This is a genomic window from Pseudomonas donghuensis, assembly GCF_000696345.2.
In the GTDB taxonomy this organism is placed as follows: domain Bacteria; phylum Pseudomonadota; class Gammaproteobacteria; order Pseudomonadales; family Pseudomonadaceae; genus Aquipseudomonas; species Aquipseudomonas donghuensis.
In genome coordinates this window covers 959,402-1,013,555 of sequence record NZ_CP071706.1, presented here as the reverse complement: position 1 = coordinate 1,013,555, position 54,154 = coordinate 959,402, and the positions used below count along the sequence as shown (strand labels likewise).

Here is a 54,154-nt window from a genome sequence, read left to right as displayed (position 1 = left end):
CCGTTTCATACCGGGGTGCACACCAATTACCAGGCCTCAGAAAACCTGCTGCGAAAATCAGCCGATCATCTGAAAAAAGGCGGAGAAATGCGCCTGGTGGCCAATAGCTTCCTGCGCTACCAACCGCTGATCGAAGAGGCCCTGGGCAACTGCCGGATCCGCGACGAAGGGCAAGGCTTTCGCATCTACCAGGCAACACGCGGTTAAAATCAGCGCTTGCCGAAACGGATTTGCCTAGGCAGAATCCGCTCCGTCCTAGGGGAGTAGTCTCCCGCGAGCACCCAGCTCGCCCGGTACGCGTCAACATACTTGGTCCACAGACCATGGCGCGTGCGACCCACGGTCCGCACAGACGGACCCAGGGTTTGACAAGACCTATGACACGAACACCTTACCCGGGGCGGGAAGGCTGTACGTGTCATAGCCGTGTCGACCCGCCCCCGTAGGAATCCTGATGCTGGAATCATTGCTCGTCCCCACCGCGATCGTGGCCCTCGCCGAAATTGGCGACAAGACCCAATTGCTCGCGCTCATCCTTGCCGCCCGCTTTCGCAAACCCTGGCCGATCATTGCCGGCATCATTGCTGCGACCCTGGCCAACCATGCGGCTGCAGGCGCGGTCGGCGCCTGGGTCAGCACCTTCTTCAGCGCCGCCACCTTGCACTGGATTCTCGCGGCCAGCTTTGCCGCCACGGCGTTGTGGACGCTGATCCCGGACAAGATGGACGATGACGAAGCCAGCACCGCCCGGCGCTTCGGCCCGTTCCTGACCACCCTGATCGCGTTCTTCATCGCTGAAATCGGCGACAAGACCCAGGTCGCCACGGTGATGCTGGCGGCACAGTATCCGCACCTGATCATGGTGATTATCGGTACCACCCTGGGCATGTTGATTGCCAACGTACCGGTGGTGCTGGCGGGCAACTTCGCCGCCGAGAAACTGCCGCTGACCCTGATCCGCCGCCTGGCTTCGGCCGCGTTCTTCGTCCTGGCCGCTGTGGCGGTGTATTCGGCAATGCAGGTCAGTGGCTGGATAGGCTGATCGGTGGTGACTTCATCGCTGGCAAGCCAGCTCCCACAGGCCTTGTATACACAGGACCCTGTGGGCGCCGGTCTTGCCGGCGATGGGCCGCAGCGCGGCCCCGGCTATAACTTACTTGCGGGCCTGTTCGTACAACGGCATCACCTTCGGAATCGCCGCCTGCAACGACGCCTGGCGGCTCGCCGAGGCCGGGTGAGTGCTCATGAACTCCGGCTGCGAACCGCCCGAGGCCTGGGCCATCTTGTCCCACAGGCTGATGGCTGCATTCGGGTTGTAACCGGCACGGGCGGCCAGTTCCAGGCCGATCAGGTCGGCTTCGTTCTCGTTAGCCCGGCTGTTGGGCAGGGTCAGGCTGTATTGCACCACGGTGTCGGCAATTGCCAGGCTGTCCTGGCCCAGGCCCAGCAAGGCTCCCGCGCCCTGGCGGGCCATCTGCACACCATAGGCCTTGGACATCGCTTCACGGCCATGCTCGCGCAAGGCGTGGGCGATTTCATGGCCCATCACCGCAGCCAGCTCGTCATCGGTCAGCTTGAGTTTGTCGATCAGGCCGTTGTACACGAAGATCTTGCCGCCAGGCCCGCAGTTGGCGTTGAGCTCGTCGCTCTTGATCAGGTTCACTTCCCAGTTCCACTGTGCCGCATCCGGGCGGAATTGCGGTGCCTGGGCAATCAGGCGATTGGCGATGGCCTGCACGCGCTTGGCATTGGCGCTGCTCTTATCGAGCACACCCTTGCTCGAAGCCTCACCCAGGGTCTGCTGGTAGGACTGGGCGTACATCTGGTTGACTTCATCGGTCGACAGCATGCTGAACATATATTGCTTACGCTCGACACCCACGGCGCCGCCGCTGGTGGTGTTCACCGCCTGGCAGCCAGCAAGCAGGACGCTGGCGCTCAATGCACCGATTACAAATGACTTACGCATGAAAACACTCCCTTCGAACATGCCGCGTATCCTAGGCCGACTCGCTTGAGCCCGCCATATCCCTGATGAAGATTTCTCCAGACGGTGCTCATGCTTTCGCCCCGCCGGGCCGATAACGCAAGGCAGACGCCTTTCCTTGCGCTTGGAGCCCCACATGAAGTTCCGGTCGATCCAGTTTTCCGTCGCAGCCCTGGCTGGTGCCATTGTCCTGAGCATTGTTGCCGCTCTGGTGCTCTACGCCGTGTATGCCGGCGAACGCACCCAGGAACTGGTGCAAACCCGCACTCAGCAGCAGTTCGAGGCGGTGATCGAGCAGCGCCTGACCGCCCTGGCGCGGACCCAGGTCAGCGAAATCCAGCGCGGCCTGGAAGCGCCCCTGCTGATCGCCCGCGGCCTGGCTACCAGCAACGCCATGCTTGGCATGCAGGACAGCAACGGCAATGCCCTGCTGAAGATCGAACGCGAGCAAATGATTGCCCTGCTCAAGCAGACGGCGCTGACCAACCCGCTGATTCTCGGCACCTACCTGGGCTGGGAGAGCAATGCCCTGGACCACGATGACGCGCGCTTCGTCGGCACCTCGGTCACCGGTATCGACAGTGCCACCGGGCGCTTCCTGCCCTGGTGGTTCCGCAACGAAGACGGCAGCCTGGGCCTGGACAAGCTGGCCGACGTCAATGACCAGACCGTCCTCGCCACCGGCGTGCGCGCCAGTGAGTACTACCTGTGCCCACGGGAGTCGAAAAAAGCCTGCGTTATCGACCCGGCACCTTACAAGGTAGGCGACAAGGTGGTGATGCTCGCCTCGTTCGTCGAGCCGATCATGATCGACGGCAAGTTCCAGGGCATTGCCGGCGCCGACCTGTCGGTGAACTTCATCCAGGAACTGCTCAATACCGCCGACCGCCAGCTCTATGACGGGGCCGGCGAACTGGCGCTGGTGTCCGGCAACGGCCGCCTGGTGGCCTTTACCAAGGACCCGGGCAAGTTCGGCGAAAAAGCCAGCGACGCTCTCGACGCCAATGCCGCCGGCACCCTGGCGCAACTGAGCGGCGAAAACCTGCACTACGAAGTCGACAAGAGCGCTGGCCGCATCGAGCTGTACCTGCCATTCAAGATTGCCAATACCGACGCCCGCTGGACCCTACTGCTGGAGCTGCCGATCAGCGCAGTGATGGCCGATGTGGAAAAACTGCAAAGCGACCTCAGCGCCCAGCGCAGCACCGACATCACCGGCATGACCCTGGTAGGCCTGGGCATCGCCGCGCTGGGCCTGCTGGTGATCTGGCTGCTGGCCCACGGCATCGCCCGACCACTGCGGCAGATGGTGGCGATGCTCGATGACATCGCCCAGGGCGAAGGCGACCTGACCCGCCGCCTGAGCAGCGACCGCGCCGATGAACTGGGCTCGATCGCCAAGGGCTTCAACACTTTCCTGAGCAAGCTGCAGGCGATGATCAGCCAGGTGGTGGCCTCGGTGCAGAAGGTCAGCGACTCCTCGGAGCACACCGCCGACATCGCCATCCGCACCAACCAGGGCGTGCACAAGCAAATGGCCGAAATCGACCTGGTGGCCACCGCCGTGCACGAGATGACCGCCACCGCCCAGGACGTTGCGCGCAACGCCACCCATGCGGCCCAGGCCGCCAGCAACGCCGATCAGGCCGCCCACCAGGGCCTGGAAATCGTGCGCAACACCTCCCATTCGATCAGCGCCCTGGCCGAGGAAATCGGCCGCGCTGTCGGCGTGGTGCAAACCCTGGCCCGCGACAGCGAGAACATCAACGCCATCCTTATCGCCATCCGCGCGATTGCCGAACAGACCAACTTGCTGGCGCTCAACGCCGCGATCGAGGCAGCGCGCGCTGGTGAACAGGGCCGTGGTTTTGCCGTGGTGGCCGACGAGGTGCGTAACCTGGCGCAGAAAACCCAGCAGGCCACTGAAGAAATCCAGCAGATGATCCAGCAACTGCAGCAGGGTACCCGCGATGTGGTGCGCGTCATGGAAGACAGCCAGGGCAAGACCGACGACAGCGTGCAGCAAGCGGCGCGCGCCGCCGAAGCCCTGGAGAGCATCACCCAGGCGGTATCGGTGATCAACGACATGAACACGCAGATAGCCAGTGCAGCCGAAGAACAGAGCGCGGTAGCCGAGGATATCAACCGCAACGTGATCAATATCGGCCAGGTGGCCAACGAAGTGGCGGGCGGCGCCGATGAGTCAAGCACCGCCAGTGCCGAGCTGACCAAGCTGGCCGAGCAGCAGCGGCGGTTGATCAACCAGTTCAGAGTGTGAGGTCTTGGGGCTGCTTCGCAGCCCATCGCTGGCAAGGCCAGCTCCCACAGGGTCAGTACACACTCCATTGTGGCAGCCGGCCTTGCCGGCGAAGCCCTTTCCAGCCCCCTCAAGCAGGGGTCAAGCACTCCGGCCCATTGAGCTTGGGATCGTTGACGAAATTGGCCAGCACCCGCTCGCGCAGCGGTGCCTGGCCGCCCGCCAGCAATTCGTACAAGCGCGCCGGCGGGGTCTGGGGATCAAGCCACGCCGCTTGCCCGGCGGCATCAAGAATCAGCGGCCGTCGCTGGGTCATCGCCGCCTGGGTCACCACCGCGGTGCTCAGCCAGACCTGATCCTGCACCGGATACGCCTCCCAGATCGCGGCAAAAAACAACGAGGAGCCCTCCCCCGGCGTCAACCAGTAGGGGCGCTTGCGCTGGGTGCCACGCCATTCGTAAAAACCGTTGGCCGGCAACAGGCAGCGGCGCAGGCGAAAGGCCTCACGGAACATCGGCTGTTCGGCCAGGGTCTCGGCCCGGGCATGGGCCGGGGTGCGTGACAAGTCGGTGAGCCAGGCCGGAGTCAGCCCCCAGCGCGCCCGCGCCAGTTCCATCTGGCCATCGTCGAGACGGCGCTGGATCAGCACCGAGGCACCGGGGGAGATGTTCCATTGCGCCTGCTGGTCACCGGGAAATCCCGGCAACGCAGCAAAGGCGGGAGACCAGCGAAACAGCGCATAACGTCCACACATGAGGGGCAAAAACCTAGCAAATCAGGGTTCCGGGGAGGTTCTCCGGTTCGTCGCCCACAAGTGGCTGGGCGCTATTGTACGCGGCGATCAGCTCGCGTGCGCAGGCGGCCTGCTCATCGGCCACCGCCAGGCCCAACAGACCGTGCATCGGCAGGTCGCCCATGGCGCCCATCAGGTCGCGGCCGACCAGGTGCACGGTGATGCCTTCACTGGCGAGCATGCCGATAAGCATTTGCGCTTCCAGCAGGCTTTCAGGCTCGTAAATTCGCTGCATCAGTCATTCTCACCATAAACGTCCAGCATCCATTCCTCGCCATGCACCTGCAGCACGAAGCGGATCGGCTTGCAGCACACCTGGCAGTCCTCGATGTACTCCTGATCACCGCCCGACAGGTCCACCGTCGTCTCGACTTCTTCACCACAATAAGGACAATCGTAGATCGCTGTCTCCAGCATCGCGGCCTCCCGAGTGACTTGTGCGTATAATTGCCGGTCTATTTACAGGCCCTGAGTGTGTCTGAGCCGTTTTTCAGACCCCGGCCCTACCTATTACCCTAGCCGTTTCCAACAAGAGAGCATGATGGGCGAATTCGATGCCATCCGACCGTACGACGACGCTGAAGTCCCTGCCGTTCTGGCACGGCTGCTCAGCGACCCGGCATTCCTCGATATCCTCACCCACTTCCGCTTCCCGCGCATGGCCGGGGCCTTCGGCTGGCTGCTCAAGCCGTTGATCGCCCGACGCCTGCGCAAAGAGTTTGCCGGGGTCAGCTGCGTCTCGACGCTGCAGGACAAGGTCGAATACTACGTCGACCACACCATCGAGCGGGCAACCGACGGCGTGACCTATACCGGTGTAGAGCAGCTCAAGGCCGGTACCGCCTACCTGTTCCTGGCCAACCATCGCGATATCGTCATGGATCCGGCGTTCGTCAACTATGCCGTCTACCACGCCGGCCTGCCGACCCCGCGCATTGCCATTGGCGACAACCTGCTGCAAAAGCCGTTCGTCAGCGACATGATGCGCCTGAACAAGAGCTTTATCGTTCACCGCTCGATCACCGGCCGCCGGGAAAAGCTTGCCGCTTACCAGTTGCTGTCGGCCTACATCAACCATTCGATCCGCAATGACTGCCAGTCGATCTGGATCGCCCAGGCCGAAGGCCGGGCCAAGGATGGTGATGACCGGACCGATTCGGCGATCCTGAAAATGTTCCACATGAGCCGCAAGGACGAGCCGTTCGGCGCAGTGATCCAGTCGCTGAACCTGAGCCCGGTGTCGATCAGTTACGAGTACGACCCGTGCGATCAGGCCAAGGCCCGCGAGCTGTACATCCGCGCCACCACCGGCACCTACAGCAAGGCGCCAGGTGAAGATGACGTCAGCATTGCCCAGGGCATCACCGGCTACAAAGGCCGCGTACACATCAACTTTGCCCCGCCGGTGAGCGAGTTCGTCGAGGACACCAAGCAACTGGCAGCCGAGATCGACCGGCAGATTCTGGCCGGTTACCGGTTGTTCCCGGTGCATTATCTGGCGTATGCGCAGTGGACCGATGCCGACCCGACGCTGGCAGTACCGGTGGCGGCCAAGGTGTTTCCGGCCGATGAACTGGCCCGCGCCCAGGCCGAATGGCAGCGCCGCCTGGACGCTTGCCCGGCCGAGCATCGGCCGTTCCTGGTGCAGCAGTATGCGACGCCGGTACGCAATCAGTACCGGGTCAAGGCGGGGTTGGCGCTTTAGGTCGCACCGCGTCGCCTGCATCGCTGGCAAGCCAGCGCCCACAGGAACACTCTGTGGGAGCCGGCTTGCCAGCGATGGGCTGCGAAGCAGCCCCGATCACACCCAGGTACTGAACCAGGACAGCAACAAGGCCAGCGCCAGGAAGGCGAAACCGAGGATGTAGTAAAAACGGTTGATGCGCAGGCTCATGCCATCGACCACTGCCTCATCGGCGGCCATGCCCGCCAGGGTTTGCGCCGCGCGACGCCGGGCGCTGTGCAGCAGCAGGCCGCCCGGGCAGGTCAGCAGCAGGGCCAGCAGGTTGATCAGCTTGGCCGGATGGGCGGCAAACAGCCCCCAGATCACTTGCAACGACATCGCAAAACCTCAAAAAGAAGTACATCGATACTTTCGACACGGCGGGCATTCTACCCAAGCGCCGCGCCCGTGCCTGCCCTTTGCGACCAACGACGATTAATTCGCAGCGTCACACGCTCGTCATCTGGACACGCCACTCTATCGGCCGTCGCCACCCACCGGAGCTTGTCATGCTGCACGCCGAAAACCAGGACCGCCTCTACCTGATCGCCCAGAGCGACGAGCAGCAGGCGCTGATCGACGGCCTGGCGTTCAACGTCCAGGACCGCCAATGGCTGGTGTACTGCGCCCTGGGCGGACATGCCCATGATGATCTGCCCGAAGTCGACGGCCCTACCGGTATCAGCGTACTGGATTTCTACGTCGAAGCCGCCTGAGCGTCCAGAAACGCAAAAGCCCGATGCCTACCCTGCAGGCATCGGGCTTTTTACTGTCTGGGCTTACTCGCCGAGGATCTGGCCGACGGCCTGGTCCTTGAACAGACGGGTCAGGGCGTCGCTCAGCACATCACCCACCAGCTTGGTGTTGGTTTCCTGGTTCGGCGCCATGCCGAAACGCTGGTCGAGCGAGGCGCCGTAACGGCCGCTGTAGCGACGGTTGGCGTTGGCCACGTCAGCCTTGAAAGTCGCACCGATGGTGGCTTCGGTCACGTACATGCCTTCTTTTGGCGACTGGTACTTGAGCTCGGTCAGGGTCACGGTCAGTTGCGGCGCGTTGTAGGCATTCGGCGTCGGCGTGAAGCCCAGCAGCCGCAAAGCCGCTTCGGCCTGGGCCTGCAGTTTTGGCAGGATATCGTTGCTGGTCACCGTGATGGCACTGGTTTCCGGGTACAGGCCGCCACGGGTGCCCAGGGTTTGCGAGGCACGGCCATCGACCACCTTGACCACCACCGGCTGGCCATGACCGACCGGCGCCAGCTGAGCGGTGAGTTTCGGTTGCGGGCTGAGTTGTTGCGGGCTGTGGGCACAACCGGCCAGGGTCAGACTGGTCACCGCGATCAAACCGAACAACAAACGTTGCAACATGCTCATCTCTCCAGAATAGGCAGCAAAGGCCGCCAGTATAACCAGCACAAGGCAGCCCAGCTATCGGCGTGCCATTAGTGAATAAGACAGGCCGCAGCGGCCACGGTTCGCTGTCACAATCGTTTCATCACTGCCCGGTTATCCTTGCCTCAAATCTTCACAGGGATACCGCCATGCCCTCGCTCCTGGCCCTGCTGTTCAAACGCAATCCACAACGCTGCTTTGCCCGCCTCGACGCCCAGGGCCATTGCCAGGCCTTCAAGCAGTGCGCGCAGGCCCCCGCGACCAGCGGCTGGGTGGAAATCAACGAAATTCGCCTGGCCTGGCTCAACCGTCCACTGCCCGCCAACGCCCGTGTTTCAAAGCGTGTCAGCGGAAACTGGCTGCAACGCACCCTCGCCGCCTGAGTTTTGCCTCAATAAAAGTCGCTAATAAAGAGTTTTTCTGCCCGCGACATCGCTATAATCTCCCCCCGATTATAAGGACGTCTCCTGATCGGGCCTCGCAGTACCGCCAATGCACAGCATTGCGCATCCCCCGCACCGCCCACAGAGAGCCTTCCACACAGGTCTTGCACCAGCCAGTGTGCCTGCGTCATTCGGCCCTCTGCCCTGCCTGAACCTGCCGGGTCTGCCATCGCGCAGTCCATTTTGAGGTTCACGTCTCCAAAAGAGCGTGAAAAAACGGGTTTTCACAACTTCACGAGAGTGTGGCGAGCAATGAACAGTCTGGCATGTGCAAAAGCACCTAAAGTGTCCCGAACAGCCCTGAACAGCTGGCAACAGCGCTCATTTGCAATGGGTGCCTGAAACCGGTCCATAACGCACGACGGATACCTTGACCATAAGTCGAATTGCCGCACCGGCTGTAAAATGCGTTCATAGGCAGCGCAAAGCCCGGTTGGTGGTGTCCGCTGAAGTTGCAAGAACTGCGAAGAATCGGACATGGCGATCCTGGCAAGCCAGGGATCCTATGCTGTCAATTTGGTGCTGAAGATTTTGGAGACGCGTTAATGGCGCAGAACGAAGCAGTCGATGTAGTACTGGTAGGGGCAGGCATCATGAGTGCCACCCTGGCCGTACTGCTCAAGGAACTCGACCCGGCGATCAAGCTGGAAGTCGTCGAGTTGATGGATTCGGGTGCCGCGGAAAGTTCCAACCCGTGGAACAACGCCGGGACCGGCCATGCCGGGCTGTGTGAACTGAACTACACGCCACAGGCCGCCGACGGCAGCATCGATATCAAGAAAGCGGTGCATATCAACACCCAGTTCGAGGTTTCCCGGCAGTTCTGGGCTTACCTGAGCAAAAAAGGCGCGTTCAGCTCGCCACGGGCGTTCATCAACCCCGTGCCACACCTGAGCTACGTCGAAGGCGAAAAGGGCATCAGCTTCCTCAAGAAACGTTTCGAGCTGCTCAAGCAGCACCATGCCTTCGCCGAGATGGAATACACCGAAGACAAGGCGGTGATGAACGAGTGGATGCCGCTGATGATGCCGGGTCGCCCCGCCGACCAGCAGATCGCCGCCACCCGCGTCATGAAAGGCACCGACGTCAACTTCGGCGCGCTGACCAACAAGCTGCTCAAGCACCTGGCCAACGCGCCCCAGGCGCAGGTCAAGTACTGCAAGAAGGTCACCGGCCTGCGCCGTAACGGCAGCGGCTGGACCGTCAGCATCAAGGATGTCAACAGCGGCAGCAGCCGTGAAGTCGACGCCCGCTTCGTGTTCCTCGGCGCCGGTGGCGCGGCCCTGCCGCTGCTGCAACTGTCGGGTATCGAGGAGAGCAAGGGCTTTGGCGGTTTCCCGGTCAGCGGCCAGTGGCTGCGTTGCGACAACCCTGAAGTGGTCAAGCACCACCAGGCCAAGGTCTACAGCCAGGCCGCGGTCGGTTCGCCACCCATGTCGGTACCGCACCTGGATACCCGCGTAGTTGACGGCAAGACCTCGCTGCTGTTCGGCCCGTATGCCGGCTTCACCACCAAGTTCCTCAAGCACGGCTCGTTCCTCGACCTGCCGCTGTCGGTACGCATGGGCAACATTGGCCCGATGCTGGCCGTGGCCCGCGACAACATGGACCTGACCAAGTACCTGGTCAGCGAAGTGATGCAGTCGATGGAGCAGCGCCTGGAGTCCCTGCGCCGCTTCTACCCCGAAGCCAAAGCCGAGGACTGGCGCCTGGAAGTGGCTGGCCAACGCGTGCAGATCATCAAGAAAGACCCGAAAAAAGGCGGCATCCTGCAGTTCGGTACCGAACTGGTTGCGGCCAAGGACGGCTCCCTGGCCGCCCTGCTCGGTGCTTCGCCAGGTGCTTCGGTGACCGTGTCGATCATGCTGGAACTGATCGAGCGCTGCTTCCCCGAGCAAGCCAAAGGCGCCTGGGCTGCCAAGCTCAAGGAAATTTTCCCGGCCCGGGAAAAGGTCCTGGCCACCGACGCTGCCCTGTACCACAAGATCAGTGCGTACAACGACGAGGCCCTGGGCCTGGTCGAGAACAGCCCGGCGCAGAGCTACGCGTAACTTGCCGGCATAAAAAAACGCCCTTCGGGGCGTTTTTTTATGGGCGCTGTTTTCAGCTGCGGGCCTTGTCGATGATCTCGATGTAGTCGGCGGCGTTACGCTGATCCTTGATGATCTCGACAAAAGTCTGGCCGTGCTCGTCCTTGCCGTCCAGGTCAAAGCCAGCCTCGACGAAGAAGCCGACATAGCGCTCGAAGTCATCGATGCGCAGGCCGCGGTAGCCCTTGATCAGCTTGTGCAGCGACGGCGAAGTGACGTTATCAGCCGGCTCGTACTGGAGGAACGACTTGACGTAGTCGTCGCTGATCTCATCACCAATCACTTGCTTCTTGTCTTTACGCATTGCCGACTCCAACTGAACCATCACGGACATTTTCACGGGTCGGCAGTTTACCCCCGGGCAGCGCCGGCACTCAACGCGCGCGTACGCTACCGGTGTGCAGATCGGCCCAGATGTGACCATTGGGGTAGCTGAGGAACTGCACATAGACCGTATCGTTGCGCAGCAGATCGAGCATGACCCGGTACTGGGCCAGCGGGTAGTTCAGCGTCAGGGTCTTGCTCTTGTCATCGAACACCGGCTTTTTCAGGCTTTTGCTTTCGGCATCGAAGCTGATCAACACCTGGCTGATGGTCGCGCCCTTGCTCAGCGGCTTGCCTTTGAGGCGCAGGATCAACGGTGAGGTCACCGGGATAGGCTGCTGGTTGGACTGGCGCTGGTTGCCGACCACTACGGAGTAGCTGGTGACCTGCAGCAGCTGCTGTGACTCAGCAGCTTCCTTGCGCAGCCCAAGATCATCGGGCGGCAGGAACTGGCTATGCAGGGGCGCTGCGGCCAGCGGCATGCTCAGCAGGAACAACAGGGGGAAGATCGCACGCATGTCAGGCTCCTTGGGGGCAGCCTGGCACTCTAGCATGGGCCGATGATCGCGGGGCAAGCCGCTCTCACTGGTTATGTGAGAGCGGCGCTGCGGCGCCTCGGCTTGCCCCGCGATTGGAAGTCAGAGTCCTTTAACCGCGTAGATACCGTTGGCGTTACGCCAGTAACCTTTGTAGTCCATACCATAACCGAACACGTAGCGGTCGACGCAGCTCAAGCCGCAGAAGTCGGCCTTGAGGTCGGCGCTGGCCTTGCGATCATGGTCCTTGTCGATCAGTACGGCAGTATGCACGGCACGGGCACCGGCGTGCTTGCAGAAGTCGATAATAGCGCTAAGGGTATGACCTTCATCAAGGATGTCGTCGATGATCAGCACATCACGATCAATGAACGAAACTTCCGGCTTGGCCTTCCAGAATAGGTCGCCGCCGCTGGTCTGGTTGCGGTAGCGGGTGGCGTGCAAGTAGGACGATTCCAGCGGGAACTGCAGATGAGTCAACAGCTTGCCGGCGAAGATCAGGCCGCCGTTCATCACGCAGAACACTACCGGGTTGCTATCGGCCAGCACTTCGGTGATCTGCGCGCCCACGCGGGCGATGGCTGCCTCGACTTCGGCTTCGGTGTGCAGGCAGTCAGCCTCGCGCATGACTTGACGGATGTGCTCGAGATCGGCGGACATGGCGCTCTCCAAGGGGCGGCAATTGAGAAAAGCGGGCAAAGGTACGCATCCCGTCGCATCAGATCAAGCATTTCTGGACTAACGTCCAGTAAGTCTGAGGACATGCATGGCTGAATAGATTAATCTAGCGCGGTTTTTTTGCCCGCCCCCCGGAGCCTTTCCCTATGCCTACCCGTGAGATCCGTCATCCGCTGATCCGCCACAAGCTCGGCCTGATGCGTCGCGCCGACATCAGCACCAAGAATTTTCGCGAGCTCGCCCAGGAAGTCGGTACGCTCCTGACCTACGAAGCCACCAAAGACCTGCCCCTGGAAAGCTATGAAATCGATGGCTGGTGCGGCAAGGTCCAGGTCGAGAAAATCGCTGGCAAGAAGATCACTGTAGTACCGATCCTGCGTGCCGGCATCGGCATGCTCGATGGCGTGCTCAGCCTGATTCCGGGCGCCAAGGTCAGCGCCGTTGGCGTGGCCCGCAACGAGGAAACCCTCGAAGCATACACCTACCTGGAAAAACTCGCCCCGGAAATCAACGAACGCCTGGCCCTGATTATCGACCCGATGCTGGCCACCGGCGGCTCGATGGTCGCCACCATCGACCTGCTGAAGAAAGCCGGGTGCAAGGACATCCGCGCCATGGTCCTGGTCGCCGCGCCCGAAGGCATCGCCGTGGTGGAAAAAGCCCACCCGGACGTGCAGATCTACACCGCCTCGATCGACCAGCGCCTGAACGAACACGGTTACATCATCCCTGGCCTGGGCGATGCCGGTGACAAGATTTTCGGCACCAAGCAGAAGGACGCCTGAACATGCAGGATGAGTTCAACGACCCGCTCTGGCGCCAGGTCGTCTCTGGCGCGCAGATGCTCTTCGTCGCCTTCGGCGCGCTGGTACTGATGCCGCTGATTACCGGCCTTGACCCCAACGTCGCGCTGTTCACGGCGGGTCTGGGAACTCTGCTGTTTCAGGTGGTTACCGGTCGCCAGGTGCCGGTGTTCCTGGCTTCGAGCTTCGCGTTCATTACCCCGATCATCCTTGCCAAGGGCCAGTTCGGCCTGGCCGAGACCATGGGCGGGGTAATGGCGGCAGGTTTCGTCTACACCTTCCTCGGCCTTGCGGTAAAAATCAAAGGCACCGGCTTTATCGACCGCTTGCTGCCGCCGGTAGTGATTGGCCCGGTGATCATCTCCATCGGCCTGGCAATGGCGCCGATTGCCGCCAACATGGCCATGGGCAAGGCCGGTGACGGCACCGAGCTGCTGCCCTACAGCACCGCGATGATGATCTCCATGCCGGCACTGCTGACCACCCTGATCGTTGCCGTGTTCGGCAAAGGCATCTTCCGCCTGGTGCCGATCATCGCCGGCGTGCTGGTGGGCTTTGGCCTGTCGTTCTACTTTGGCGTGGTCGACACCGCCAAGATCGCCGCCGCGCCATGGCTGGCGCTGCCGCACTTCACCGCACCTGCGTTCAACTGGCAGGCGATCCTGTTCATCGTACCGGTGGCCCTGGCGCCGGCGATCGAGCACATCGGCGGCGTGATTGCCGTTGGCAGCGTGACCGGCCGCGATTACCTGAAAAAGCCCGGCTTGCACCGCACCCTGCTCGGGGACGGCATCGCCACCACCACTGCCGGCCTGTTCGGCGGGCCACCCAACACCACCTATGCCGAAGTGACCGGCGCGGTGATGCTGACCAAGAACTACAACCCGAAGATCATGACCTGGGCGGCAATCTTTGCCATCACCCTGGCCTTCATCGGCAAGTTCGGCGCGCTGCTGCAGAGCATTCCGGTACCGGTAATGGGCGGCATTCTCTGCCTGCTGTTCGGCTCGATCGCGGCGGTAGGCATGAACACCATGATCCGCCACAAGATCGACCTCAGCGAGGCGCGCAACCTGGTGATCGTTTCGGTGACCCTGGTGTTCGGAATCGGTGGCGTGCTGATCGGTAGCGGCACCGGCCCCGATGACTGGGGCCTGAAGGGCATCGCCCTGTGCGCGGTGGTGGCTATTGCCCTGAACCTGCTGCTGCCGGGTAACGACAGCTGGAAGAACAAGGCGCTGGACGATCAGTTGCCTTGATCTGAATGCCAGTCAGGGCCGCTGCGCGGCCCATCGCCGGCAACGCCGGCTCCCACAATGGCAATGCATGCCATTTGTGTGGGAGCTGGCTTTGCCAGCGATGAGGCCCTCAAGCCTCTTCGCACATCCCCTTCAAGGCCTGTACCCACTGCGGGTGATCATTCAGGCACGGCACCAGCACCAGCTCTTCGCCGCCCGCCTCGACAAACTGCTCGCGCCCACGATCACCGATCTCCTCCAGCGTCTCGATGCAGTCGGCGACAAACGCCGGACACATCACCAGCAGCTTTTTCACCCCAGACTTGCCCAACTCGTCCAGCCGCGTTTCGGTATAGGGCTCGATCCACTTCGCCCGCCCCAGCCGCGACTGAAACGACACCGACCACTTGCCGTCGGCGATACCCATCTTCTGCGCAAAGGCCTGGGCGGTGCGCAGGCACTGGCCGCGGTAACAGACCGCAAGCATCTCGGGCGAAGCATCGCGACAGCAATCAGCGTCCTGGAAACAATGGTTGCCGGTCGGATCGAGTTTTTTCAGGTGCCGCTCGGGCAGCCCATGAAAACTCAACAACAGGTGATCGTAATCCTGCTGCAGATAAGGCTGTGCACTGGCCACCAGGGCATCGATGTACTCGGGCTTATCGTAGAACGGCTGCAGAATCGCCATCTCGATCGGCAGCTTCTGCTCGGCAATTACCTGTTTAGCCTGCTCGACAACCGTGGTCACGGTGCTGTCGGCAAATTGTGGATAAAGCGGTGCGAGGGTGACGTTCTTCACCCCCTGGGCTGCCAGGCGCGCCAGCACCGTCGGCAGCGAAGGCTCGCCGTAGCGCATGGCGATTTCCACCGGGCCGTGTGTCCATTGCTCGCGCATGGCTGCCTGCAGGCGGCGGGTCAGCACCACCAGTGGCGAACCCTCGTCCCACCAGATCGAGGCATAGGCATGGGCCGACTGCTCCGGGCGCTTGATCAGGATCAGCGACACCAGCAGGCGCCGCACCGGCCACGGCAGGTCGATGACATAAGGGTCCATCAGAAACTGATTGAGGTACCGGCGCACGTCGGCGACAGAAGTGGAGGCCGGTGAACCCAGGTTGACCAGCAGCAAAGCGTGATCGGTCATGCAACGTCCTATTTCAGAGGCGGCTGGACAGTTCGTCCAGGGCCGATTGCAGATCATTGAAGCGGAAGGTAAAACCGGCCGCCAGCAAACGTACCGGCCGCGCCCGTTGCCCACCCAGCAGCAGGGTCGACAGCTCGCCAAGCCCGGCCTTGAGCACCAGCGCCGGCAACGGCATCAACGCCGGGCGGTGCAAGGCCCGGCCCAGACGCTTGGCGAACTCGCGGTTGCGCACCGGCTCCGGGGCGCAGGCATTATAAGGACCGCTGGCATCCTTGTGCTGCAAGAGAAAATCAATCAGGGCGATCTGGTCATGTATATGAATCCACGGCATCCACTGCCGACCATCGCCGATAGGCCCGCCCAGCCCCAGTTTGAACGGCAGGCGCAGGCGCGACAAAAAGCCGCCCTCGCTCGATAGCACCAGACCGGTACGCACCAGTACCACCCGAATACCCAAGGCCTGGGCTGTCATTGCGGTTTCTTCCCAAGCGATGCACAACTGGCTGGCGAAATCCTCCTTGACCGGCTGTGAAGCCTCGGTCAATTCACGCTCGCCGCCATCGCCGTACCAACCGACCGCCGATCCGGAAATCAGCACCTGCGGACGTTGCTGGCGCGCCTCAAGCCAGGCTATCAACTGTTCAGTCAGGGTGATTCTGCTTGCCCACAATAGCGCGCGGCGCCCGGAGCTCCAGGGGCGGTCGGCGATCGGCGCACCGGCCAGATTGATCACCGCATCCAGGGTGTCGTCATTGCTCAGGTCTTCAAGCCGGGCAATGCCGCGCACACTGGCACCACACAGCCTGCCCACCTGTTCAGGGCGGCGACTCCAGACCGTCAACCGATGCCCCTGGGCCAGCCAGTGCTGACACAGCTGTTGGCCGATCAACCCGGTACCGCCGGTCAGCAATATATGCATGGCTGTGTCCTCACATGGCGCGCCAGTGGTCTATTTTTAACAACAAGGCACTTTTTTGACCGATCGCTCTCGGATAAACATAGGCCAACCTGTGGTAACGAGCGGAATCATCTTATACATGATCCATGCATTGTACAGGTTAGCCGGGCAGCATAGTCTGCAACCCTAAGGTTCGAAGAGGCCATCATGACTGTACCTATTGCCATCATCGGGGCCGGTATTGCCGGCCTGTCCGCGGCCCAGGCGTTGCAAAAGGCCGGGCAGACCGTTCATTTGTTCGACAAAGGCCACGGTAGCGGCGGACGCATGGCCAGCAAGCGTAGCGATGCTGGCGCCCTTGATCTCGGCGCCCAGTACTTCACCGCCCGCGACCGGCGCTTTGTCGACCAGCTCCAGCAATGGGTGGCCGCTGGCTGGGCGGCCGAATGGAAGCCGCAGCTCTACCACTATCAGGACGGCGTGCTCAGCCCCTCGCCCGACGAACAGACGCGCTGGGTCGGCGTGCCGCGCATGAGTGCAATCACCCGCGGCCTGCTCAAGGACGTCACGGTGAATTTCAGCTGCCGCATCGCCGAGGTCTATCGCGGCCAGAAATACTGGCATTTGCAGGACACAGACGGCTGCAGCCACGGCCCCTTCAGCCGGGTCGTGGTCGCTGTACCGGCGCCCCAGGCCACCCAGTTGCTCAGTGCTGCCCCCAAGCTCGCCGCCACCGCTGCGGGCGTACAAATGGACCCGACCTGGGCCATCGCCCTGGCCTTCGACACCCCGCTCGACACCCCGATGCAGGGGTGTTTCGTCCAGGACAGCGCCCTCGACTGGCTGGCACGCAACCGCAGCAAACCCGGGCGCGACGAACATATGGATACCTGGGTGCTGCATGCCACCTCCAGTTGGAGCAAGCAACACATCGACCTGCCCAAGGAGGCCGTGATCGAGCAACTGTGGGGCAGCTTTGCCGAACTGGTCGGCTGCGTGGTCCCTGCCCCGAATTTCTCCCTCGCCCATCGCTGGCTGTATGCACGCCCCTCCAGCAACCATGAGTGGGGCGCATTGGCCGACGCCGACCTGGGCCTGTATGCCTGTGGCGACTGGTGCCTGTCCGGCCGCGTCGAAGGGGCCTGGCTCAGTGGCCAGGAAGCGGCTCGGCGCTTGCTGGAACACCTGGAGTAAATCAGCGGAGCTACCCTCGTTCAGCCCCGCCGCCGTTCAAGACCCTGCTGAAAAGCTGTACAAGAAAATTGACTTGCATAGGTTTATCTCTATGATGAGATTTACCTGTACAAGATTTTATTTCTGTACAACTAATACAGGATCTATTCATGGACGCGTGCGACCTGCCGTGCAAACCTAGAATTGCCGTCAGCGCCTGCCTGGTCGGCCAGGAGGTTCGCTTCAACGGCGGCCACAAGGCATCACGACTGTGCAACGAGGTCCTGAGCAAACATTTCGATTTTGTTCCGATATGCCCGGAAGTGGCCATTGGCCTGGGCGTGCCTCGCCCGGCCATCCGCCTGGTGGGCGACCCCGCCGACCCGCAGGCGGTGTGCAGCCGCGATCCAGGGCTGGACCTGTCCGGCCCGTTGCGCGCCTATGGTCAGCAAATGGCCAATGACCTCAATGACATTTGCGGCTACATCTTCATGCACAAATCACCGTCCTGCGGGTTGCAGCGGGTCAAGGTGTATCAGGCCAATGGCTACCCCGCAGTAGAAGGTGGCCGCGGGCTGTTCGCCGCCGCGTTCTGTCAACAGCGCCCCGACCTGCCGGTGGAAGAAGACGGCAGGCTGTGTGATCCAGTGCTGCGGGAGAACTTCATCACCCGGGTCTACGCCTATGCCGACTGGCAGCAATTGCTCGCCGCAGGGGTCAGCCGCGGGGCCCTGATTGCGTTCCACGCCCGCTACAAGTACCAGTTGATGGCCCACAATCCGCAGCAGTACAAAACCCTGGGCAAGCTGTTGGGCAGCATGACCCGTGACGACGATCCAGCAGCACTCGCTGCGCGCTACTTCAGCCAGCTGATGCAGGCCCTGAGCCGCTGCGCCAGCCGTGGTACCCACAGCAATGTGCTGCTGCACCTGAGCGGTTACCTGCGCAACGCCCTGAGCGGCAACGACAGACAGGAAATCCAGCAGCTGATCGCCCAGTACCACGCCGGCGAAGTACCGCTGGTAGTGCCGCTGACGCTGCTCAAGCATCACCTGCGCAATCACCCCGACCCGTACCTGCTGCAGCAGGTCTACCTGCAGCCACACCCGCAAAGCCTGAGCCTGCGTAATGCCATCTGAAGCGCTGCTGCCGATCCGTGAAGTGACGCGCCTGACCGGCGTCAACCCGGTCACCCTGCGCGCCTGGGAGCGGCGCTACGGGTTGATCGTGCCGCAACGCACTGGCAAGGGGCATCGCCTTTACAGTCAGGATGACGTCCAGTGCATCCGGCAGATCCTCACCTGGCTCAATTGTGGCGTTGCAGTGAGCCAGGTCAGATCCTTGCTGGAGGCTGCGCCCAGTGCAGCGCAAGCGCCGCCCGGCAGCGACTGGCAAACCTTGCGTGAGCAACTGACGGAAGCCATCGGCGCACTCGCCGAGCGCCGTCTTGAGCAACATCTGAACCAGGCCATGGCCCTGTACCCGCCAGCAACGCTGTGCCAACAGCTGTTGATGCCGCTGCTTGCCGACCTGGAACTGCGCTGGCAAAGCCAGTTCGCCGCACACCTTGAGCAAGTGTTCTTTCACTCCTGGCTGCGCAGCAAACTGGGCGCGCGGGTGTACCACAACAATCATCAGCTGGGCGGCGCCCCGCTGTTGCTGGTCAACGCCTCTGACCTGGCCTTCGACCCGCGGCTATGGCTGAGCGCCTGGCTGGCGAGCAATGCCGGCTACCCGGTGCAGGTCTTCGATTGGCAACTGCCGGGCAATGAGCTGCCCCTGGCCATTGCCCGCCTGCAACCCTGGGCGCTGCTGCTGAGCGTCGACAAAACGCTCGACCTGGCGCGCCTGCAGCGAAACCTGGCCAACATTGAAATACCGAAACTCCTATGTGGCCGCGCAGTCAGCATTCATAACCAAGCGCTGCAAACCTGGAGCGACGAGACGCTGTTTGCCCTCGACTCGCCCCAGGCGGCGCTTAACTGCCTGCAGCAACTCAGCGGACGCGCCCTGAACACCACCGACAACGGCCAAGGATTCCCATGCAACTGATCTGGCTGCGCAGCGACCTGCGCGTACTCGACAACACCGCACTGGCAGCGGCCTGCGAACGGGGCCCGAGCCTGGCAGTGTGGCTGCTGAGCCCCGGGCAGTGGCAAGCCCATGACGATGCCGCGTGCAAGGTCGACTTCTGGCTGCGCAACCTGCAAGGCCTGAGCACAGCACTGGCGCAGTTGAACATTCCGTTACTGATCCGTCGCGCCGATACCTGGCAGCAGGTACCCGAGGCCCTGCTGCAACTGTGTCAGGAACATCGGGTACAGGCCGTGCATTTCAACGACGAATATGGCGTCAACGAAAGCACCCGCGACCAGGCTGTGCGCTCCACCCTGGAACAGCAAGGCATTGCCGCTCACGCCTACCTCGACCAATTGCTGTTCAAGCCCGGTAGCATCCTGACCCGCAGCGGTGGCTACTTCCAGGTCTTCAGTCAGTTCCGCAAAGTCTGTTACGAGCGTTTGCACCTAGGGCTGCCACACCAGGTCAAAGCGCCCAAGGCGCAAGCACCGACGGGTGTGGCAAGCGACCCGGTGCCGGCTGAAGCTGCCGGCTTCCCTCTCCCCGCACAGCCTTTACGCGAACTTTGGCCTGCGGGTGAAGAAGAAGCCCGGCGCCGCCTGCGACGCTTCACCGACGAATGTGCCGAGGACTATCAGAAGCAGCGCGATTTTCCCGCCGTCGCCGGTACCAGCCAACTGTCGGCTTACCTGGCGGCCGGGGTGATTTCGCCACGCCAATGTCTGCACGCGGCGTTGAGCAACAACTTCGGCGAGTTCGACAGCGGTAACCAGGGCCTGCTGACCTGGATCAACGAGCTGCTCTGGCGCGAGTTCTACAAGCACATTCTGGTGGGCTACCCGCGCGTATCCAAACACCGCGCCTTTCGCGCGGAAACCGAAGCCCTGCCCTGGCGTCACGCGCCGGATGAGCTCAAGGCCTGGCAGCAGGGGCAAACCGGGATCCCGATCATCGACGCCGCCATGCGCCAATTGCTCGCCACTGGCTGGATGCACAACCGCCTGCGCATGGTTGTCGCCATGTTCCTGACCAAGAACCTGCTGATCGACTGGCGCGAAGGCGAACGCTTTTTCATGCGTCACCTGATCGACGGTGACCTGGCCGCCAATAATGGTGGTTGGCAGTGGAGTGCCTCGACCGGCACCGACGCAGCGCCCTATTTTCGCATCTTCAATCCCCTGAGCCAGTCTCTGCGTTTCGACCGCGCCGGCCACTTCATTCGACAGTGGCTCCCTGAACTGGCTAGCCTGGATGAAAAAAATATCCACAATCCCGTGCCTGCTGACGATCTTTTTGCTACTAATCTTTATCCACAACCTATTGTGGACCTCGGTAGCAGTCGCCAACGTGCGTTGAATGCATTCAAGAATTTACCCACGCGGCAGGAAGAGAGGGCAGTAACGTGATCGAACCCATCGCGCGCAAGGTGTGGGTCACCGGTGCAGGCTCCGGCCTGGGTCTGGCGTTGGTGCAACAACTGCTTGCACAGGGCTGGAAAGTCGCCGCCAGCGGGCGGGCATCAACCGAACTACAGGGGCTGTCGCAACTGAACCCGCAGCAGTTGTTACTGCTCGATGGCAACTTGACCGATGCCGCCCAGGCGGCGCAGGCCAGCCAGCGACTCCAGGCGCAGTGGGGTGCCCTTGATTGCCTGCTGGTCAATGCCGGAACCTGCGATTATCTCGACGCGAGTATCCCGCCGACGGCAATTTTCGAAGCGATCGCCAGCAGCAACCTGAGCGCTTCGGTCCACTGCCTGCACAATGCGCTGCCACTGCTGGAGAACGGCCAGTCGCCGCAGATCATGGCAGTGCTCAGTCGCTATTCAGCGCTGCAGCTCTACGAACCAAGTCAGCCGGCAACACCGGACAACAGCCTGGCAGAAGTGTTTCGCAGCGAGTGCCAGCACTTGGCAAGCAAAGGTATCGACCTGACCCTGGTCGCGCCCCAGGCCCTGAAAGTGCCGCTGGTGGCGACGCAGGTCATGCCGCAAGAGTGGACTGCAGAAAGTGCCGCCGATGTGTTGCTCCAGCGGCTACCTGAGCGGGCCCCGGAGTTGCTGCTCGAAGCCCTGAATCTCAACAGCCTCTGGCCCTTGCCCGAACAACCTTCAAGCTCTGTGTAAAACCCAGGGCTGTCGTTGCAGAGGTCAGAGCGGCATACGATAGTGCAGCGAGTAACTTTCCACACCGTCGTTGGGCATCTTCAGCCCGGCATTGGAATAGTGGATCGCGCGTACACCTACTTCATGTCCGCCGGCAAAACGCAGGCCGAAGCCGATACGGTCTTCGAACTGGAAGGAGGAGCCGAGTTCATTACTCTCAAGTTCGGTACTGGAAAACGCTGCCACACCGATGCCGGCTTCGATGTAGGGTTTAACCGACTCACCGGCGAACTCGTAAACGAACACGGGTGAGAACGACAGGCTGTGGTTGCTGGCGGTTTCATCGCCATCCCAATAGGTGTAGGCACCATCCCAATAACCGGTAATGCGCCCTACGCTAGTTTGCCACCAACTGGCGTCCCAGTTCGATTGCAGGCCCAGCCGATAGGTCATGGTCGAATCGCCGGTCTGCCCGACCGACAACGATACGTCCGCTGCTTGAGTGGTAAAAGATTGCCCCAGGGTAACGGCTGCAAGCGCAGCCAAACAAAGCAGTTTCTTCATGAGAAACATCCTTTTTCCTAATGCTGTTGTTGGTTTCTCTGTCTCACCAGACAATAAAATCAAAATCGGCGGCGTTGCGTTAGCTCAGTCAATGTTGAGTGCTTTTCACACTCTTTTTACATCGTGAAGCTTCGCACACTGTCAGATTTATTCCACAACATTGGAAGGATCTTTCGCAAATGTTCGGGGCTGGCACTGGTCCAGAATTGCGCGTCCTGTGCCGGTCCCGCGGCCAGCAAGTGACGCTCGCCAAGCAGGCGCTGCAATTGGCGGGCAACCGCAGCGCCGGTATCGATAATTGCCACCGAGGCCGGGACCATTTCCGCCAGCAGAGGCTTGAGGAAGGGGTAATGGGTGCAGCCCAGGATCAGCGTGTCGCAGCCAGCGTCGAGCAAGGGATTTACATAGCCTTGCAGCAGTTCGCGCACCACCGGGCTGTTCAGGTCGCCAGCTTCGATGCACTCCACCAGGCCTGGGCAAGGCTGGGTAACAACCTGCACATCGTTGGCAAAACGATCGAGCAAGGCGACGAACTTGGCGCTTTGCAGGGTGCCGGTGGTGGCCAGCACACCGACCACGCCACTACGGGTAGCGGCAGCCGCAGGCTTTACCGCTGGCTCCATCCCCACCAGTGGCCACTGCGGATACTGTTCGCGCAAATCAGCCACCGCGGCCACCGTCGCCGTGTTACAGGCCAGGACCATGGCCTTGGCACCCTGCTCACGGAAGAACTCAGCGACGATGCGACAGCGCTGGCGAATGAATGCCGGTGACTTCTCACCATAGGGGATGTGCCCGCAATCGCCGACATACAGCAGCGACTCATTGGGCAACAGGCGCTGGATCTCGGCCAGTACCGACAGGCCGCCAACACCGGAATCGAAGACGCCGACCGGCGCCGCCGCGCCGTCAGCCATGATCCTTGCCACAGACGCTGCAGCCCGGGTCGCGCTTGACCCGCAGCTCACGGAAACGGCTGCCCAGGGCATCGATCAGCAACAAGCGCCCTACCAGCGGTTCGCCAAACCCGGCCAGCAGCTTCAGTGCCTCAAGCGCTTGCAGGCTGCCGACCAGACCGACCAACGGGCCGAGTACACCGGCTTCACTGCAGGTCAGCTCGGCTTCGCTGCCATGGCCGTACAGGCAGTGGTAGCACGGGCTTTCAGGGCGGCGTGGGTCGAACACCGACAACTGCCCTTCCAGGCGAATCGCCGCGCCGCTGACCAACGGCTTGCCCAGGGCCACGCAGGCGGCATTGACCGCTTCGCGGGTGGCAAAGTTGTCCGAGCAATCCAGTACCAGGTCCACCGCCTTGACCGCCTCGGCCAAGGAGTCTTCGTCCAGGGCGTGGCGATGGGCGAGCAACGTGATTTCCGGGTTGATCGCCGCGAGGCGTAGCAGTGCCGAATCGACTTTGCTCATGCCCACCGATGCGCTGTCGTGCATGACCTGGCGCTGCAGGTTGGTGACGTCCACCGTGTCGAAATCGGCCAGGTGCAGTTCGCCAACACCGGCAGCCGCCAGGTACAAGGCGACCGGCGAACCCAGGCCGCCCAGGCCGACAACCAGCGCCCGGCTGTTTTTCAGGCGCAGCTGACCGTCGATATCCACCTGCGCCAGGAGGATCTGCCGGCTGTAGCGCAACAGCTCCTGATCGGTCAGCACGACAGCCGGCCCAGGGTGATGCGCTCGTGGCCATTAAGGTCAAGGCGGCTTTCGATCTGTTCGAAATCATGCCGGGCCAGCAGCTCGCGCACGGCGGCGGCCTGATCGTAACCGTGCTCGAGCAGCAGCCAGCCGCCGGGCAGCAGGTGCGCCGGCGCCTGACTGACGATGCTGCGCAGATCGTCCAGGCCATCGTCGCCGGAGACCAGCGCGCTGCTTGGCTCAAAGCGCACGTCACCGGCCACCAGGTGCGGGTCGGCAGCGGCAATGTACGGCGGGTTGCTGATGATCAGGTCATAGCGCTCGCCGCCCAGGGCATCGAACCAGTGGCTGCTGCGCACCGTCACGTTGTTCAGTTGCAGGCGCTGGCGGTTACGCTCGGCCAGGGCCACGGCTTCCAGCACCCGGTCAACCGCAGTGACCTGCCACTGCGGGCGCTCACTGGCCAGGGCCAGGGCAATCGCGCCGGTACCGGTGCCCAGGTCGAGCAGCTTGACCGCACTTGCCGGCAGCAACTGCAGAGCGGTTTCGACCAGCAGCTCGGTTTCCGGCCGTGGGATCAGGGTGTGCGGCGCCACCTCCAGGTCGAGGTTCCAGAACCCCTGCTGACCGAGGATATAGGCGACCGGTTCACCGGCGCGCCGACGCTGCAGGTAATCGGCAAAGGTCAGCGCCGCTTCGCTGCTGACAATCCGCTCCGGCCAGGTGTGCAGGTAGCTGCGCGACTTGCCGATGGCCGCAGCCAACAGCAGTTCGATATCCAGACGCGCCGTCGGCGAATCCGGCAGCTCCGCGCCGCGGAGCAAGCTGGCAATAATCGTCATTTACTCACCCAGTGCAGCCAGTTGGTCAGCCTGATACTCGGCCAGCAATGGCTCGATGACCGCATCCACCCCACCGGCCAGCACATCATCCAGGGAATACAGGGTCAGGTTGATGCGGTGATCGGTTACCCGCCCCTGTGGATAGTTGTAGGTACGAATCCGTTCGGAGCGGTCGCCGGAGCCAACCAGCAGCTTGCGCTCGCTGGCCATGGCATTCTGCGCCGCGCTGGTCTGGATGTCGTTGAGCTTGGCCGACAGCCAGGACATCGCCCGGGCGCGGTTCTTGTGCTGGGAACGTTCTTCCTGGCACTCGACGACGATGCCGGTGGGCAAGTGGGTGATGCGGATCGCCGAGTCGGTCTTGTTGATGTGCTGACCACCGGCACCGGAGGCGCGGTAGGTATCGACGCGCAGGTCCGCCGGGTTGATCTCGATCGCCACCTGCTCGTCCGGCTCGGGCAGCACCGCCACGGTGCAGGCCGAGGTGTGGATACGGCCCTGGGATTCGGTTTCCGGTACGCGCTGGACGCGGTGGGCACCGGACTCGAACTTCAGCTTGCCATAGACGCTGTCGCCTTCGACCCGGGCGATGATCTCCTTGTAACCGCCATGCTCGCCTTCGTTCTCCGAGAGAATTTCCAGGCGCCAGCCGCGCTTTTCAGCGTAGCGCGAGTACATGCGGAACAGGTCGCCGGAGAAGATCGCCGCTTCGTCACCGCCGGTACCGGCGCGGATTTCCAGGAACACATTGCGCCCGTCGTTGGGGTCCTTGGGCAACAGCATGCGCTGCAGCTGGTTTTCCAGGACAGCCAGTTGCTCCTTGGCCTCGCGAACTTCTTCCACCGCCATTTCGCGCAGGTCCGGATCGCTGTCCTTGAGCAGCGCCTGGGCACCGGCCAGGTCATCCTGAACCTTGCGCCACTGGGCGTAGGCAACGGCGACCGGCTCGACTTCGGCGTATTCACGGGAATAGGCGCGAAAGCGAGTCTGGTCGGAAATGACCTCGGCATCGCCCAGCAGGGCGGTCAGTTCCTCGAAGCGGTCCTGGAGCGTGTCCAGTTTATTCAGCAGCGACGCTTTCATTGCGGGGTTTTATCCGTCGAACCCTCGGAGAGGGCAAAGAGTTCCTGGGCCATGGCCAGCGCATCGAGGCGGCCTTCGGCAGAGAGCTTTTTCAGCTGCACGCTGGGCGCATGCAGCAGTTTGTTGGTCAGGCCACGGGCCAGTTGCACCAGCACGTCATCGGCGCTGGCGCCATTGGCCAGCAGGCGCTGGGCCTTTTGCAGCTCCTCGTCGCGCAGGCGTTCGCTCTGCTGACGGTAAGCCTTGAGTACATCCACCGCAGCCAGCTCGCGCAGGCGCAGCATGAAATCTTCGGCGCCCACCGAAACCAGCTCTTCGGCGGCCTGGGCAGCACCCTGGCGGCTCTTGAGGTTTTCGGCGACCACCTCGTGCAGGTCATCGACGGTGTACAGGTACACATCGTCCAGCTCGCCAACCTGCGGTTCGATATCCCGCGGCACGGCGATGTCGACCATGAAGATCGGCTTGTGCCGGCGCTGCTTCAGGGCGCTTTCCACCGCACCCTTGCCGAGGATCGGCAATTGGCTGGCGGTGGAACTGATGACGATATCGCTGTTGACCAGCTCCTGGGGAATGTCGGCCAGCAATACCGCATGGGCGCCGAACTGTTCGGCCAGGGTGCTGGCGCGCTCCAGGGTCCGGTTGGCGACGACAATGCGCCGTACGCCCTGCTCGTGCAGGTGACGGGCCACCAGGGTAATGGTTTCACCGGCGCCGATCAGCAGTGCCTGGCTACGGCCCAGGTCGCTGAAGATCTGCTTGGCCAGGCTGACGGCGGCGAAGGCCACCGACACCGGGTTTTCGCCGATGGCGGTATCGGTACGCACCTGCTTGGCGGCGCTGAAGGTGGCCTGGAACAGGCGCCCGAGCAGCGGGCCGATGGTGCCGGCTTCGCGGGCCACGGCATAGGCCGACTTCATCTGCCCGAGGATCTGCGGCTCGCCCAGCACCAGCGAATCGAGCCCGGAGGCTACCCGCATCATGTGCCGCACAGCATCGTGATCTTCATGGATGTAGGCGCTGGCGCGCAGTTCATCCAGGCTCAGCTGATGATATTCGGCCAGCCAGCGCAGAATACTCTCTGCGCCCAGGTGGTCCTGCTCTATATAAAGCTCGCTGCGGTTGCAGGTCGAAAGGATCGCGGCTTCGCGGCTGGCGGTCAGTCGGCAGAGCTGCTGCAAGGCGTCCACCAGCTGCTCAGGGGTAAACGCCACGCGCTCGCGTACGTCTACCGAGGCAGTCTTATGGTTGATACCGAGGGCAAGAAAGGCCATGCAAGGTCGCTGATTGTGACGAGAAGCCGATAATTGTCCTACTTCGCAAGGCGCAGAACAACCACTGCTCGCTATTGTCTCTATAGTCTACCTCTACCGAGACCTTCGCTTATGGGTTTGCCCCGGCGCTTGTGTCATGATGATCCGACCGCTGGTAAGCCGCCCAAATCCCGATTATGAATAGATCCTACGCGTTGCTCCTTGCCCTTGCCTTGCTCCAGGGCTGCCAGACCCTGGCTCCGCATTCACCGGATGCCAAGTCGCCTGCAGAGGCTGCCCCGGTGCAACCGGCCAAGCCCACCGTCTACGGGTCGTTCAGCCAGGACACCGTCTACAGCCTGCTGGCCGCCGAACTTGCCGGCCAGCGCGACCGCTTCGACATCGCCCTGGACAACTACGTCAGCCAGGCGATCAAGACCCAGGACCCAGGCATCTCCGAGCGCGCCTACCGCATCGCCGAATACCTGGGTGCCGACCAGGCTGCCCTGGACACCGCACTGATCTGGGCAAAGAACGCCCCGGACAGCCTCGACGCCCAGCGTGCCGCCGCCATCCAGCTGGCCCGCGGCGGTCGCTATGACGAGTCCATGGCCCACATGGAAAAAGTCCTTCAGGGCCAGGGCGACACCCACTTCGACTTCCTCGCCCTGTCGGCCCTGGAAACCGACCAGGACACCCGCGAGGGCCTGCAAAAGAGTTTCGACCGCCTGCTGGTGAAATACCCCGACAACAGTCAGTTGGTGTTCGGCAAGGCGTTGCTGCTGCAACAGGACGGCAAGGCCCAGGCCGCCCTCGACCTGCTCGAAGCGCACCCGCCCGAAGACGGCGAGATCGCTCCGGTATTGTTGCGTGCCCGCCTGCTGCAGGGCTTGGACCGCGGCAAAGAGGCCCTGCCGCTGCTGCAAAAAACCATTCGCCAGTACCCGGACGACAAACGCTTGCGCCTGACCTATGCGCGCATGCTGGTCGAACAGGACCGCCTGGCCGATGCCAAGGCCGAGTTCGTCAGCCTGGTCCAGCAGTATCCGGATGACGACGAGCTGCGCTACTCGCTGGCCCTGATCAGCCTGGAAACCAAGGACTGGGACGAAGGCGCCGGCTACCTCGAAGAGCTGATCGCCCGCGACAGCCATGTCGATGCCGCACACCTGAACCTGGGCCGCATCCATGAAGAACGCAACGACCCCGAAAGCGCGCTGAACGAATACGCCCTGGTCGGCCCCGGCACCGACTACCTGCCGGCACAATTGCGCCAGGCCGATATCCTCATCGCCAACGGCCGTAGCGCCGAGGCTTCGCGGCGCCTGGCCGCAGCCCGGGAAAGCCAGCCCGATTACGCCATCCAGCTGTACCTGATCGAAGCCGAAGCCTTGGGCAACAACGACAAGGACGCCCAGGCCGAGCAGGTTCTGCAGCAGGCGATCAAGCAGTACCCGGACGACCTCAACCTGCTCTACACCCGTGCCATGCTGGCGGAAAAACGCAACGACCTGACCCAGATGGAAAAGGATCTGCGCAACATCATCAGCCGCGAGCCGGAAAATGCCATGGCCCTCAACGCCCTTGGCTACACCCTGGCTGACCGCACCAGCCGTTACGCCGAAGCCAAGGCGCTGATCGACAAGGCACACCAGATCACCCCGGAGGATCCGGCGGTGCTCGACAGCCTCGGCTGGGTCAACTACCGCATGGGCAACCTTGACGAAGCCGAGCGCCTGCTGCGCCAGGCCCTTGAGCGGTTCCCCGATCACGAAGTGGCCGCCCACCTGGGTGAAGTACTCTGGGCCAACGGCAAGCGCCGCGAAGCCCGCCAGGTCTGGGCCAAGGGCTTTGAAGCCCAGCCCGACAGCCCCATCCTGCGCAAGACCGTCCTGCGCCTGACCGGATCCGAGACTCTATAAGCCTATGTTTTTGCGCCACTGCATCACCTTCACCCTGATCGCCCTGCTTGCCGGCTGTGCCGGCTTCGGCTCCCGTGAGGCCCTGCGGGGCGAGGGCAGCCCACAGCTGTGGCGCGAGCACAAGCAACAGCTGAGCACCCTCGATGGCTGGCAGATCAACGGCAAGGTCGGCATCCGCGCGCCGAAAGACTCCGGCAGCGGCACGCTGTTCTGGCTGCAGCGCCAGGATTACTACGATATCCGCCTGTCCGGCCCGCTGGGCCGCGGCGCCGCGCGCCTGACCGGGCGCCCCGGTGGCGTCACCCTGGAAGTCGCCAACCAGGGCCGCTTCGAGGCAAATAGCCCCGAAGCCCTGCTCGAAGAGCAACTGGGCTGGGAGCTACCGGTCTCGCACCTGGTCTGGTGGATTCGTGGCCTGCCCGCCCCCGACAGCAAGAGCCAGCTGACCCTCGACGGCGACAGTCGCCTGGCCAGCCTCAAGCAGGACGGCTGGGACGTGCAGTACCTGAGCTACGCCGAACAAAACGGCTACTGGCTGCCCGAACGCATCAAGCTGCACGGACAGAACCTCGACGTGACCCTGGTGGTCAAGGACTGGCAACCACGGCAACTGGGCCACTGATCTATGAACACTGCAACCCTGACCCTGCCGGCACCGGCCAAGCTCAACCTGATGCTGCACATTCTTGGCCGCCGCCCCGACGGTTACCATGAGCTGGAAACCCTGTTCCAGTTTCTCGACCATGCCGACGAGCTTTCCTTCGCCCTGCGCGAAGACGGTGAAATTCGCCTGCACAGCGAGATCGACAATGTCCCCCACGACAGCAACCTGATCGTCAAGGCCGCGCGCAAGCTCAAGGCCTTGAGCGGTTGCAGCCAGGGCGTGGATATCTGGCTGAAGAAAATCCTGCCGATGGGCGGCGGCATTGGTGGCGGCAGCTCCGATGCCGCCACCACCCTGCTCGGCCTCAATCATTTATGGCAACTGGGCTTGAGCGAAGACCAACTGGCCGAGCTGGGCCTGACCCTGGGCGCCGACGTGCCGGTTTTCGTCCGCGGCCATGCGGCATTCGCTGAGGGTGTGGGTGAGAAGCTGACCCCGGTCGACCCCGAAGAGCCCTGGTACGTCGTGCTGGTCCCGCAAGTATTTGTTAGCACAGCAGAAATTTTTTCAGATCCGCTGTTGACACGTGATTCCTTGCCCCTTAAGATGCGCCCCGTTCCCAAGGGAAACAGTCGAAATGACTGCCAACCGGTGGTAGAGCAGCGTTACCCAGAGGTACGCAATTCATTGAATTTGTTAAACGAATTCACTGACGCTCGGCTTACCGGAACTGGAAGTTGTGTGTTTGGGGCCTTCCCAAACAAAGCTGAAGCTGATAAAGTTTTGGCCCTTCTTGCAGAGACCCAAACAGGGTTTGTAGCTAAGGGAAGCAACGTTTCGATGTTGCATCGCACGCTGCAGAGCCTGCTCTAGGAATCGAGCACCAGGTGCTCGCAGCAACAGATACAGGGGCGTCGCCAAGCGGTAAGGCAGCAGGTTTTGATCCTGCCATGCGTTGGTTCGAATCCAGCCGCCCCTGCCATTTTCCTTATACTCATCCAGGTATACCCTCAGCCTTCAGGTACTGCGCGTGTCCAAGATGATGGTCTTTACGGGGAACGCCAACCCCGATCTGGCTCGGCGTGTCGTACGTCAGCTGCATATCCCACTGGGTGATGTTTCTGTCGGAAAATTTTCCGACGGCGAAATCAGCACTGAGATTAATGAAAATGTTCGCGGTAAGGACGTTTTCATCATTCAGCCGACTTGCGCGCCAACCAACGATAACCTGATGGAACTGGTAGTGATGGCCGATGCCTTCCGCCGCTCCTCAGCTTCCCGAATCACTGCCGTGATTCCTTACTTCGGATATGCCCGCCAGGATCGCCGTCCGCGTTCGGCGCGTGTAGCTATCAGCGCCAAAGTCGTCGCTGACATGCTCACCGTCGTAGGTATCGACCGTGTTCTCACCGTCGACCTGCACGCTGACCAGATTCAGGGTTTCTTCGATATTCCGGTAGATAACATCTACGGCTCCCCCGTTCTGGTGGATGACATCGAAGACCAGCGTTTCGAGAACCTCATGATCGTGTCCCCGGACATCGGCGGCGTCGTGCGTGCACGTGCTGTTGCCAAGTCCCTGGGCGTTGATCTGGGCATCATCGACAAACGCCGTGAAAAGGCTAATCACTCCGAAGTGATGCATATCATCGGCGACGTCGAAGGACGTACCTGTATTCTCGTCGACGACATGGTCGACACCGCCGGCACCCTGTGCCACGCGGCCAAGGCCCTGAAAGAACACGGCGCTGCCAAGGTTTACGCCTACTGCACGCACCCTGTCCTGTCGGGTCGGGCGATCGAGAATATCGAGAACTCCGTGCTGGACGCACTGGTGGTGACCAACACCATCCCGCTGTCCGCTGCAGCACAAGCCTGTGACCGTATCCGTCAACTGGATATCGCACCGGTTGTTGCCGAGGCGGTTCGCCGCATCAGCAATGAAGAATCGATCAGCGCGATGTTCCGCTGAGGGTTTTACCCTCGCGAACTCACGTTGACGTAAAGCGCCCCGCCCCAACACTGGTTGTTGGGGCGGGGCTTTTTTGCCCATCCCGCTTTGGCGCTGGTCGCAAACGCCACTCGGGAATGGCTATTTTGGAGATACAACATGACTGATTTCATTCTGAACGCCCAAGCGCGTACTGACCTGGGGAAAGGTGCGAGCCGCCGCCTGCGTCATTCCGCCAACATCCCTGCCGTTGTCTACGGTGGTGGCCAAGCTGCTGAATCCGTGACCATCCTGACCAAGGAAATCACCAAGCTGTTCGACAACGAAGCTGCCTTCAGCCACGTTATCGAACTGAACATCGACGGCAAGAAACAAAACGTCGTTGTTAAAGCCATGCAGCGTCACCCTGCCAAGCAGTTCATCATGCACGCTGACTTCGTCCGCGTTGTTGCTGGCCAGAAACTGACCGCCAAAGTACCTGTGCACTTCATCAACGAAGAAGCTCCGGTCAAGAAAGGCGGCGAGATCTCCCACACCGCCAACGAGATCGAAGTTTCCTGCGAAGCCAAAGACCTGCCTGAGTTCATCGAAGTCGACCTGGCCAACGCCGAAGTCGGCGCGATCATCCACCTGTCGGACCTCAAAGCTCCGAAAGGCGTTGAGTTCGTCGCTCTGGCTCACGGTAACGACCTGGCTATCGCCAACGTTCACGCTCCGCGTGTTGCGCCTGAAGCTGCAGAAGGCGCTGCCGAGTAATCCACTCAGCACGCCGGCGTTGATCGGGTTACAGCGCCCAGCGCTGTAACCCACAACTCCAAGGAAGAGCCCCTGACGTGACCGCCATCCAACTGATCGTCGGCCTGGGAAACCCCGGCCCCGAATACGAACAGACCCGGCATAACGCAGGGGCTCTTTTCGTAGAACGCATTGCCAGCGCCCAGCGCGTCAACCTGACTGCTGATCGCAAGTATTTCGGCCTGACGGCAAAATTCAGCCATCAGGGCAACGACGTTCGTCTTCTGATTCCGACCACCTACATGAACCGCAGCGGCCAGGCCGTTGCTGCACTGGCGAATTTTTTCCGCATCCCGCCAGATGCCATCCTGGTGGCCCACGACGAACTCGACCTGCCTCCCGGCGTCGCCAAGCTCAAGAAGGGCGGCGGCCACGGCGGGCACAACGGGCTGCGCGACATCATCGCCCAGCTCGGCAACCAGAATGACTTTCACCGTCTGCGGCTTGGCATCGGCCACCCGGGTGACAGCAGCAAGGTCTCCAGTTTCGTCCTCGGCAAGGCGCCACGCGCCGAGCAGGAGAAACTGGACGCCAGTATCGATTTTGCCCTCGGCGTGCTGCCGGACATCCTCGCCGGCGACTGGACGCGTGCGATGAGAGAGCTGCACAGCCAAAAGGCCTGACTCCACGAAGAGGGATTCACCATGGGTTTCAATTGCGGCATCGTCGGCCTGCCCAACGTCGGCAAGTCCACCCTGTTCAACGCCCTGACCAAATCCGGCATCGCCGCTGAGAACTTCCCGTTCTGCACCATCGAGCCGAACAGTGGCATCGTGCCGATGCCTGATGCGCGCCTGGACGCCCTGGCGGCCATCGTCAAGCCGAACCGCGTGCTGCCGACCACCATGGAATTCGTCGACATCGCCGGCCTGGTGGCTGGCGCCTCGAAAGGTGAAGGCCTGGGCAACAAGTTCCTGGCCAACATCCGCGAAACCGACGCCATCGCCCATGTGGTGCGCTGCTTCGAAGACGAGAACGTGATTCACGTCTCCAACAGCGTCGACCCCAAGCGCGACATCGAGATCATCGACCTGGAACTGATCTTCGCCGACCTCGACAGCTGCGAGAAGCAACTGCAGAAGGTTGCGCGCAACGCCAAGGGCGGTGACAAGGACGCCCTGGCGCAGAAAGCCATCCTCGAAAAACTCATCCCGCACTTCACCGAAGGCAAGCCTGCGCGCAGCCTGATGAAGGCCATGGGCGCTGACGAGAAGGCGCTGATCCGCGGCTTCCACCTGCTGACCAGCAAACCTGTGATGTACATCGCCAACGTTGCCGAAGACGGCTTCGACAACAACCCGCACCTGGACGTGGTCAAGGCCATCGCCGAAGAAGAAGGCGCGCTCGTGGTGCCGGTGTGCAACAAGATCGAGGCCGAGATTGCCGAGCTCGACGACGGCGAAGAGAAGGACATGTTCCTCGAAGCCCTGGGCCTCGAAGAGCCAGGCCTGAACCGCGTGATCCGCGCCGGTTACTCGCTGCTCAACCTGCAGACCTACTTCACCGCCGGTGTGCAGGAAGTACGCGCCTGGACCGTACGCGTCGGCGCCACCGCTCCACAAGCGGCCGGCGTGATCCACACCGACTTCGAGAAAGGCTTCATCCGTGCCGAAGTGGTCGGCTACGACGACTTCATCCAGTACAAGGGTGAAGGCGGCGCGAAGGAAGCCGGTAAATGGCGCCTGGAAGGCAAGGACTACATCGTCAAAGACGGTGATGTGATGCACTTCCGCTTCAACGTCTGATCCGCTCCCTGATGAGCCCGAAACCCCTTGAGGCTATGCTTCAAGGGGTTTTTCTTTGCCTGCGTTGCGCACAAATGCTGGCCAAAACCCAGGTCTATACTCAAAGCCGCACTCAAACGGCTTTCGTCCACAGACCAGGTATCGGCGCATGGCTAAAAAGAAGGAAAAACAAAGCAACAGCGAACGCCTCCCCCGTAAAGAGTACGAGCAAGCACTCAAGGCCCTGCACGTCGAGCTGGTCAAATTGCAGCAATGGGTGGTAGCCAAGGGCCTGAAAGTCTGCATCGTCTTCGAAGGTCGCGACGGTGCCGGCAAGGGCGGAACGATCAAGGCCATCACCGAACGCGTCAGCCCGAGGGTGTTTCGCGTAGTGGCGCTGCCAGCACCGACCGAACGGGAAAAAAGCCAGATGTACGCCCAGCGCTACATCCAGCACATGCCCTCGGCCGGCGAAGTGGTGATCTTCGACCGCAGTTGGTACAACCGCGCCGGTGTTGAGCGGGTGATGGGGTTCTGTACCGAAGAGCAGTCCCGCAAGTTTCTTTCGGTGGTGCCATCGTTCGAAAAGATGCTGGTCGAGTCCGGCATCGTTCTCATCAAGTACTGGCTGGAAGTCAGCCCCCAGGAGCAGGAACGGCGCCTGAAAGAGCGCATCACCGACGGTCGCAAGATCTGGAAACTGACCCCGATGGACCTCAAGTCCTTCACCCGCTGGGACGACTACACCCGCGCGCGCAATGAGATGTTCGCCGCCTCGGATACCTCATGGGCCCCCTGGTACGTGGCCCCTTCAGAGGACAAACGACGGGTGCGCCTGAATATCATCAGCCACTTGCTCAAGCAGGTGCCCTACGAGGACATCACCCACAAGCAGAAGATCGAACTGCCCAAGCGCGGCAAGATCGGGCGCGACAAAAGCACCAGCTACACATCGCGCATGGTTCCCGAGCGCTTCTGAAAGACACCTGGCGCGCGGCACCGCTGCAAGTGTGCTACAGAGTGCCCTGATCGGCGCGCTGGGCCCTGAAGGCCCGCCGCCGGGCACTGCGGGCGAACACCACGAACAGTGCCGCCATGGCCGTCAGGGCCATTGGCAGGCCATGGGGCGCAACATCCATGGCCGCGCCGCTGATCAGCGGCCCGAGCAGGCTTCCGACGCCCCAGAGCAAGCCGACGCTGGCATTGGCGGTGACCAGGTCCTGGCCCTTGAACTGCTGGCCGATCAGCACCAGCGCCAGGGTATAGACCCCGCCCGCCACCGCACCGAGCAGCACCAGTGCTGGCCATAGCAACCATTGCATGCCGATCAGCCACGGCAGCGCCAGGCCGATCAACATCGCCACCACGCCGCACACCAGGTGTACCGTCGTGCGCTCGCAGCGGTCGGCCAGCCAGCCGATCGGCAGCTGGAAGAGCATGTCGCCGGTAAGGATCACCGTCACCATCAACGCCGCCACCCCCACCGCATAGGCATGGTTGGTGGCGTACACCGGCAGCAGCGAAAGAATCACTGCATCGAAGAACGAGAAGAACAGCACGCCCATGCACAAGGCCGGCGCCACGCGGAAAAAGCCCGCCAGGGAAAAGCTCTTGCCGCCCTCCTCGCCATGCTCGACATGATCATTGGGCACCGTCAGCACGATACACAGCAGTGCCAGGCCGTAGCAGGCGGTCACCACTGTCGTCACCCAAGTGCTCTGTGCCCCGAGCAGCGCCAGCATTGCCGGGCCGAGCATCTGGAAACCGGTGAACGCCGTGGCGTACAGGGCCATGATCTTGCCGCGGTTGTGCTCCGGACTCAGCTCGTTGACCCACGACTCGCCGAGGATGATCGCGATGCCCATGCCGATCCCCAGCCCCAGCCGCAACAGCCCGAGCAAGTAGATCGAAGAGAAGCCCCACTCAAGCAAACCGATGCTCAGGGTGCACAGGCCGAAGCACAACAGGTAGATGGTGCGCCGGGTCAGGTGCCGGCAACAGGCATCGACCATGAACGCCGACAGCATCATCCCCGCGGCCGGAATCGCCGAGACGATACCGATCTGCAAAGTACTGGCGCCGGCGTCGAGCAAACGCAGGGACACCAGCGGCAAGCTCGCCCCGAGACTGAAACCGACCACCGACACCGCAAACAACAAGCCCAGCAACAAACGCATATTCATCACAACTCCAGACTCACCGGCGCAGGCACGACATCGCACCTGCGCAGGCGCATACATGACCGTAAAAGGATTCGGTTAGCGGCGAGCTCAGCCACGGCAGAACGCCGGGCACACAGCCGCAGGGTCAGGAGGTGTGAAGGTGCGGCGAGAAGGTAAACGCGAACAACACGCTGCGCCGACGCTTGAGCACCGTGTCACACGGCCAGTCGCACACGACGGCCTGGATAACAGCCGGCTGGATGGCGCAAGGACGGGAAAAGCGGTTCATGGGTCGACTACAGGAAAAAGGCAGGCCGGCACTCTAGGGGAAGCCCGGGCCAGACGTCAATCTCGCTGTGCTACTCTCGCGCCATCATGGAAGAGGATCAGCGCATGTCCGAACATCATCAGTTCATTTTCCCCCGCTATCGCCACCTGCCCGCGCCCGATTGGAAAAGCCTGGAGCAACAGCTGCTGACCCTGGGCTGGCTCGAGCCCGCTGCGGCCGATGCCCTGGATGAAACCGGCGACAGTGACGACAGCCTCTGGTGCAGCCCGTTGTACCGACCGAGTGCCGAGTTGTTCCGAAGGCTCAGGGTCGAAGCGGACCCCGCGCAGGTCGTGCGCCTGTTCGAGTTCGAACCCGGCCAGCCGTTTGTCTGCGCGGGCGAGAACTTCAGCCTGCCAGGGCAATACCTGCAGGCACAGGTGGCCGAAGAGACCTTCATGCAGTTCATGGGCGACGCTATCGAGGCGCCGCACACCACCTGGTGCAGCCCCGTCGACAAAACGACGTACTACCTGATGGATCTGGATTGGGACTTCAGCTTCGGCGTTGGCGAGCAGGTCCTGCGCAGCGACCGCCTCAACCGCGCCGAAACCGAACGCCTGGCGGCACTGATCGGCGAACTGGCCGGGCAGCCGATGAGCTGCGCCCACCGGCATCGCTAGGCAGCTTCAACGCTTGCCGGTGGACGGCAGGAGGATTGCCAGCAGGCCGAACAGCGGCAGGTACGAGCACAGGCTGTAGACGTATTCGATGCCCTTGAGGTCGGCCAGATAGCCCAGCGCCGCTGCGCCGATGCCGCCAAAGCCGAACATCAGGCCGAAGAAGATGCCAGCGATCATCCCCACGTTACCCGGCACCAGTTCCTGGGCATATACAACAATGGCCGAAAACGCCGAGGCGAGGATAAAGCCGATGATCACGCTGAGCACGCTGGTCCAGAACAGGTCGACGTAAGGCAGCAACAGGGTGAATGGCGCGACACCCAGGATCGAGAACCAGATCACCGCCTTGCGCCCGATGCGGTCACCGATCGGCCCGCCAAAAAAGGTTCCGGCCGCTACTGCGCCGAGAAACAGGAACAGGTGTAGCTGCGAGCTGGCCACCGAGAGGTCGAACTTCTCGATCAGGTAGAACGTGAAGTAGCTGGTGAAGCTGGACATGTAAAAGTACTTGGAGAACACCAGCAACCCCAGCACCACCAGGGCGCCGATCACCCGCTGGCGGGAAAGGCTATGGGTCGCGCGCTGGCCTTGCTTGGCCTTGAACAGGTTCAGGTGTGCCCTGTACCAGCGGCTCAGGCCATAGGTGACCAGCACGGCGCAGACAGCGAACAGGCCGAACCACACCACATTGCCCTGACCGAAGGGGATGATGATCGCCGCCGCCAGCAACGGGCCGAAGGCGGAGCCTGCATTGCCACCAACCTGAAAGCTTGACTGCGCCAGGCCAAAACGCCCACCCGAGGCCAGCCGGGCAATACGCGAGGTTTCCGGGTGGAAGGTCGACGAACCAATGCCCACCAGCGCCGCCGCCAGGAGGATCATCGGGAAGCTGGCGACATACGCGAGCATGACGATACCCACCAGGGTGCACAGGGTGCCCAGCGGCAGCAGGTTCGGCATCGGCTTGCGATCGGTATAGAAACCCACCCAGGGCTGCAGCAACGAGGCGGTGATCTGGAAGGTCAGGGTGATCATCCCGACCTGGGCGAAGCTCAAGCCATAGTTGGCCTTAAGCAGGGGGTAGATCGACGGCAGCACCGACTGGATCAGGTCGTTGATCAAATGCGCCAGGGCACAGGCGGCGATGATGCGCATCACCAGCGGGCTGCTCTGGGCAGTGGCGGTACTGGCGGGTGACGACGAGGCAGTGCTCACAGCCATGACAAAAGCTTCCATCCGGTGGGCGGGATCCAATTATCCAGAATTCGTTAGCAAGCGCACTATTCTTTTCGACCAACGTACTTTTGACGTTCTTGTTAATGATTATCAATAACGATATAGTCAGTGCGCTTTCACCACCCCCACTGCCCGCCTATCCGAGGCCTGCATACGCCATGCCCGCTGACCTGCCATGACCCCGTCGCCAAACCAACTGGAACTGCCGGCGCGCCGCCTGCACAAGATCGAACGCCGCGTGGCGCCACGCTCCTGGGGCGTTTGGGCAGTGGCGGCCAGCCTCTTGCTGATCAGCGCCCTGGTGATGCTGCAACTGCCATTGCTGCAGCGCCTGAACAGCGATGTCGCCACCGCCGTTGGCGAACGCCGGCAGATCCAGCTGGCCGATGGCTCGCGGCTGACCCTCGACAGCGCCAGCGCCGTAGATGTCGACCTGCGTGGGCCTGTGCGTACGCTGCGCCTGGTGCAAGGGCAGGTGTTCATTGAAGTGACCCACGATGGCCGGCCTTTTGTCGTCAACATCGATCAGGCGCAGGTGCAGGTGCTGGGTACGCGCTTCTCCGTCAGCCGCGGCCGCGATCATGACGAAGTGGTGCTGCTCAAAGGCAAGGTCGAGGTCAGCAGCGGCGGCGACAAACGCATGCTCGCCCCCGGTGAGCGCGTGACCCTGAACGGCAGCCGCCTGGGCCAGGTCGAGAAGGTCGATGCCGAACGCCGGCTGGCCTGGCGCGAGGGCCAACTGCGGGTACGCGACGTGCCGTTGCGCCAGGTGCTGGAACAGCTTGCCGAATACCAGGGCGGCCGCCTGTTGTACATCGACGGACAGCTCGGTCAGCGCCCGGTCAGCGCCAGCTTCAACCTCGACCAGGCCAGCAGCGCAATCAATGCTCTGGCCCGCAATCAGAACCTGAGCGTAAGCAGCCTGGCCGGGCAATGGATCATCGTACTGAGCCCATAAATGGCTAAGCAGTTGATCGCGCGTTAATTTTTTTGAAAAAGAGTGTTGACACAAATCTGTTTCAGGCGAATAATGCGCGCCACTTGGCTACATAGCTCAGTTGGTTAGAGCATAGCATTCATAATGCTGGGGTCCGGGGTTCAAGTCCCTGTGTAGCCACCAAGTACTAAAAAGGGCTTACCGCAAGGTAAGCCCTTTTTTCTTGCCTGCGATTTTTACCCCGCCCGCTTAACGTACATTGGCAAACACCACTGCCACCCCCAGGCCGATCAAGGCCACGCCAATCACCCGATCGACCAGGCGCTGGCGCTCAAGCATGGCCCGGCGCAATACCGCGCTCGAGAAGAATACCGCCACCAGGCTGAACCACAGCCAATGGGCGAACGACATGAACGCGCCATAGCCGAAGTTGATCGCCAGCGAGCTGCCCGGTTGCACCACCTGGGTGTAGGCGCTGACCACAAAGAGCATGGTCTTGGGGTTCAGGGCATTGGTCAGAAAGCCCGAGCGCAAAGCCACCAGCACCCCGAGCTGACGGGCGCTGGTACCGTCCAGGGAAATCCGTGTGGTGTTGGTCAGCGACTTGTAGCCAAGATAAATCAGGTACCCCGCCCCCAGCACCTTCATGGCCAGAAACAGCGCCGGACTCTGGCTGATGATCACCGCAATGCCCAACACGGTGTACAACACATGCACCTGCACCCCCAGGGCAATGCCCAGGGCCGCAGCCAGGCCCGCACGCCGGCCGAAGGCGTAACTGCTGCGGGTCACCATGGCAAAGTCGGCGCCCGGGCTGATCACCGCTAACACGGTGAACAGGGCAACGGCGATGATTTCATTCACGTAAAGCTCCTCGATCTGCTAGGCCAATGCACAGATACGTCTGCGCGCGGCCATTATCGAAAGCTTCTGGCAAGGCAAAAAGCGATTTATAGTGAGTGAAATCCGCTAGTTTTTCTCACAGATATGAAGCTGCCCGCGCTTTCTGCCTTTCGCTATTTCGACGTCGCCGCACAAACCCAGAGCTTCGTGCGCGCTGCCGAGCTGCTCAATGTCACCCACGGCGCCGTGAGCCGGCAGGTACGCCTGCTGGAAGAGTCGCTGGGGGTGCAACTGTTCGAGCGGCGCAACCGGGCGATCTTTCTCACCGCCGCCGGGCGCGCCCTGCACGGCACCACCCTGTCGGTGTTCGAACAGCTGGAGGGCGCGGTGTACCGCCTGCAGCAACAGGCGCGGGAGAACGTGCTGGTGCTGTCGTGCGAGCCGACCATCGCCATGCGCTGGCTGATCCCCCGGTTACCGGCCTTTCATGCCGCCCACCCGGATATCCACCTGCACCTGGTGGCGGCCGGCGGGCCGATCGACTTCGCCCGCAGCGGTGTCGACCTGGCCCTGCGCCGCGATGATTTTCGCTGGGATGCCAACCTGCATGCACTGAAGATCTGCGACGAATGGGTCGGGCCGGTGTGCAGTGCCGGCCATGCCCTGCCCGAACCTGGTCTGGCCGGCCAACGCCTGCTGCACAGTGCTTCGCGGCCCAATGCCTGGGCTACCTGGCTACACCGAAGCGGCGAATCGGCCAAGGGCAGCAGCCGCGCCGATTACGAGCACTTTTACCTGTGCATCCAGGCGGCGGCGGCCGGGCTGGGCGTAGCCATGGCTTCGCGCTTGATGGTCCAGGACGAAATCGACAGCGGCCAACTGCAGGCGCCACGCGGCTTCATCCAGGATCAATCAGCCTACTACCTGCTCAGCCCCCAGGCGATTCTTGACGATGACAAAAGCCGCTGCTTCGCCGAATGGGTGATCGAGCAATCACACGCTTGCCTGGCTCACCTGGCCTGAGCCTTGCCGGCCATCGCCGGGGCACAGAAGGAGGAACCGCTGCTGAAGTCGCTCCCCCAGGTGCGGTAGCCTGCCGTGTCGATGTGAATGCGCCCCGATGGGTATCGCCCCAGGCCCATGTTCCAGCCCTTGCCGCGGGCCTGCCAGAAGCGGCACAGCGGCGCCGGGTCGGCCCAGCCCGGCAACAGCAAGTCGACCGCAAAGGCGCGGGTATGGGCGCTGGCCACGGCGCCGCCAGCGCAGCGGTTGAGCACTGGGTTGCGGTAGGCCGACACCACTTCATAACGTTTGAGCACGCCCTGATCGTTCAGGGTCTTGAGCAATTGCAAGGTCGAACGCACTGCCGGCCACTGCACCGCTGGCGCCACCGCAAACGGCTCGGCCTTGCACAGACGCCAGTCACTGGCCGAGCGCAGCAGTTGGTGGATTGGCACCACCCCATACAGGCGCGCATCCACCAGCATCTGGCGAAAGGGCCGGGTCTGATGATCGCCCGCCCACTGGGCAAACCGATGCAGGTCACGCTCCTCGGCCTGCGCAGTGCCCAGCACTGTCAGCAAAAGTCCTGCACCAATACCAGCCTTACGCCACGGATTCATCAGCTTGCCCCCCCTTCCCAACCCCCGGGAAATTCCTCCAGTATGGTAAGCCTCCCGACTGCAGGGAGAAACTGACAAGGAGTTAATCATGCACAAGACTGCTCCATTGACCTTTGCCCTGGCCGCCCTGACCTTGAGCAGCGCCGCCCTGGCTGACACCCGCATCGACCTGGGCAGCCAGGAACGCGTGACCCGGCTGTTTGCCTACCCCAACAACTGCAATGTCATCTGCTTTCGTGACTGGAGCCTGGAACGAACAGTAGAGCACTACCTGACCCAGAGCGTGCAGCGCGACGGTTACGCCACCGCGACCGTGAAGGTCAATCGCGACAACGACAAACTGCATGCTGACATCCAGGGTGTGCCAAGCGACTACAGCAAACCCCTGCAAGCGCTGCTCACTACCGGCGATCTGGCCTATCAAGGCGCCAACCAGCTCAACCGCGAAGGCAAATGGGCCTACAGCTGGAACCTGTTCCTGCCGCTCGGCATGGCCCTGGAAAATCGCCGCAGCATTCAGCTCTTGCACTTCCCGCCGGACTACTCGCTGACCCAGGCCCAGGACTACCTGCGCTCCAACACTACCGACCGCTGGGCCACGCTGCTGACCTTCAACGGCATCCCCGCGGAACAAACCCCGGCCTACCAGACCATCGTCGACATCGCCCCGATCGCGGCGCCAGCCAGCGCCGGCAAAGACCTTGAAGGCGTGTATGGCTACTTCAAGGACTATCAGGTGCAGATGGTCAAGGAGGTGACCCGAACCGGCAATGGCGCATCCTTGCCAATGGTTGCCTTCGGTTCGCCGGTGCGCAGCTGGATCGAGCAGCAGTATGGGCCCAAGCTCTACGTTCTGGGCCTGGCGACCATCAGCCCGACGCCCGGGCAAAAGGTGTCGGTGCTGGGTGCCAACCACCCGAGCGCAATCTGGTATGCGGCGGATAAAACCAACTATGACGGCGACCAGGACAAAGCCGATCAGGCCGGGCTGAAGATGATGGGCCAGGACTTGAGCGCCGCCTGCTGGCAGTCGGGCATGGGCCGCAACCCGGCGGCGGATGCCAAGGCCACCCTGGGTGCCTGTACGCAGAAGTGGCAGGTGACAGCGAAGAAGCAGACGTGCGAGCTGTATTTCCGCACGATTCGCAACATGACCCCGGAGCAGGCCAGTGCCAAGTGCAATACCGGGGAGGTGACGCGCACGTTGCGTGATTTGCAGAAAGCTTGAGGGGTATCCATCGCGGGGCAAGCCCGCTCCCACATGGACCGGTTCATACAGATCCTGTGGGAGCTGGCTTGCCAGCGATTGGCCGCCCCGCGATAGGCTCAGTCCTGCGGACGCAACCGGTACTGCGGCGGCAGCTGGTCCAGGCCACTGATAGTCGCGTTCAAGCTCTTCCAGCGCCCATCCTTGATGCCATAGATGCAGCCATGCACCGACAGGCTCTGCCCGCGGTGCCAGGCATTCTGAACGATAGTGGTATGGCCGACATTGGCCACCTGCTGGATCACGTTCAGCTCGCACAGGCGGTCCACCCGCTCTTCCTCGGTCGGCAGCTTGGCCAGCTCCACGCGGTTTTCGTAGTACAGGTCGCGAATCGAACGCAGCCAGCCATCAATCAGGCCCAGCTGACGATCCTGCATGGATGCCCGCACCCCGCCGCAACCGTAATGGCCGGTGACCAGGATGTGCTTGACCTTGAGCACGTCCACCGCGTACTGGATCACCGACAGGCAGTTCAGGTCAGTGTGCAGCACCACGTTGGCAACGTTGCGGTGAACGAACAGGTCGCCCGGCAGCATGCCGACGATCTCGTTGGCCGGTACCCGGGCGTCCGAACACCCGATCCAGAGGAACTCCGGTGTCTGCTGACGCGCCAGCTTGGCGAAGAAATCCGGATCTTCCTGCTTGATCGCATCGGCCCAGCGCGCGTTGTTATCAATCAGTTCTTGTAGATCGTGCATGTTCAAGCCTCATGGTTGATGCCCATCCTGTGACAGGCGCCGGCCTGTTCAGGTCACGCCTTTGAATCTTCCGGCAAACGGCAGGTCAACCGTTTAGGCCCCTCTGCAGGAGGATCGACCATGAGCCAGAAACACCGCCCGCTTCACGCCCCGCAGCCCGCCCCGAGCGATGAAGACGAAGACGAAGACCCCATGGGCTCGGTTGAAGAATTGCACTTTGACGAGGATACCCCCAACGTTGATGTCGGTTTCGACCCAACCGACGATGACCTCGAGCCGGAAACCCTGATCCCCGAAGACGGCGCCCGCTCCGCCAACGAGCCGGGAGCAAATCACCCTGCGGACTGGGACCTGAGCGTAGTCGACCAAGGTGACATCGGCGGCGGCAAAGGCCTGGATGAAGCAGAGCTGGCACGCCGCGACCCGCTGGACGGCAAGCCGGAGCGCTGACCCCTTACTCGAACAGGGTGCAGGCCATGACCAGGGCGTCTTCGCGACCGCCAGCAACCGGGTAGTAATCACGCCGGCGGCCGATTTCATTGAAGCCGTAGCGCTCGTACAGGCGATAGGCCGACTGGTTGCTGGCACGCACTTCGAGGAAACACTCACGACCGTTGAGCGCATAGGCGCGCCTCATCAGCTCCTCCAGCAGGCGCAGGCCCAGGCCGCGACCCTGGCTTTCCGGCTTGACGGTGATATTGAGCAGGTGCGCCTCGTCGATGATCACGTTGATCACGCCATGGCCGACCTGCTGCTCGCCTTCGAACATCAGCCAGATTTCATAGGACTTGAGACCGTCGAGGAAGATCCCGCGGGTCCAGGGGTGGCTGAAGGCGGCGTATTCGATCTTCAGTACGGCATCCAGATCCGCCTCGGTCATCCGGCGGAAGCTGATCGTGTCACTCATCACTTGGTTTCCAGCGCGCCATCAGCCGGCGCATGGCTTGCCAGACGTGCGCCTTGCGCTGCGGCTCGTCCATCAACAGTTCGAGCCCCGGCAAGGCCCAGGCAGCGCCCAGCCCTTCAACCGGCAACTCGCGGTAATAAGCATCGGCGTCGGCCTCGCCGGCAAAACGCACAGCAGGCAGGCCGATCAGCCACAGGCAGACGCACGGCGCTTCTTCAAGCCGGGCCTGGATAAAGCCCTGGACGAAATCGGTCGCCGCCTGCGGCCCCTGATCGAGGTTGCCGCGCACCAGCAACGGCCAGCGCACCGGCTCGCCGATGATCTGCGGGCTGTCCGGCAGGCCGGCGGCGCGCAGCATGTCCTTGAGCAACAGATAGGAGGGGTCGCGGCTCTGGAATGGCTCGCCGGTGGCAAGCTCCACCAGCAGCAGGCAATTGCCGGCGCGCAGCAGTTGCAGGGCAAAGCGTGGAGGCGGCACCGGGGCCGGCCTGGCCAGCACTGGCGCCTTCTCGGCCTCTTCCACTGCTTTGGCCGCCACTTTCGGCATGCTGCCCGGGCGCGGGATCTCGATCTTCGGTCGCTCAACGGTGCGTGCTACCGGCGCGCTCGCTGCTACGGCAGCGGCAACAGGCGCCTGCTCCTGCGGCTCGAACGCCGGTTCCTCCAGCGCCGCCACCGGCAACAACAGCTCCGGGCGCGACGGTGCAGCGAACGGCAGTTCGGCACGCGGCAGCCAGTGCACCACTTGCATGGCGTTGAGGTAAGCGCGGCGGCGGGACTCGATTAACAAGAAGGATCGGCCATCTGTGGATAAGTCAGGGGCGATATTCTAACGTTGTTCGCCGTTTGGCGCCGCTGTTGATCGGCAGAAAACCGCTCGACAGCAGGATCAAGCGATCAGGGGGTGAATCGACAGGCGTCTGATGCAGTACAATCGGCGCTTTTATTTGGCAACGAGTCGACCCGCCAATGATCGAACCCAAGCGCGTCCTGCGCGCCCTAGCCGAACACTGGGCCCTGCTCGAGCCGTTGTGCGAGCGCTTCGACGGGGGCACCCTGAGCCTGGCCGAACTGCGCCAGCAACTGGCCACCCAGCAGTTGGAGAGTACCCCCCAGGACATCACCAGCCTGCTCGACGTGTGGATCCGCCTGGATATCCTGGTGCCGGTGGCCAAAAGCCCGAACCGTTTTGAGCTCAACGCCCAGATCCATGACTTTCTTGCCTACCTGCGCCGTGAGCACCGCCTGGGCCTGTGCCTGGAGATCGAAGCCTACCTGCGCCACCTCGAGCGCCTGGCCGGGCATATCCAGGACGCCTTCGAGATTCGCGACGGCAACGACCTGGCGCGCCAGCTGCGCCTGCTCGACATGCGCGTGCGCGACGTCCTGAAGAAGCTCGACAACGACGAACAGGCGCTGGTCGCCGTGGCCGAACGAGCCAAGACCAGCGACCGGCAGATCCCCCTGCGCCAGCGTTACGCCGAAGTCCTGGCGACCTGGGACGAATATGTCGAACCGATGATCCAGCTGGTCAACGCCGACGGCGCCTTCGAGCAAGGCGTGCGCAAGGTCGAGACCGTGCTGCTGCGCTTGCTCGGCGAGCAGGCGCGCCTCGGCCATCTGGTCGACGACGACATGCTCCTGCGTACCCATGCGCGCATCCTCGAGATGCAGACCAGCGCCCAGTTGACCCTGCGCCATGCCCGCGAACTGCTGCTGCCGCTGCGTGAAGAAGCGCGCCGCCACAACGCCGTGACCCGTGGCGCCGCCCTGGCCCTGTCGGTGATCCGCCGCAAGGGCCTCGATGCCGTGCCGCAGGCGGCCATGCCGCTGTTCACCCGCCCGCAGAGCACCTTCCTCGGCAGCGCCAGCCAGGTCGAAGCCTATGTCTATGCCCTGGCCCGTTTCGAGCCCAAGCCTGCGCAGTTCCCCAAGGCCCACAAAAGCCACAAGGGCGACGCCCCGCGCGCACCGCGCACGGTCAAGGAAATGCTCGAACGCTGCGAAGACGCCCTGCCGCTGCCGGACCTGATGGTCTGGCTGCTCGACCAGGAGCCCGAAGGCGCCACCGACGAGCTGCTGTACTGGTTCTCGCGCCTGTCGCGGGAAAAACGCTTTGCCCGCGAGCGCCTCGAGCGCCGTGAATACACCACCCGCGAACACCTGGTCAGCCTGCGTTCCTTCGCTCTGACATCGAGCCGCGAACCATCGCCTGAGCCAACTGCGAGCCCCGCCCATGCATCTTGATCTTTCCGAACTGTCCCAGCTCGCACCGATCTTCCGCGAGCTGTTCAAGGGTTTCCACATCAGCCGCCGCGACCCGGAGCTGTACGCCCAACTGTCGAACTTCCAGGACCAGTACCGTGGCCTGTTCAAGGCCCTGGGCTTTGAACTGGTGTGCGACACCCGCGGTTTCTACTACTTCGTCCCGGACCTGGCCGCCGCCCAGGTCAACAAGACCGCCCAGCGCCTGTCGCTGTTCACCTTCATCCTGGTCGAACACCTGGCCGACCAGGGCCGCGACCCGATGTCGGTGCTCGACGGCGGCAGCCTTGGCCGCGACGAGCTGCCTTCGCTGCTGGAAAAGTACCGCGACCTGTTCATCCAGGCCGAAGTGCAGACCCCGGACGAGCTGGAAGAAAAGATCATGCGCCGCATGACCCAGCTCGGCTTTGCCCACGAAGAGAACGGCATCTACCGCTTCCTGCCGCCGATGCACCGCTTCCTCGACGTCTGCCTGTCGGTCCAGCAGGACCGCGACCTGGCCGCCAGCCTGCACAGCGCCCTGCCGCTGCCAACGCCGGTGCTGGTCGAGGAAGAGAGCCCGGAAGAGCTGAACCGTACCGACGACCCGCTCGACCTCAGCCCGTTCGAAGAAAGCGAAGAAGACGCCTTGGCCCGAGCCATTGCGCAAGAGCAACAGGAGATTGACGCATGAGCCAGGTACGCTACGGCATTCGCCGCTTCGCACTGCTCAACACCGCCGGCTACAGCCTGGGTCTGTTCCCCCTGGAACACCCATTGTCGGTCTACGGTGCCAACAACCTGGGCAAGAGTGCCTCGATCAACGCCCTGCAGTTCCCGATCCTGGCGCGCATGTCCGACATGAGCTTCGGCAAGTACAGCCTGGAGCAGTCGCGGCGCTTCTACTTTGCCAGCGACACCAGCTACATCCTCTGCGAGGTCAACCTGCCCCACGGCCCGCACGTGATCGGCGTGGTCGGCCGCGGCCCGGGGGGTGGCTTCGGTCACCAGTTCTTCGCCTATGCCGGCGAGCTGGACCTGGCCCACTACCAGAAGAACGACACCTGCCTGCGCCAGAAAGAGCTGTTCAGCAACCTCGAGCGCAACGGCCTGAAAGCCTATGAGCTCAAGCCTGACGAGCTGCGCCGGTTGCTGGTCGGCGGCCACACCTCGATCCCGCTGGACCTGACCCTGATCCCGCTGCGCTCCACCAGCGAACAGAGCCTGAAAACCTTCCGCGCCCTGTTCATCAACCTACTGCACATGCGCGAGATCACCGCAGCCAAGCTCAAGCAGCTGTTCCTCGATGCCTTCGAGCACAGCCTGCGTTCGGGCAGCGTCGACTACATCGCCGCCTGCGAAGAGGCCTTCCGCGACGTACGGCGCATGGAGCAGGACTACAACTCGCTGGTCGCCGCCGGCCCGCTGGTCGAGGCCCTGGCCAACGGCGTGGCCCAGCGCGACATCCTGCGCGGCAAGCTGCATCGCCTGTCGCCACTGCTCGACTCGCTGCTCGGCACCTGGCAGGACTACGCCAGTGCGCGCAAAGAAGAACTGGTGATCCAGGCCGAGCACTATAAAAACGAACAGGACAGCCTGCAGAACGACCAGCGTGGCGGCACCCAGGAGCTGATGCGCCTGGAGCGCGAGATCACTGGCGTGCAACGCTGGCTCGGTGAGCTGTCGGTGCTCAAGCACCGCTTCGCCCTGGTCGACGACGTCAAGGTCCTGGAACAGCAACTGCTGGCCGCCAAGGACGCCCACGACGAACTCGCCGGCGCCCTGGCGCAGTCGCGCCAGTTCAGCGCCGAAGACCTCGAAGAGCGTCTGCGCGAGCTGGAAAAACGCCTGAAGTCGGTCAAGCAGCAACTCGATCATGCCGACAACAACAGTTATGCACGCCTGCGTGAAGAGTTCTCGCAGCAGGACGTCGAGCGCCTGATGCGCCTGTTCAACGGCGCGCTGTTCAGCTTGCCGCTGGGCGAGCGCGGCATCGAGCTGGACGACAGCGATGTCTGGGTCAAATCCCTGGAAGCGGTGCTCGACGGCTTCAAGGGCGAGCGCTTCGAAGCCCCGGGCCTGTCCATCGACCTCTCGCACATCGAGCCCCCTGCCCTGCAGGCCCTGGCCGACCGCGCCGCCCTGCGTGACCAGAAGGAACGCCTGGAGAAAGAGCTCAAGCAGCTCAAGACCCAGCAGGCCGTGGCCGCCGACCGCGCCGCGAGCAAGACCCAGACCGAAGCCCTGTACCAGCAGGTACTGGATGCGCAGAAGGCCCTGGAAGACTTCCGCCGCAGCGAGACCCTGTCCGCCGAAGAAGGCGACAAGCTCGAACAGCTGGCGCAGATGGAAGCCGCCCAGGACGAGCTCAAGCGCTCCAGCGACGCCTTCACCGAACGCGTCCAGCAACTGTCGGCCAAGCTGCAACTGGTCGGCCGCCAGATCGCCGACATGGAAGCCAAGCAGCGCACGCTCGACGACGCCCTGCGCCGTCGCCAGCTGCTGCCCGCCGACCTGCCGTTCGGCACGCCGTTCATGGAGCCGGTCGACGACAGCATGGACAACCTGCTGCCGCTGCTCAACGACTACCAGGACAGCTGGCAGGGCCTGCTGCGGGTCGATGGCCAGATCGAAGCGCTGTACGCCCAGGTACGCCTCAAGGGCGTGGCCAAGTTCGACAGCGAAGACGACATGGAACGCCGCCTGCAACTGCTGATCAACGCCTACTCGCACCGCACCGAAGAAGCCCTGACCCTGGGCAAGGCACGCCGCGCCGCGGTCACCGATATCGCCCGGACCCTGCGCAACATCCGCAGCGACTACGACAGCCTCGAGCACCAGCTGGCGCTGTTCAACCGCGAGATCAACAAGCGCCAGGTGTCCAACCTGCAGAGCTTTCGCATCGTCCTGGCGCCGAACAAGGAAGCGCTCAAGCACATCGACCAGATCATCCACAGCGCCGGCCAGTACGAGGAAGGCGAGACCCTGTCGGTGTTCGACCTGAGCCAGAGCGCCGAGCAGGACAACAAGAACGAAGAGGCCAAGGAGTACCTGGCGCGGCTGGTGGCGGCCAACCACAACCAGCTGGGCCTGAAGGACCTGTTCGAACTGGCCTTCGAGATCACCAAGGTCGGTGGCCAGCCGGTGATCCACACTGACATCGACGGTGCGGCGTCCAACGGCACCACCATGACCATCAAGGCGCTGACCAACATGTACCTGTTGCTGCACCTGATGGACCGCGACCTGGCCGGTCGCGTGCGCCTGCCGTACTACCTGGACGAGGCGGCCGACATCGACGAACGCAACCAGGCAGCGCTGCTGGAAACCAGCTTGCAGCTGGGCTTCGTACCGATTCTGGCGAGCGTCAAGCCGCAGGTCTCGGCGCATGTCGCCATCGACCTGGAAGGCGGCAGCGGGCCGAACGGCATCTACATCGACGAGGCGGACTGGAAGTACATCAGCCGCCGTGATGTGGAGAAGGCGGTGGTGCGGGTAGAAGAGGAAGAAGCTTCGGCTTGAGGCCTCTCCAGGGGCCTTTCAGGCCCCATCGCCGGCAAGGCCGGCTCCCACAGGGATCACGGTGGTCCTTGTGGGAGCTGGCTTGCCAGCGATGCATTCAACTCGGTTTTACTGAGCCCACGGCAGGATCGGAATCGCCGTTACCGCGTTCTGCGGACTGCCTTCGATCACACGATCCGAGTACACCAGATAGACCAGGGTATTGCGCTTCTTGTCGAGAAAGCGCACCACCTGCATGGTCTTGAACACCAGCGAGGTGCGCTCCTTGAACACCTCGTCACCGTCCTTGAGCTGCTCCTTGAAGCGAATCGGCCCGACCTGACGGCAGGCGATCGACGCCTCGGCGCGGTCTTCAGCCAGGCCCAGGCCGCCTTTCAGACCGCCAGTCTTGGCCCGCGACAGGTAGCAGGTCACGCCCTCGACCTTCGGGTCGTCAAACGCCTCGACAACGATGCGGTCATTCGGCCCGACGATCTTGAACACCGTCGATACCTGGCCAATCTCCTCGGCCGACGCCAGTACCGGCAACGCCAGCAGCGCCGCTGCAATCATCCCTTTGAACACACGTATTTCCTCAGACCAGAATCAGGTTGTCGCGGTGCACCAGCTCCGGCTCGGCGATGTAGCCCAGCAGGGCCTCGATCGCGTCGGACGGCTGGCCAATGATTTTTTGTGCTTCCAGGGCGCTGTAGTTGGCAAGGCCGCGGGCGACTTCGAGGCCATCCGGACCAACGCAGACCACCATCTCGCCACGCCGGAAGCTGCCCTGCACGGTCTTCACACCGACCGGCAACAGGCTCTTGTTGTCCTTGCGCAGGGCCTTCACTGCGCCATCGTCGAGCACCAGGGTACCGCGAGTTTGCAGGTGGCCAGCCAGCCACTGCTTGCGCGCGGCGAGCATGCCGCGCTCAGGCGACAGCAGGGTGCCCAGGCGTTCGCCCGCCTTGAGGCGGTCGAGCACGCGCTCCAGGCGGCCACCGACGATGATCGTGTGGGCACCGGAACGCGCTGCCAGGCGCGCGGCACGCAGCTTGGTCTGCATGCCGCCACGGCCCAGGGCGCCACCGGTGCCACCGGCCACGGCATCGAGGCTCGGATCGTCGGCACGGGCTTCGTAGATGAGCTGCGCATCAGGGTTGTTGCGCGGATCGGCATCGAACATGCCGTCGCGGTCGGTGAGGATCACCAGCAGGTCGGCCTCCACCAGGTTGGCCACCAGCGCCGCCAGGGTGTCGTTGTCGCCGAAGCGAATCTCGTCGGTGACCACCGTGTCGTTCTCGTTGATCACCGGCACCACACCCAGTTCCACCAGGGTGCGCAGGGTGCTGCGGGCATTGAGGTAGCGCTTGCGGTCCGACAGGTCGTCGTGGGTCAGGAGGATCTGCGCGGTGTGCCGGCCATGCTCGGCAAAGCTCGATTCCCAGGCCTGCACCAGGCCCATCTGGCCGATCGAGGCCGCGGCCTGCAGCTCGTTCATCGCACTCGGTCGCTTGGTCCAGCCCAAACGGCTCATCCCGGCGGCAACCGCCCCGGACGACACCAACACCAACTCGACACCCGCCTCATGCAACGCCACCATCTGCTCGACCCAGACACCCATGGCCGCGCGATCCAGGCCCTTGCCATCTGCTGTCAGCAGGGCACTGCCGATTTTCACGACCCAGCGCTGCGCACCCGTCACCTTGCTCCGCATCTTCTTCCAACCTATTCAGATCTTTAGATACCAAAACGCCGCTCCTGAGAGCGGCGTTTAGTGTACTGCAACGAATCAGTCGCGCACGTAAATGATTTCCGGGCCGTCTTCGTCGTCCTCGTCCCAATCATCGTCATCGTCGTCGCCGATGTCGTGCACGCTCTTGACGCCGCTGCGGCGCAGGGCGCGGGCGTCGTCCAGGGCCTGCAGCTGAGCACGGGCTTCGTCTTCGATGCGCTGGTCAAGCTCGGCCAGCTCTTCGGCGTAGGCCGGGTCGTTGGCCAGGCGGTCGGCGCGGTCTTCGAGGTAGCGCATGATGTCGCGGCTGAGCTGCTCGGTGCCCTGCTTGGAGATCGCCGAGATCACGTAGACCGGGCCTTCCCACTGCAGACGCTCGACCACTTCCTTGACCCGCTCGTCACGCTCGTCGTCCATCAGCATGTCGGTCTTGTTCAGCACCAGCCAGCGGTCACGCTCGGCCAGCGACGGGCTGAAGCGGGTCAGCTCGTTGACGATGACTTCGGCGGCATCGGCGCTGCTGCTTTCATCCAGCGGCGCGAGGTCGACAAGGTGCAGCAGCAGGCGGGTACGCGCCAGGTGCTTGAGGAAGCGGATACCCAGGCCGGCGCCGTCGGAGGCACCTTCGATCAGGCCGGGAATGTCGGCGATGACGAAGCTCTTCCAGCGGTCGACACTGACCACACCCAGGTTCGGCACCAGGGTGGTGAACGGGTAGTCGGCGACTTTCGGCTTGGCGGCCGATACCGAGCGGATGAAAGTACTCTTGCCGGCGTTCGGCAGGCCCAGCAGACCGACGTCGGCCAGTACTTTCATTTCCAGTTTCAGGTCACGCTGCTCACCCGGTTTGCCCGGAGTGGTCTGGCGTGGCGCACGGTTGGTACTGGATTTGAAACGGGTGTTGCCCAGGCCGTGCCAGCCGCCCTGGACCACCATCAGCTTCTGGCCCGGCTTGACCAGGTCGCCGATGACTTCCTGGGTGGCGGAGTCGATCACCGTGGTGCCGACCGGCACGCGCAGGATCAGGTCGTCGCCCTTCTTGCCGGTGCAGTCGGTGCTGCCGCCGTTGGAGCCGCGCTGGGCCTCGAAGTGACGGGTGTAACGGTAGTCGACCAGGGTGTTGAGGTTGTCGTCGGCAACCATGTACACCGAGCCGCCGTCGCCACCATCACCGCCGTTGGGGCCACCGTTCTCGATGAATTTCTCGCGGCGGAAGCTCATGCAACCGTTACCGCCATCACCGGCTTTGACCCGGATCGATACTTCGTCAACAAACTTCATAAAAACCGCCTCTCGTCAGCTGGACGAGCTGAGTGACACAAAGACATAAGGCTCTTGCAAAAGTGAGCGCGGCGGCCCCGTCACGATAGTAACAACCCACGCCGGCAGCCCATACAAACAGCTTTGCAAGAGACTCACCCCACAAACGAAAAAGCCCCGTCGCGAGACAGGGCTTTTCCAGCGTTCGCGCGATTACTCGGCGACAACGCTCACGTAACGACGACCGAAGGCGCCTTTTACTTCGAACTTGATCTTACCCGCGATCTTGGCGAACAGGGTGTGATCCTTGCCCATGCCAACGCCGTAGCCAGCGTGGAATTGGGTGCCGCGCTGACGCACGATGATGTTGCCAGGAATGATAGCCTGGCCGCCATACATCTTCACGCCAAGGCGTTTGGCTTCTGAGTCGCGACCGTTACGGGTACTACCACCAGCTTTTTTGTGTGCCATGGTTCAATTCTCCAGAAATGGATTCAGGCGATTAAGCCGAAATACCGGTGATCTTGATTTCGGTGAACCACTGGCGGTGGCCCATACGCTTCATGTGGTGCTTACGGCGGCGGAACTTGATGATGCGCACTTTGTCGTGACGACCTTGGGAGATCACTTCAGCAACAACTTTGGCACCAGCAACGACTGGAGCGCCGATGTTCACGTCGTCGCCATTGGCAACCAACAGAACGCGGTCGAAAGTCACGGATTCGCCAGTGGCGATTTCCAGTTTTTCGAT

General features: G+C 62.5%; 59 protein-coding genes, 2 tRNA genes, 1 pseudogene and 1 riboswitch (2 of these 63 cut by a window edge). Of the genes and pseudogenes, 33 read left to right on the top strand and 29 right to left on the bottom strand.

What is annotated here, in order from left to right; genetic code table 11:
• Together BV82_RS04595 and BV82_RS04590 are read left to right on the top strand one after the other, a co-directional pair.
• Positions 1-207: the 3' portion of a class I SAM-dependent methyltransferase gene (locus BV82_RS04595; protein ID WP_036993850.1), read on the top strand. 792 nt of this gene lie to the left of the window's left edge; the window shows 207 of its 999 coding nt (coding positions 793-999); the start codon falls outside the window, past its left edge; its stop codon occupies positions 205-207.
• A 38-nt stretch (positions 208-245) separates the two neighbouring features.
• Positions 246-367, top strand: a riboswitch (yybP-ykoY riboswitch).
• An 87-nt stretch (positions 368-454) separates the two neighbouring features.
• Entirely contained in the window at positions 455-1,042 is a 588-nt protein-coding gene (locus BV82_RS04590) for a TMEM165/GDT1 family protein (protein WP_010225776.1), read from the top strand.
• Between the two features lie 111 nt (positions 1,043-1,153).
• On the opposite strand, the gene BV82_RS04585 is transcribed toward BV82_RS04590, so the two are convergent.
• Entirely contained in the window at positions 1,154-1,969 is an 816-nt protein-coding gene (locus BV82_RS04585; protein ID WP_010225775.1) for a M48 family metallopeptidase, read from the bottom strand.
• A gap of 154 nt (positions 1,970-2,123) precedes the next feature.
• Between BV82_RS04585 and BV82_RS26630 the strand changes: the two are divergent.
• A pseudogene (locus tag BV82_RS26630) lies at positions 2,124-3,410 on the top strand (methyl-accepting chemotaxis protein); the annotation flags it as partial.
• Positions 3,411-3,422: 12 nt separating this feature from the next.
• Entirely contained in the window at positions 3,423-4,265 is an 843-nt protein-coding gene (locus BV82_RS26625; protein WP_374045267.1) for a methyl-accepting chemotaxis protein, read from the top strand.
• A gap of 109 nt (positions 4,266-4,374) precedes the next feature.
• Here the strand turns inward: BV82_RS26625 and BV82_RS04575 are convergent, their stop codons facing one another.
• The 3 genes from BV82_RS04575 to BV82_RS04565 are packed head-to-tail and all read right to left on the bottom strand — an operon-like array spanning position 4,375 to position 5,454.
• Positions 4,375-4,998, bottom strand: a complete 624-nt coding sequence (locus tag BV82_RS04575) for an SOS response-associated peptidase (protein ID WP_036993847.1) — start codon at positions 4,996-4,998, stop codon at positions 4,375-4,377.
• A 13-nt stretch (positions 4,999-5,011) separates the two neighbouring features.
• The gene (locus BV82_RS04570; protein WP_010225772.1) at positions 5,012-5,272 is read right to left on the bottom strand and encodes a putative signal transducing protein; all 261 of its coding nucleotides are present in this window, start codon (positions 5,270-5,272) and stop codon (positions 5,012-5,014) included.
• Positions 5,272-5,454, bottom strand: a complete 183-nt coding sequence (locus BV82_RS04565) for a CPXCG motif-containing cysteine-rich protein (protein WP_010225771.1) — start codon at positions 5,452-5,454, stop codon at positions 5,272-5,274. The genes BV82_RS04570 and BV82_RS04565 overlap by 1 nt, the downstream gene beginning before the upstream one ends.
• A 124-nt stretch (positions 5,455-5,578) precedes the next feature.
• On the opposite strand from BV82_RS04565, the gene BV82_RS04560 reads away from it, so the two are divergent.
• The gene (locus tag BV82_RS04560) at positions 5,579-6,742 is read left to right on the top strand and encodes a 1-acyl-sn-glycerol-3-phosphate acyltransferase (RefSeq protein WP_026001466.1); all 1,164 of its coding nucleotides are present in this window, start codon (positions 5,579-5,581) and stop codon (positions 6,740-6,742) included.
• A 96-nt stretch (positions 6,743-6,838) separates the two neighbouring features.
• Here BV82_RS04560 and BV82_RS04555 read toward each other — a convergent pair whose 3' ends face one another.
• On the bottom strand, positions 6,839-7,099 hold the full coding sequence (locus BV82_RS04555; protein WP_036993845.1) for a hypothetical protein: 261 nt from the start codon (positions 7,097-7,099) through the stop codon (positions 6,839-6,841).
• A gap of 170 nt (positions 7,100-7,269) precedes the next feature.
• On the opposite strand from BV82_RS04555, the gene BV82_RS04550 reads away from it, so the two are divergent.
• On the top strand, positions 7,270-7,476 hold the full coding sequence (locus tag BV82_RS04550) for a hypothetical protein (protein ID WP_010225766.1): 207 nt from the start codon (positions 7,270-7,272) through the stop codon (positions 7,474-7,476).
• Positions 7,477-7,539: 63 nt separating this feature from the next.
• Here the strand turns inward: BV82_RS04550 and BV82_RS04545 are convergent, their stop codons facing one another.
• The gene (locus BV82_RS04545; RefSeq protein ID WP_036993842.1) at positions 7,540-8,124 is read right to left on the bottom strand and encodes a YajG family lipoprotein; all 585 of its coding nucleotides are present in this window, start codon (positions 8,122-8,124) and stop codon (positions 7,540-7,542) included.
• 173 nt (positions 8,125-8,297) lie between these two features.
• On the opposite strand from BV82_RS04545, the gene BV82_RS04540 reads away from it, so the two are divergent.
• Both BV82_RS04540 and mqo read left to right on the top strand, forming a co-directional pair.
• Positions 8,298-8,531: a hypothetical protein gene (locus tag BV82_RS04540; protein WP_010225763.1), complete on the top strand. Its 234-nt coding sequence runs from the start codon at positions 8,298-8,300 to the stop codon at positions 8,529-8,531.
• A gap of 605 nt (positions 8,532-9,136) precedes the next feature.
• A complete protein-coding gene (gene mqo / locus BV82_RS04535) occupies positions 9,137-10,642 on the top strand; it encodes a malate dehydrogenase (quinone) (RefSeq protein WP_010225762.1) in 1,506 nt (501 codons plus the stop codon).
• Positions 10,643-10,694: 52 nt separating this feature from the next.
• On the opposite strand, the gene BV82_RS04530 is transcribed toward mqo, so the two are convergent.
• The 3 genes from BV82_RS04530 to BV82_RS04520 form a co-directional block, all read right to left on the bottom strand.
• On the bottom strand, positions 10,695-10,985 hold the full coding sequence (locus BV82_RS04530; RefSeq protein WP_010225761.1) for a PA4642 family protein: 291 nt from the start codon (positions 10,983-10,985) through the stop codon (positions 10,695-10,697).
• Between the two features lie 70 nt (positions 10,986-11,055).
• Positions 11,056-11,523, bottom strand: coding sequence for a hypothetical protein (locus BV82_RS04525; RefSeq protein WP_010225760.1), 468 nt, complete (start codon positions 11,521-11,523; stop codon positions 11,056-11,058).
• A 120-nt stretch (positions 11,524-11,643) separates the two neighbouring features.
• Positions 11,644-12,201 carry a hypoxanthine-guanine phosphoribosyltransferase gene (locus BV82_RS04520; protein WP_010225758.1) on the bottom strand — a complete coding sequence of 186 codons (558 nt, stop codon included), beginning with the start codon at positions 12,199-12,201 and terminating at the stop codon, positions 11,644-11,646.
• A gap of 164 nt (positions 12,202-12,365) precedes the next feature.
• Here BV82_RS04520 and upp point away from each other — a divergent pair, with 164 nt between their 5' ends.
• Both upp and BV82_RS04510 read left to right on the top strand, forming a co-directional pair.
• Complete coding sequence (upp, locus tag BV82_RS04515; protein ID WP_036993840.1) at positions 12,366-13,004, top strand: uracil phosphoribosyltransferase; 639 nt, start codon at positions 12,366-12,368, stop codon at positions 13,002-13,004.
• Positions 13,005-13,006: 2 nt separating this feature from the next.
• Positions 13,007-14,281: a uracil-xanthine permease family protein gene (locus tag BV82_RS04510; protein ID WP_010225756.1), complete on the top strand. Its 1,275-nt coding sequence runs from the start codon at positions 13,007-13,009 to the stop codon at positions 14,279-14,281.
• 109 nt (positions 14,282-14,390) lie between these two features.
• Here BV82_RS04510 and hemH read toward each other — a convergent pair whose 3' ends face one another.
• The gene (gene hemH, locus BV82_RS04505; protein ID WP_010225754.1) at positions 14,391-15,404 is read right to left on the bottom strand and encodes a ferrochelatase; all 1,014 of its coding nucleotides are present in this window, start codon (positions 15,402-15,404) and stop codon (positions 14,391-14,393) included.
• A gap of 13 nt (positions 15,405-15,417) precedes the next feature.
• Positions 15,418-16,323, bottom strand: coding sequence for a TIGR01777 family oxidoreductase (locus BV82_RS04500; protein WP_036993835.1), 906 nt, complete (start codon positions 16,321-16,323; stop codon positions 15,418-15,420).
• Positions 16,324-16,509: 186 nt separating this feature from the next.
• Here BV82_RS04500 and BV82_RS04495 point away from each other — a divergent pair, with 186 nt between their 5' ends.
• The 5 genes from BV82_RS04495 (at position 16,510) to BV82_RS04475 (ending at position 21,679) form a co-directional block, all read left to right on the top strand.
• Entirely contained in the window at positions 16,510-17,496 is a 987-nt protein-coding gene (locus BV82_RS04495; protein WP_010225750.1) for an NAD(P)/FAD-dependent oxidoreductase, read from the top strand.
• A gap of 149 nt (positions 17,497-17,645) precedes the next feature.
• Positions 17,646-18,614 (top strand): YbgA family protein, encoded by a 969-nt coding sequence (locus BV82_RS04490; protein WP_010225748.1) that lies wholly within the window; start codon positions 17,646-17,648, stop codon positions 18,612-18,614.
• On the top strand, positions 18,604-19,527 hold the full coding sequence (locus BV82_RS04485) for a MerR family transcriptional regulator (RefSeq protein WP_036993832.1): 924 nt from the start codon (positions 18,604-18,606) through the stop codon (positions 19,525-19,527). Before BV82_RS04490 ends, BV82_RS04485 begins: the two co-directional genes overlap by 11 nt.
• Positions 19,518-20,960: a deoxyribodipyrimidine photo-lyase gene (phrB, locus tag BV82_RS04480; protein ID WP_036993829.1), complete on the top strand. Its 1,443-nt coding sequence runs from the start codon at positions 19,518-19,520 to the stop codon at positions 20,958-20,960. Before BV82_RS04485 ends, phrB begins: the two co-directional genes overlap by 10 nt.
• Entirely contained in the window at positions 20,957-21,679 is a 723-nt protein-coding gene (locus BV82_RS04475) for an SDR family NAD(P)-dependent oxidoreductase (protein ID WP_036993827.1), read from the top strand. Before phrB ends, BV82_RS04475 begins: the two co-directional genes overlap by 4 nt.
• A gap of 24 nt (positions 21,680-21,703) precedes the next feature.
• On the opposite strand, the gene BV82_RS04470 is transcribed toward BV82_RS04475, so the two are convergent.
• From BV82_RS04470 to hemA, 6 genes are all read right to left on the bottom strand, one after another.
• Positions 21,704-22,222, bottom strand: a complete 519-nt coding sequence (locus tag BV82_RS04470) for an acyloxyacyl hydrolase (RefSeq protein ID WP_036993825.1) — start codon at positions 22,220-22,222, stop codon at positions 21,704-21,706.
• A 116-nt stretch (positions 22,223-22,338) separates the two neighbouring features.
• Positions 22,339-23,139 carry a glutamate racemase gene (gene murI / locus BV82_RS04465; protein WP_036993824.1) on the bottom strand — a complete coding sequence of 267 codons (801 nt, stop codon included), beginning with the start codon at positions 23,137-23,139 and terminating at the stop codon, positions 22,339-22,341.
• Positions 23,132-23,887, bottom strand: coding sequence for a molybdopterin-synthase adenylyltransferase MoeB (locus BV82_RS04460; protein WP_010225739.1), 756 nt, complete (start codon positions 23,885-23,887; stop codon positions 23,132-23,134). Before BV82_RS04460 ends, murI begins: the two co-directional genes overlap by 8 nt.
• Entirely contained in the window at positions 23,881-24,711 is an 831-nt protein-coding gene (gene prmC, locus BV82_RS04455; protein ID WP_010225738.1) for a peptide chain release factor N(5)-glutamine methyltransferase, read from the bottom strand. Before prmC ends, BV82_RS04460 begins: the two co-directional genes overlap by 7 nt.
• The gene (gene prfA / locus BV82_RS04450; RefSeq protein ID WP_010225737.1) at positions 24,712-25,794 is read right to left on the bottom strand and encodes a peptide chain release factor 1; all 1,083 of its coding nucleotides are present in this window, start codon (positions 25,792-25,794) and stop codon (positions 24,712-24,714) included.
• A complete protein-coding gene (hemA, locus tag BV82_RS04445) occupies positions 25,791-27,068 on the bottom strand; it encodes a glutamyl-tRNA reductase (protein WP_036993821.1) in 1,278 nt (425 codons plus the stop codon). Before hemA ends, prfA begins: the two co-directional genes overlap by 4 nt.
• Before the next feature lie 176 nt (positions 27,069-27,244).
• Here hemA and BV82_RS04440 point away from each other — a divergent pair, with 176 nt between their 5' ends.
• From BV82_RS04440 to ppk2, 9 genes are all read left to right on the top strand, one after another.
• Positions 27,245-28,969 (top strand): tetratricopeptide repeat protein, encoded by a 1,725-nt coding sequence (locus tag BV82_RS04440; RefSeq protein WP_010225734.1) that lies wholly within the window; start codon positions 27,245-27,247, stop codon positions 28,967-28,969.
• A gap of 4 nt (positions 28,970-28,973) precedes the next feature.
• The gene (gene lolB, locus BV82_RS04435) at positions 28,974-29,591 is read left to right on the top strand and encodes a lipoprotein insertase outer membrane protein LolB (protein ID WP_010225732.1); all 618 of its coding nucleotides are present in this window, start codon (positions 28,974-28,976) and stop codon (positions 29,589-29,591) included.
• A gap of 3 nt (positions 29,592-29,594) precedes the next feature.
• Complete coding sequence (gene ispE, locus BV82_RS04430) at positions 29,595-30,446, top strand: 4-(cytidine 5'-diphospho)-2-C-methyl-D-erythritol kinase (RefSeq protein WP_010225731.1); 852 nt, start codon at positions 29,595-29,597, stop codon at positions 30,444-30,446.
• A 34-nt stretch (positions 30,447-30,480) separates the two neighbouring features.
• A tRNA-Gln gene (locus BV82_RS04425) sits at positions 30,481-30,555 on the top strand.
• 48 nt (positions 30,556-30,603) lie between these two features.
• Positions 30,604-31,545 (top strand): ribose-phosphate pyrophosphokinase, encoded by a 942-nt coding sequence (locus BV82_RS04420; protein WP_010225730.1) that lies wholly within the window; start codon positions 30,604-30,606, stop codon positions 31,543-31,545.
• A 138-nt stretch (positions 31,546-31,683) separates the two neighbouring features.
• The gene (locus tag BV82_RS04415) at positions 31,684-32,280 is read left to right on the top strand and encodes a 50S ribosomal protein L25/general stress protein Ctc (protein ID WP_010225729.1); all 597 of its coding nucleotides are present in this window, start codon (positions 31,684-31,686) and stop codon (positions 32,278-32,280) included.
• A 77-nt stretch (positions 32,281-32,357) separates the two neighbouring features.
• Positions 32,358-32,942 carry an aminoacyl-tRNA hydrolase gene (gene pth / locus BV82_RS04410; protein WP_010225728.1) on the top strand — a complete coding sequence of 195 codons (585 nt, stop codon included), beginning with the start codon at positions 32,358-32,360 and terminating at the stop codon, positions 32,940-32,942.
• 21 nt (positions 32,943-32,963) lie between these two features.
• Complete coding sequence (gene ychF / locus BV82_RS04405) at positions 32,964-34,064, top strand: redox-regulated ATPase YchF (protein ID WP_010225727.1); 1,101 nt, start codon at positions 32,964-32,966, stop codon at positions 34,062-34,064.
• A gap of 148 nt (positions 34,065-34,212) precedes the next feature.
• The gene (ppk2, locus tag BV82_RS04400; protein ID WP_010225726.1) at positions 34,213-35,022 is read left to right on the top strand and encodes a polyphosphate kinase 2; all 810 of its coding nucleotides are present in this window, start codon (positions 34,213-34,215) and stop codon (positions 35,020-35,022) included.
• A gap of 34 nt (positions 35,023-35,056) precedes the next feature.
• On the opposite strand, the gene BV82_RS04395 is transcribed toward ppk2, so the two are convergent.
• Positions 35,057-36,226: an MFS transporter gene (locus BV82_RS04395; protein WP_036993818.1), complete on the bottom strand. Its 1,170-nt coding sequence runs from the start codon at positions 36,224-36,226 to the stop codon at positions 35,057-35,059.
• A gap of 372 nt (positions 36,227-36,598) precedes the next feature.
• On the opposite strand from BV82_RS04395, the gene BV82_RS04390 reads away from it, so the two are divergent.
• Positions 36,599-37,156 (top strand): hypothetical protein, encoded by a 558-nt coding sequence (locus BV82_RS04390; RefSeq protein ID WP_036993816.1) that lies wholly within the window; start codon positions 36,599-36,601, stop codon positions 37,154-37,156.
• Positions 37,157-37,162: 6 nt separating this feature from the next.
• On the opposite strand, the gene BV82_RS04385 is transcribed toward BV82_RS04390, so the two are convergent.
• Positions 37,163-38,377 carry an MFS transporter gene (locus BV82_RS04385; protein ID WP_036993814.1) on the bottom strand — a complete coding sequence of 405 codons (1,215 nt, stop codon included), beginning with the start codon at positions 38,375-38,377 and terminating at the stop codon, positions 37,163-37,165.
• A 190-nt stretch (positions 38,378-38,567) separates the two neighbouring features.
• Here BV82_RS04385 and BV82_RS04380 point away from each other — a divergent pair, with 190 nt between their 5' ends.
• Both BV82_RS04380 and BV82_RS04375 read left to right on the top strand, forming a co-directional pair.
• Complete coding sequence (locus BV82_RS04380) at positions 38,568-39,350, top strand: FecR family protein (protein WP_051636693.1); 783 nt, start codon at positions 38,568-38,570, stop codon at positions 39,348-39,350.
• 85 nt (positions 39,351-39,435) lie between these two features.
• Positions 39,436-39,512, top strand: a tRNA-Met gene (locus BV82_RS04375).
• Between the two features lie 66 nt (positions 39,513-39,578).
• Here BV82_RS04375 and BV82_RS04370 read toward each other — a convergent pair.
• On the bottom strand, positions 39,579-40,193 hold the full coding sequence (locus BV82_RS04370; protein ID WP_036993813.1) for a LysE family translocator: 615 nt from the start codon (positions 40,191-40,193) through the stop codon (positions 39,579-39,581).
• A 123-nt stretch (positions 40,194-40,316) separates the two neighbouring features.
• Between BV82_RS04370 and BV82_RS04365 the strand changes: the two genes are divergently transcribed.
• A complete protein-coding gene (locus BV82_RS04365) occupies positions 40,317-41,195 on the top strand; it encodes a LysR substrate-binding domain-containing protein (RefSeq protein WP_036993812.1) in 879 nt (292 codons plus the stop codon).
• On the opposite strand, the gene BV82_RS04360 is transcribed toward BV82_RS04365, so the two are convergent.
• On the bottom strand, positions 41,183-41,794 hold the full coding sequence (locus BV82_RS04360) for a D-Ala-D-Ala carboxypeptidase family metallohydrolase (protein ID WP_036993811.1): 612 nt from the start codon (positions 41,792-41,794) through the stop codon (positions 41,183-41,185). The genes BV82_RS04365 and BV82_RS04360 overlap by 13 nt on opposite strands.
• Before the next feature lie 88 nt (positions 41,795-41,882).
• Here BV82_RS04360 and BV82_RS04355 point away from each other — a divergent pair, with 88 nt between their 5' ends.
• A complete protein-coding gene (locus tag BV82_RS04355) occupies positions 41,883-43,022 on the top strand; it encodes a hypothetical protein (protein ID WP_010225714.1) in 1,140 nt (379 codons plus the stop codon).
• A 98-nt stretch (positions 43,023-43,120) separates the two neighbouring features.
• On the opposite strand, the gene can is transcribed toward BV82_RS04355, so the two are convergent.
• A complete protein-coding gene (gene can / locus BV82_RS04350) occupies positions 43,121-43,759 on the bottom strand; it encodes a carbonate dehydratase (protein ID WP_010225713.1) in 639 nt (212 codons plus the stop codon).
• 120 nt (positions 43,760-43,879) lie between these two features.
• On the opposite strand from can, the gene BV82_RS04345 reads away from it, so the two are divergent.
• The gene (locus tag BV82_RS04345) at positions 43,880-44,209 is read left to right on the top strand and encodes a hypothetical protein (RefSeq protein ID WP_036993810.1); all 330 of its coding nucleotides are present in this window, start codon (positions 43,880-43,882) and stop codon (positions 44,207-44,209) included.
• Between the two features lie 4 nt (positions 44,210-44,213).
• On the opposite strand, the gene rimI is transcribed toward BV82_RS04345, so the two are convergent.
• Both rimI and BV82_RS04335 read right to left on the bottom strand, forming a co-directional pair.
• Positions 44,214-44,666 (bottom strand): ribosomal protein S18-alanine N-acetyltransferase, encoded by a 453-nt coding sequence (rimI, locus tag BV82_RS04340; RefSeq protein WP_036993809.1) that lies wholly within the window; start codon positions 44,664-44,666, stop codon positions 44,214-44,216.
• On the bottom strand, positions 44,659-45,456 hold the full coding sequence (locus BV82_RS04335; protein ID WP_036993807.1) for a hypothetical protein: 798 nt from the start codon (positions 45,454-45,456) through the stop codon (positions 44,659-44,661). Before BV82_RS04335 ends, rimI begins: the two co-directional genes overlap by 8 nt.
• 179 nt (positions 45,457-45,635) lie before the next feature.
• On the opposite strand from BV82_RS04335, the gene mksB reads away from it, so the two are divergent.
• From mksB to mksF, 3 genes are read left to right on the top strand one after another with little or no spacing between them, the layout of a single operon-like run.
• A complete protein-coding gene (gene mksB, locus BV82_RS04330; RefSeq protein ID WP_036993806.1) occupies positions 45,636-46,913 on the top strand; it encodes an Mks condensin complex protein MksB in 1,278 nt (425 codons plus the stop codon).
• Positions 46,903-47,604: an Mks condensin complex protein MksE gene (mksE, locus tag BV82_RS04325; RefSeq protein WP_010225708.1), complete on the top strand. Its 702-nt coding sequence runs from the start codon at positions 46,903-46,905 to the stop codon at positions 47,602-47,604. Before mksB ends, mksE begins: the two co-directional genes overlap by 11 nt.
• Positions 47,601-50,432, top strand: coding sequence for an Mks condensin complex protein MksF (mksF, locus tag BV82_RS04320; protein WP_036993804.1), 2,832 nt, complete (start codon positions 47,601-47,603; stop codon positions 50,430-50,432). Before mksE ends, mksF begins: the two co-directional genes overlap by 4 nt.
• Before the next feature lie 108 nt (positions 50,433-50,540).
• On the opposite strand, the gene BV82_RS04315 is transcribed toward mksF, so the two are convergent.
• The 5 genes from BV82_RS04315 to rplU all read right to left on the bottom strand — a co-directional run.
• Complete coding sequence (locus tag BV82_RS04315; protein ID WP_162471134.1) at positions 50,541-50,984, bottom strand: CreA family protein; 444 nt, start codon at positions 50,982-50,984, stop codon at positions 50,541-50,543.
• Between the two features lie 22 nt (positions 50,985-51,006).
• A complete protein-coding gene (gene proB / locus BV82_RS04310; RefSeq protein WP_010225702.1) occupies positions 51,007-52,125 on the bottom strand; it encodes a glutamate 5-kinase in 1,119 nt (372 codons plus the stop codon).
• A 75-nt stretch (positions 52,126-52,200) separates the two neighbouring features.
• Positions 52,201-53,424, bottom strand: a complete 1,224-nt coding sequence (cgtA, locus tag BV82_RS04305; RefSeq protein WP_010225700.1) for an Obg family GTPase CgtA — start codon at positions 53,422-53,424, stop codon at positions 52,201-52,203.
• Positions 53,425-53,616: 192 nt separating this feature from the next.
• Positions 53,617-53,874 carry a 50S ribosomal protein L27 gene (gene rpmA, locus BV82_RS04300; protein WP_010225698.1) on the bottom strand — a complete coding sequence of 86 codons (258 nt, stop codon included), beginning with the start codon at positions 53,872-53,874 and terminating at the stop codon, positions 53,617-53,619.
• Positions 53,875-53,905: 31 nt separating this feature from the next.
• Positions 53,906-54,154, bottom strand: partial view of a 50S ribosomal protein L21 gene (gene rplU / locus BV82_RS04295; protein ID WP_010225695.1) — the 3' portion only. Its footprint extends 63 nt past the window's final position; only the last 249 of its 312 coding nucleotides appear in the window; the start codon falls outside the window, past its right edge — the gene reads right to left on this strand; the stop codon is at positions 53,906-53,908.

Coding starts and splice junctions, on each gene's coding strand:
- BV82_RS04590 (WP_010225776.1), top strand. CDS start 455: ATGCTGGAATCATTGCTCGTCCCCACCGCGATCGTGGCCCTCGCCGAA.
- BV82_RS04585 (WP_010225775.1), bottom strand. CDS start 1,969: ATGCGTAAGTCATTTGTAATCGGTGCATTGAGCGCCAGCGTCCTGCTT.
- BV82_RS26625 (WP_374045267.1), top strand. CDS start 3,423: ATGATCAGCCAGGTGGTGGCCTCGGTGCAGAAGGTCAGCGACTCCTCG.
- BV82_RS04575 (WP_036993847.1), bottom strand. CDS start 4,998: ATGTGTGGACGTTATGCGCTGTTTCGCTGGTCTCCCGCCTTTGCTGCG.
- BV82_RS04570 (WP_010225772.1), bottom strand. CDS start 5,272: ATGCAGCGAATTTACGAGCCTGAAAGCCTGCTGGAAGCGCAAATGCTT.
- BV82_RS04565 (WP_010225771.1), bottom strand. CDS start 5,454: ATGCTGGAGACAGCGATCTACGATTGTCCTTATTGTGGTGAAGAAGTC.
- BV82_RS04560 (WP_026001466.1), top strand. CDS start 5,579: ATGGGCGAATTCGATGCCATCCGACCGTACGACGACGCTGAAGTCCCT.
- BV82_RS04555 (WP_036993845.1), bottom strand. CDS start 7,099: ATGTCGTTGCAAGTGATCTGGGGGCTGTTTGCCGCCCATCCGGCCAAG.
- BV82_RS04550 (WP_010225766.1), top strand. CDS start 7,270: ATGCTGCACGCCGAAAACCAGGACCGCCTCTACCTGATCGCCCAGAGC.
- BV82_RS04545 (WP_036993842.1), bottom strand. CDS start 8,124: ATGTTGCAACGTTTGTTGTTCGGTTTGATCGCGGTGACCAGTCTGACC.
- BV82_RS04540 (WP_010225763.1), top strand. CDS start 8,298: ATGCCCTCGCTCCTGGCCCTGCTGTTCAAACGCAATCCACAACGCTGC.
- mqo (WP_010225762.1), top strand. CDS start 9,137: ATGGCGCAGAACGAAGCAGTCGATGTAGTACTGGTAGGGGCAGGCATC.
- BV82_RS04530 (WP_010225761.1), bottom strand. CDS start 10,985: ATGCGTAAAGACAAGAAGCAAGTGATTGGTGATGAGATCAGCGACGAC.
- BV82_RS04525 (WP_010225760.1), bottom strand. CDS start 11,523: ATGCGTGCGATCTTCCCCCTGTTGTTCCTGCTGAGCATGCCGCTGGCC.
- BV82_RS04520 (WP_010225758.1), bottom strand. CDS start 12,201: ATGTCCGCCGATCTCGAGCACATCCGTCAAGTCATGCGCGAGGCTGAC.
- upp (WP_036993840.1), top strand. CDS start 12,366: ATGCCTACCCGTGAGATCCGTCATCCGCTGATCCGCCACAAGCTCGGC.
- BV82_RS04510 (WP_010225756.1), top strand. CDS start 13,007: ATGCAGGATGAGTTCAACGACCCGCTCTGGCGCCAGGTCGTCTCTGGC.
- hemH (WP_010225754.1), bottom strand. CDS start 15,404: ATGACCGATCACGCTTTGCTGCTGGTCAACCTGGGTTCACCGGCCTCC.
- BV82_RS04500 (WP_036993835.1), bottom strand. CDS start 16,323: ATGCATATATTGCTGACCGGCGGTACCGGGTTGATCGGCCAACAGCTG.
- BV82_RS04495 (WP_010225750.1), top strand. CDS start 16,510: ATGACTGTACCTATTGCCATCATCGGGGCCGGTATTGCCGGCCTGTCC.
- BV82_RS04490 (WP_010225748.1), top strand. CDS start 17,646: ATGGACGCGTGCGACCTGCCGTGCAAACCTAGAATTGCCGTCAGCGCC.
- BV82_RS04485 (WP_036993832.1), top strand. CDS start 18,604: ATGCCATCTGAAGCGCTGCTGCCGATCCGTGAAGTGACGCGCCTGACC.
- phrB (WP_036993829.1), top strand. CDS start 19,518: ATGCAACTGATCTGGCTGCGCAGCGACCTGCGCGTACTCGACAACACC.
- BV82_RS04470 (WP_036993825.1), bottom strand. CDS start 22,222: ATGAAGAAACTGCTTTGTTTGGCTGCGCTTGCAGCCGTTACCCTGGGG.
- murI (WP_036993824.1), bottom strand. CDS start 23,139: ATGGCTGACGGCGCGGCGGCGCCGGTCGGCGTCTTCGATTCCGGTGTT.
- prmC (WP_010225738.1), bottom strand. CDS start 24,711: ATGACGATTATTGCCAGCTTGCTCCGCGGCGCGGAGCTGCCGGATTCG.
- prfA (WP_010225737.1), bottom strand. CDS start 25,794: ATGAAAGCGTCGCTGCTGAATAAACTGGACACGCTCCAGGACCGCTTC.
- hemA (WP_036993821.1), bottom strand. CDS start 27,068: ATGGCCTTTCTTGCCCTCGGTATCAACCATAAGACTGCCTCGGTAGAC.
- BV82_RS04440 (WP_010225734.1), top strand. CDS start 27,245: ATGAATAGATCCTACGCGTTGCTCCTTGCCCTTGCCTTGCTCCAGGGC.
- lolB (WP_010225732.1), top strand. CDS start 28,974: ATGTTTTTGCGCCACTGCATCACCTTCACCCTGATCGCCCTGCTTGCC.
- ispE (WP_010225731.1), top strand. CDS start 29,595: ATGAACACTGCAACCCTGACCCTGCCGGCACCGGCCAAGCTCAACCTG.
- BV82_RS04415 (WP_010225729.1), top strand. CDS start 31,684: ATGACTGATTTCATTCTGAACGCCCAAGCGCGTACTGACCTGGGGAAA.
- ychF (WP_010225727.1), top strand. CDS start 32,964: ATGGGTTTCAATTGCGGCATCGTCGGCCTGCCCAACGTCGGCAAGTCC.
- ppk2 (WP_010225726.1), top strand. CDS start 34,213: ATGGCTAAAAAGAAGGAAAAACAAAGCAACAGCGAACGCCTCCCCCGT.
- BV82_RS04395 (WP_036993818.1), bottom strand. CDS start 36,226: ATGAATATGCGTTTGTTGCTGGGCTTGTTGTTTGCGGTGTCGGTGGTC.
- BV82_RS04390 (WP_036993816.1), top strand. CDS start 36,599: ATGTCCGAACATCATCAGTTCATTTTCCCCCGCTATCGCCACCTGCCC.
- BV82_RS04385 (WP_036993814.1), bottom strand. CDS start 38,377: ATGGCTGTGAGCACTGCCTCGTCGTCACCCGCCAGTACCGCCACTGCC.
- BV82_RS04380 (WP_051636693.1), top strand. CDS start 38,568: ATGACCCCGTCGCCAAACCAACTGGAACTGCCGGCGCGCCGCCTGCAC.
- BV82_RS04365 (WP_036993812.1), top strand. CDS start 40,317: ATGAAGCTGCCCGCGCTTTCTGCCTTTCGCTATTTCGACGTCGCCGCA.
- BV82_RS04360 (WP_036993811.1), bottom strand. CDS start 41,794: ATGAATCCGTGGCGTAAGGCTGGTATTGGTGCAGGACTTTTGCTGACA.
- BV82_RS04355 (WP_010225714.1), top strand. CDS start 41,883: ATGCACAAGACTGCTCCATTGACCTTTGCCCTGGCCGCCCTGACCTTG.
- can (WP_010225713.1), bottom strand. CDS start 43,759: ATGCACGATCTACAAGAACTGATTGATAACAACGCGCGCTGGGCCGAT.
- BV82_RS04345 (WP_036993810.1), top strand. CDS start 43,880: ATGAGCCAGAAACACCGCCCGCTTCACGCCCCGCAGCCCGCCCCGAGC.
- rimI (WP_036993809.1), bottom strand. CDS start 44,666: ATGAGTGACACGATCAGCTTCCGCCGGATGACCGAGGCGGATCTGGAT.
- mksB (WP_036993806.1), top strand. CDS start 45,636: ATGATCGAACCCAAGCGCGTCCTGCGCGCCCTAGCCGAACACTGGGCC.
- mksE (WP_010225708.1), top strand. CDS start 46,903: ATGCATCTTGATCTTTCCGAACTGTCCCAGCTCGCACCGATCTTCCGC.
- mksF (WP_036993804.1), top strand. CDS start 47,601: ATGAGCCAGGTACGCTACGGCATTCGCCGCTTCGCACTGCTCAACACC.
- BV82_RS04315 (WP_162471134.1), bottom strand. CDS start 50,984: ATGATTGCAGCGGCGCTGCTGGCGTTGCCGGTACTGGCGTCGGCCGAG.
- proB (WP_010225702.1), bottom strand. CDS start 52,125: ATGCGGAGCAAGGTGACGGGTGCGCAGCGCTGGGTCGTGAAAATCGGC.
- cgtA (WP_010225700.1), bottom strand. CDS start 53,424: ATGAAGTTTGTTGACGAAGTATCGATCCGGGTCAAAGCCGGTGATGGC.
- rpmA (WP_010225698.1), bottom strand. CDS start 53,874: ATGGCACACAAAAAAGCTGGTGGTAGTACCCGTAACGGTCGCGACTCA.